Source organism: Burkholderia sp. RF7-non_BP4 (genome assembly GCF_001521935.1).
Taxonomy (GTDB): Bacteria; Pseudomonadota; Gammaproteobacteria; order Burkholderiales; family Burkholderiaceae; genus Burkholderia; species Burkholderia diffusa.
This window is the reverse complement of sequence record NZ_LOTA01000053.1, coordinates 340,695-398,365: the sequence shown is the minus strand read 5'-3', so window position 1 is coordinate 398,365 and position 57,671 is coordinate 340,695. Positions and strand designations below refer to the sequence as shown.

General features: G+C 64.2%; 48 protein-coding genes (2 of these 48 cut by a window edge). 31 read left to right on the top strand and 17 right to left on the bottom strand.

Annotation, left to right across the window (positions count from 1 at the left end):
• The 4 genes from WS49_RS20065 to WS49_RS20050 form a co-directional block, all read left to right on the top strand.
• Positions 1–728, top strand: partial view of an intradiol ring-cleavage dioxygenase gene (locus tag WS49_RS20065; protein WP_059532446.1) — the 3' portion only. Its footprint begins 148 nt before the window's first position; the window shows 728 of its 876 coding nt (coding positions 149–876); its start codon lies off the left edge, out of view; its stop codon occupies positions 726–728.
• A 5-nt stretch (positions 729–733) separates the two neighbouring features.
• Entirely contained in the window at positions 734–1,045 is a 312-nt protein-coding gene (locus WS49_RS20060) for a YciI family protein (protein WP_059532344.1), read from the top strand.
• Positions 1,046–1,048: 3 nt separating this feature from the next.
• Positions 1,049–1,384, top strand: a complete 336-nt coding sequence (locus tag WS49_RS20055; RefSeq protein ID WP_059532341.1) for a Rieske (2Fe-2S) protein — start codon at positions 1,049–1,051, stop codon at positions 1,382–1,384.
• 245 nt (positions 1,385–1,629) lie between these two features.
• A complete protein-coding gene (locus tag WS49_RS20050) occupies positions 1,630–2,718 on the top strand; it encodes a porin (protein ID WP_059532338.1) in 1,089 nt (362 codons plus the stop codon).
• A 46-nt stretch (positions 2,719–2,764) separates the two neighbouring features.
• Here WS49_RS20050 and WS49_RS20045 read toward each other — a convergent pair whose 3' ends face one another.
• On the bottom strand, positions 2,765–3,424 hold the full coding sequence (locus WS49_RS20045; protein ID WP_059532335.1) for a glutathione S-transferase family protein: 660 nt from the start codon (positions 3,422–3,424) through the stop codon (positions 2,765–2,767).
• Between the two features lie 120 nt (positions 3,425–3,544).
• Here WS49_RS20045 and WS49_RS20040 point away from each other — a divergent pair, with 120 nt between their 5' ends.
• A complete protein-coding gene (locus tag WS49_RS20040; RefSeq protein WP_059532331.1) occupies positions 3,545–4,360 on the top strand; it encodes a helix-turn-helix domain-containing protein in 816 nt (271 codons plus the stop codon).
• A gap of 121 nt (positions 4,361–4,481) precedes the next feature.
• Positions 4,482–5,294 carry a hypothetical protein gene (locus WS49_RS20035; protein ID WP_059532443.1) on the top strand — a complete coding sequence of 271 codons (813 nt, stop codon included), beginning with the start codon at positions 4,482–4,484 and terminating at the stop codon, positions 5,292–5,294.
• Between the two features lie 54 nt (positions 5,295–5,348).
• On the opposite strand, the gene glmS is transcribed toward WS49_RS20035, so the two are convergent.
• Positions 5,349–7,178: a glutamine--fructose-6-phosphate transaminase (isomerizing) gene (gene glmS, locus WS49_RS20030; RefSeq protein WP_059532328.1), complete on the bottom strand. Its 1,830-nt coding sequence runs from the start codon at positions 7,176–7,178 to the stop codon at positions 5,349–5,351.
• Positions 7,179–7,335: 157 nt separating this feature from the next.
• Here glmS and WS49_RS20025 point away from each other — a divergent pair, with 157 nt between their 5' ends.
• The gene (locus WS49_RS20025) at positions 7,336–7,833 is read left to right on the top strand and encodes an Lrp/AsnC family transcriptional regulator (RefSeq protein ID WP_059532325.1); all 498 of its coding nucleotides are present in this window, start codon (positions 7,336–7,338) and stop codon (positions 7,831–7,833) included.
• A 36-nt stretch (positions 7,834–7,869) separates the two neighbouring features.
• Here WS49_RS20025 and WS49_RS20020 read toward each other — a convergent pair whose 3' ends face one another.
• Positions 7,870–8,403, bottom strand: coding sequence for a methylated-DNA--[protein]-cysteine S-methyltransferase (locus WS49_RS20020; protein WP_059532322.1), 534 nt, complete (start codon positions 8,401–8,403; stop codon positions 7,870–7,872).
• Positions 8,400–9,893 carry a DNA-3-methyladenine glycosylase 2 family protein gene (locus WS49_RS20015; RefSeq protein ID WP_059532319.1) on the bottom strand — a complete coding sequence of 498 codons (1,494 nt, stop codon included), beginning with the start codon at positions 9,891–9,893 and terminating at the stop codon, positions 8,400–8,402. The genes WS49_RS20020 and WS49_RS20015 overlap by 4 nt, the downstream gene beginning before the upstream one ends.
• A 343-nt stretch (positions 9,894–10,236) precedes the next feature.
• Between WS49_RS20015 and WS49_RS20010 the strand changes: the two genes are divergently transcribed.
• Positions 10,237–11,529, top strand: coding sequence for an MFS transporter (locus tag WS49_RS20010; RefSeq protein ID WP_059532316.1), 1,293 nt, complete (start codon positions 10,237–10,239; stop codon positions 11,527–11,529).
• A 112-nt stretch (positions 11,530–11,641) separates the two neighbouring features.
• Here WS49_RS20010 and WS49_RS20005 read toward each other — a convergent pair whose 3' ends face one another.
• Positions 11,642–12,745, bottom strand: coding sequence for a LacI family DNA-binding transcriptional regulator (locus tag WS49_RS20005; protein ID WP_059532313.1), 1,104 nt, complete (start codon positions 12,743–12,745; stop codon positions 11,642–11,644).
• Between the two features lie 103 nt (positions 12,746–12,848).
• Between WS49_RS20005 and WS49_RS20000 the strand changes: the two genes are divergently transcribed.
• Positions 12,849–13,685, top strand: coding sequence for an NAD-dependent epimerase/dehydratase family protein (locus tag WS49_RS20000; RefSeq protein ID WP_059532310.1), 837 nt, complete (start codon positions 12,849–12,851; stop codon positions 13,683–13,685).
• Between the two features lie 28 nt (positions 13,686–13,713).
• Here the strand turns inward: WS49_RS20000 and WS49_RS19995 are convergent, their stop codons facing one another.
• Both WS49_RS19995 and WS49_RS19990 read right to left on the bottom strand, forming a co-directional pair.
• Positions 13,714–14,034, bottom strand: coding sequence for a DUF1330 domain-containing protein (locus WS49_RS19995; protein WP_059532307.1), 321 nt, complete (start codon positions 14,032–14,034; stop codon positions 13,714–13,716).
• A gap of 146 nt (positions 14,035–14,180) precedes the next feature.
• Positions 14,181–14,648, bottom strand: coding sequence for a MerR family transcriptional regulator (locus WS49_RS19990; RefSeq protein ID WP_059532304.1), 468 nt, complete (start codon positions 14,646–14,648; stop codon positions 14,181–14,183).
• A 79-nt stretch (positions 14,649–14,727) separates the two neighbouring features.
• Between WS49_RS19990 and WS49_RS19985 the strand changes: the two genes are divergently transcribed.
• A complete protein-coding gene (locus tag WS49_RS19985) occupies positions 14,728–15,963 on the top strand; it encodes an NADH:flavin oxidoreductase/NADH oxidase family protein (RefSeq protein ID WP_059532301.1) in 1,236 nt (411 codons plus the stop codon).
• Positions 15,964–15,999: 36 nt separating this feature from the next.
• Here the strand turns inward: WS49_RS19985 and WS49_RS19980 are convergent, their stop codons facing one another.
• Entirely contained in the window at positions 16,000–16,323 is a 324-nt protein-coding gene (locus WS49_RS19980) for a hypothetical protein (RefSeq protein WP_059466123.1), read from the bottom strand.
• 620 nt (positions 16,324–16,943) lie between these two features.
• On the opposite strand from WS49_RS19980, the gene WS49_RS19975 reads away from it, so the two are divergent.
• A complete protein-coding gene (locus tag WS49_RS19975) occupies positions 16,944–17,576 on the top strand; it encodes a LysE family translocator (RefSeq protein WP_059532440.1) in 633 nt (210 codons plus the stop codon).
• 91 nt (positions 17,577–17,667) lie between these two features.
• Here WS49_RS19975 and WS49_RS19970 read toward each other — a convergent pair whose 3' ends face one another.
• Positions 17,668–19,296, bottom strand: coding sequence for an NADP-dependent glyceraldehyde-3-phosphate dehydrogenase (locus tag WS49_RS19970; protein WP_059532298.1), 1,629 nt, complete (start codon positions 19,294–19,296; stop codon positions 17,668–17,670).
• 1,084 nt (positions 19,297–20,380) lie between these two features.
• On the opposite strand from WS49_RS19970, the gene WS49_RS19965 reads away from it, so the two are divergent.
• From WS49_RS19965 to WS49_RS19950, 4 genes are read left to right on the top strand one after another with little or no spacing between them, the layout of a single operon-like run.
• Positions 20,381–29,854, top strand: coding sequence for a hemagglutinin repeat-containing protein (locus WS49_RS19965; protein WP_059532295.1), 9,474 nt, complete (start codon positions 20,381–20,383; stop codon positions 29,852–29,854).
• Positions 29,851–30,201 carry an Imm8 family immunity protein gene (locus WS49_RS19960; protein ID WP_082725293.1) on the top strand — a complete coding sequence of 117 codons (351 nt, stop codon included), beginning with the start codon at positions 29,851–29,853 and terminating at the stop codon, positions 30,199–30,201. Before WS49_RS19965 ends, WS49_RS19960 begins: the two co-directional genes overlap by 4 nt.
• A 26-nt stretch (positions 30,202–30,227) precedes the next feature.
• Positions 30,228–31,988 (top strand): ShlB/FhaC/HecB family hemolysin secretion/activation protein, encoded by a 1,761-nt coding sequence (locus WS49_RS19955; protein ID WP_059532288.1) that lies wholly within the window; start codon positions 30,228–30,230, stop codon positions 31,986–31,988.
• Positions 31,989–32,011: 23 nt separating this feature from the next.
• Positions 32,012–32,563, top strand: a complete 552-nt coding sequence (locus WS49_RS19950) for a hypothetical protein (protein ID WP_059532285.1) — start codon at positions 32,012–32,014, stop codon at positions 32,561–32,563.
• Positions 32,564–32,790: 227 nt separating this feature from the next.
• Here the strand turns inward: WS49_RS19950 and WS49_RS19945 are convergent, their stop codons facing one another.
• A complete protein-coding gene (locus WS49_RS19945) occupies positions 32,791–33,741 on the bottom strand; it encodes a LysR family transcriptional regulator (protein WP_059532282.1) in 951 nt (316 codons plus the stop codon).
• Between the two features lie 228 nt (positions 33,742–33,969).
• On the opposite strand from WS49_RS19945, the gene WS49_RS19940 reads away from it, so the two are divergent.
• Positions 33,970–34,998 (top strand): DUF1338 domain-containing protein, encoded by a 1,029-nt coding sequence (locus WS49_RS19940; protein ID WP_059532279.1) that lies wholly within the window; start codon positions 33,970–33,972, stop codon positions 34,996–34,998.
• A 228-nt stretch (positions 34,999–35,226) separates the two neighbouring features.
• On the opposite strand, the gene WS49_RS19935 is transcribed toward WS49_RS19940, so the two are convergent.
• The 3 genes from WS49_RS19935 to WS49_RS35705 are packed head-to-tail and all read right to left on the bottom strand — an operon-like array spanning position 35,227 to position 36,047.
• Positions 35,227–35,424, bottom strand: coding sequence for a CsbD family protein (locus WS49_RS19935; RefSeq protein WP_059532275.1), 198 nt, complete (start codon positions 35,422–35,424; stop codon positions 35,227–35,229).
• Positions 35,425–35,477: 53 nt separating this feature from the next.
• Positions 35,478–35,825, bottom strand: a complete 348-nt coding sequence (locus WS49_RS19930) for a BON domain-containing protein (RefSeq protein WP_059532271.1) — start codon at positions 35,823–35,825, stop codon at positions 35,478–35,480.
• Between the two features lie 57 nt (positions 35,826–35,882).
• The gene (locus tag WS49_RS35705; RefSeq protein WP_167357956.1) at positions 35,883–36,047 is read right to left on the bottom strand and encodes a hypothetical protein; all 165 of its coding nucleotides are present in this window, start codon (positions 36,045–36,047) and stop codon (positions 35,883–35,885) included.
• Positions 36,048–36,428: 381 nt separating this feature from the next.
• On the opposite strand from WS49_RS35705, the gene WS49_RS19925 reads away from it, so the two are divergent.
• Positions 36,429–37,973, top strand: coding sequence for a helix-turn-helix transcriptional regulator (locus WS49_RS19925; RefSeq protein ID WP_059532437.1), 1,545 nt, complete (start codon positions 36,429–36,431; stop codon positions 37,971–37,973).
• Between the two features lie 155 nt (positions 37,974–38,128).
• On the top strand, positions 38,129–38,320 hold the full coding sequence (locus WS49_RS19920; RefSeq protein WP_059532268.1) for a CsbD family protein: 192 nt from the start codon (positions 38,129–38,131) through the stop codon (positions 38,318–38,320).
• Positions 38,321–38,400: 80 nt separating this feature from the next.
• On the opposite strand, the gene WS49_RS35155 is transcribed toward WS49_RS19920, so the two are convergent.
• Positions 38,401–38,748, bottom strand: a complete 348-nt coding sequence (locus WS49_RS35155) for a hypothetical protein (RefSeq protein WP_156437336.1) — start codon at positions 38,746–38,748, stop codon at positions 38,401–38,403.
• Between WS49_RS35155 and WS49_RS19915 the strand changes: the two genes are divergently transcribed.
• Both WS49_RS19915 and WS49_RS19910 read left to right on the top strand, forming a co-directional pair.
• Entirely contained in the window at positions 38,735–39,886 is a 1,152-nt protein-coding gene (locus WS49_RS19915) for a branched-chain amino acid ABC transporter substrate-binding protein (protein WP_059532266.1), read from the top strand. The two genes, WS49_RS35155 and WS49_RS19915, sit on opposite strands and share 14 nt — an antisense overlap.
• Before the next feature lie 194 nt (positions 39,887–40,080).
• Complete coding sequence (locus tag WS49_RS19910; RefSeq protein WP_059532264.1) at positions 40,081–41,253, top strand: NAD(P)/FAD-dependent oxidoreductase; 1,173 nt, start codon at positions 40,081–40,083, stop codon at positions 41,251–41,253.
• A gap of 124 nt (positions 41,254–41,377) precedes the next feature.
• Here the strand turns inward: WS49_RS19910 and WS49_RS19905 are convergent, their stop codons facing one another.
• From WS49_RS19905 to WS49_RS19895, 3 genes are all read right to left on the bottom strand, one after another.
• Positions 41,378–41,950 carry a PAS and helix-turn-helix domain-containing protein gene (locus WS49_RS19905; protein WP_059532262.1) on the bottom strand — a complete coding sequence of 191 codons (573 nt, stop codon included), beginning with the start codon at positions 41,948–41,950 and terminating at the stop codon, positions 41,378–41,380.
• Between the two features lie 105 nt (positions 41,951–42,055).
• A complete protein-coding gene (locus WS49_RS19900) occupies positions 42,056–43,402 on the bottom strand; it encodes an MFS transporter (RefSeq protein WP_059532261.1) in 1,347 nt (448 codons plus the stop codon).
• A 209-nt stretch (positions 43,403–43,611) separates the two neighbouring features.
• Complete coding sequence (locus WS49_RS19895) at positions 43,612–44,439, bottom strand: autoinducer binding domain-containing protein (protein ID WP_257127721.1); 828 nt, start codon at positions 44,437–44,439, stop codon at positions 43,612–43,614.
• 394 nt (positions 44,440–44,833) lie between these two features.
• Between WS49_RS19895 and WS49_RS19890 the strand changes: the two genes are divergently transcribed.
• The 11 genes from WS49_RS19890 to WS49_RS19840 all read left to right on the top strand — a co-directional run.
• Positions 44,834–45,217, top strand: coding sequence for a DUF4902 domain-containing protein (locus WS49_RS19890; protein ID WP_059532255.1), 384 nt, complete (start codon positions 44,834–44,836; stop codon positions 45,215–45,217).
• A gap of 428 nt (positions 45,218–45,645) precedes the next feature.
• On the top strand, positions 45,646–46,254 hold the full coding sequence (locus WS49_RS19885; RefSeq protein ID WP_257127722.1) for an acyl-homoserine-lactone synthase: 609 nt from the start codon (positions 45,646–45,648) through the stop codon (positions 46,252–46,254).
• 95 nt (positions 46,255–46,349) lie between these two features.
• Positions 46,350–47,642, top strand: coding sequence for a beta-ketoacyl-ACP synthase II (gene fabF, locus WS49_RS19880; RefSeq protein ID WP_082725546.1), 1,293 nt, complete (start codon positions 46,350–46,352; stop codon positions 47,640–47,642).
• 171 nt (positions 47,643–47,813) lie between these two features.
• Positions 47,814–49,199, top strand: coding sequence for an NAD(P)/FAD-dependent oxidoreductase (locus WS49_RS19875; RefSeq protein ID WP_059532249.1), 1,386 nt, complete (start codon positions 47,814–47,816; stop codon positions 49,197–49,199).
• 108 nt (positions 49,200–49,307) lie between these two features.
• Positions 49,308–50,390: a fatty acid desaturase family protein gene (locus WS49_RS19870; RefSeq protein ID WP_059532245.1), complete on the top strand. Its 1,083-nt coding sequence runs from the start codon at positions 49,308–49,310 to the stop codon at positions 50,388–50,390.
• Positions 50,391–50,468: 78 nt separating this feature from the next.
• Positions 50,469–51,473 carry an aromatic ring-hydroxylating dioxygenase subunit alpha gene (locus tag WS49_RS19865; protein ID WP_059532242.1) on the top strand — a complete coding sequence of 335 codons (1,005 nt, stop codon included), beginning with the start codon at positions 50,469–50,471 and terminating at the stop codon, positions 51,471–51,473.
• A 209-nt stretch (positions 51,474–51,682) separates the two neighbouring features.
• Complete coding sequence (locus WS49_RS19860) at positions 51,683–52,375, top strand: hypothetical protein (RefSeq protein WP_257127723.1); 693 nt, start codon at positions 51,683–51,685, stop codon at positions 52,373–52,375.
• Positions 52,376–52,379: 4 nt separating this feature from the next.
• The gene (locus WS49_RS19855) at positions 52,380–53,798 is read left to right on the top strand and encodes an MFS transporter (protein WP_059532238.1); all 1,419 of its coding nucleotides are present in this window, start codon (positions 52,380–52,382) and stop codon (positions 53,796–53,798) included.
• Positions 53,776–55,665 (top strand): fatty acyl-AMP ligase, encoded by a 1,890-nt coding sequence (locus tag WS49_RS19850; RefSeq protein ID WP_257127724.1) that lies wholly within the window; start codon positions 53,776–53,778, stop codon positions 55,663–55,665. The genes WS49_RS19855 and WS49_RS19850 overlap by 23 nt, the downstream gene beginning before the upstream one ends.
• Positions 55,666–55,714: 49 nt before the next feature.
• Positions 55,715–56,674 (top strand): acyl-CoA desaturase, encoded by a 960-nt coding sequence (locus tag WS49_RS19845; protein WP_059532235.1) that lies wholly within the window; start codon positions 55,715–55,717, stop codon positions 56,672–56,674.
• Between the two features lie 24 nt (positions 56,675–56,698).
• Positions 56,699–57,671, top strand: the 5' portion of a protein-coding gene (locus WS49_RS19840; protein ID WP_059532232.1) for an acyl-CoA desaturase. It continues 11 nt past the right edge of the window; the window shows 973 of its 984 coding nt (coding positions 1–973); the start codon lies at positions 56,699–56,701; its stop codon lies off the right edge, out of view.

The following is a 57,671-nucleotide window of genomic DNA, read 5'->3' as shown; positions in this document are numbered from 1 at the left end:
CCGAGGCCGAGTGGATGGCCGCGATTCGCTTCCTGACCGAAACCGGGCAGATGTGCGATGACGTCGTGCGCCAGGAATTCATCCTGCTGTCGGACACGCTGGGCGTGTCGATGCTGGTCGATGCGATCAACCATCGTTTCGCCACCGGCGCGACGGAAACGACCGTATTCGGCCCGTTCTACATCGAAGGCATGCCCGAGCGCGCGTATGGCGAGAACATGGCGTTCACGCCCGGCACGCCCGTCGTCGTGCACGGTCGCGTGCTCAGCACCGATGGCGCGCCGGTGCGCGACGCCGTGCTCGACGTGTGGCAGACCGCGGAAAACGGCATGTATTCCGGGCAGGACAAGGCGCAGCCGCACGGCAATCTGCGCGGCCGCTACCGGACCGACGCCGAAGGCCGTTATGCGATCACGACGATCCTGCCGGTCAGCTACCCGATTCCGACCGACGGCCCGGTCGGGAAGATGCTCGACGCCACCGGCCGTCATCCGTGGCGGCCCGCGCATCTGCATTTCATGATCGACGCGCCGGGTTATCGCAAGCTCGTCACGCATCTGTTCGACGAGGAGGATGCGTATCTGAAGTCGGATGCCGTCTTCGGCGTGAAGCCGTCGCTGATGGTTGCCTATCGTCCGCGTGCGGCGGGCGATGAACTCGCGCGCCGCGTCGGTTTGACGGGCGCATATCGCGAAGCGACGTACGACTTCGTGCTCGACCGGAGTTGACCGACATGGCGCGATTCTTTGCAGTGTTTGCGACGGACCAGCCCGGGATGCGCGACGTGCGCGACCGCGTACGGTCCACGCATCGGACCTACCTGCGCTCCGCCGCGCAGCACGGTGTGTATGTGCGGCTCGGCGGACCGACGCTCGATCCGCAGGGCGATGCGATGAACGGCACGCTGCTCGTCGTCGAGGCGGACGACATCGATGCGGTGATGCAGTTCGTCGGCAACGATCCGTACGTGAAGGAGGGGCTGTTCTCGCGGGTGGAGGTTCGACCGTGGGACTGGAGCCTCGGCAATCCCGAGCGGAGAGCGTGAGTCATGGGTGCCGCGCAACTCTGCCGCTTCTCCGATGTGCCGGACGGTGGGGCACGGGTCGTCGACGAAGCGCGCATCGGGCGTCCCGTCATCGTCGTGCGGCGTGGGGAGCAGGTGTGGGCGTATGTGAATCGTTGCCCGCATTTCTCGGTTCCGCTCGATTTCGTGCCGGGCAACGTTTCCTGCTACCGGTCCCAGGTGCTGATGTGTGCGCATCACAGCGCGCTGTTCAGGTTCGACGATGGCGTGTGCATCGACGGCCCGTGTTCGGGCGCCGGGCTGGAAGCCGTGGCTGTCGAGGTCGATTCGGCGGCCTGGGTGATTTGTCGCGGCGCTTGATTCGGAAGGTCGGATTGCCCAACGGCAGTCGGGACGCGCGGTAATCGCATTGCGCGGGATGAAATCGGGAATGAGCGGGATTTCATTCGTTCTGTTAAATCAGTAAAGCTAATCAAATACGATTTTTTCCGACCCGGATGAATGCGAAGCCGGGCCGGGGGAGTCGTTGTTTCACGAAGCATCGGGCGAGACCCGCGAGACAGCGGGCGACCGGTTCGCATTGACAGAAAAAAGACGGAGACACAATGAAACTGAGGTTTGGAGCAGTCGCGATGCTTGTCATCGCGCAGGGTGCGTACGCGCAGAGCAGCGTGACGCTGTTCGGTTTGATCGACAGCGGCATCTCGTACGTCAGCAACGAGGGCGGCGGGAAGAACGTCAAGTTCGACGACGGCATCTTCACGCCGAACCTGTTCGGCTTGCGCGGCACGGAGGATCTCGGCGGCGGATATCGCGCGACGTTCGCGCTCGTGAACCAGTTCTCGATGGCGAACGGCAGCATCGTCGGGACCGGAATCTTCGGGCGCAACGCATACGTGGGCATCGAGAGCGACCGGTTCGGCGGCATCAGGCTGGGAAATCAGTACGACTTCATGGTGGATTCCCTGTTTGCGAAGGGGAACGCGATCTCGATGGATCTCACGGGGCTGTACGGATTCAGGAATGGCCCGTTCCAGCGTCTCGCGCTGCCGGGCAATCCGACCGGCGCATTCGACTGGGACCGCACGGCAGGCAGCAAGCCGGTCGCGAATTCGGTCAAATACAGCACGCCGACGATTGCCGGGTTTTCCGGAGGCGTGATGTATGCGTTCGGCGGCGTGGCCGGTTCCGTCGGCGCGGACAATACCGTGAGCGCCGGGCTGAACTACGAAGTTGGGGCGTTCGGTATCGGTGCGGCCTATACGAACGAGAAGTATGGTCCGGCGCCGGGTACGCCGTCGACCAGTGTGCGCAACTGGGGCGTCGGGATGCACTACGACTTCGGCGCGGTCACCGCGAAGGCGCTGCTGACGACCGTACGCAATTCGTTCAACGACGCAGGCGTGTGGATGGCCGAAGCAGGCGGCGTGTGGCGCATCAGGCCGGACGTCTTTCTCGGCGCGAAGTACATGTACATGAAGGGCAACGAAGCCGTGAACGACAACCATGCGCATCAGGTCAGCGTCGCGTTTCAGTACCTGTTGTCGAAACGGACGATAGTTTACGTGTCCGCGGATTATCAACGCGCGAACAGCGGCGCGAACGCGCGGATCAACGGCGTGCTCGATCCGAACGGGGCGTCGAGCTCGGCGAGTCAGGCCGTCGCGCGCGTCGGGGTGCATACGATGTTTTGACGGGGCGCCGGGCGGAACTTGCGTCAAGGTCCGCCCCCGCACCGAACTACCTCGCGGCGGACGCTGCCTCCTTGGCCTTGTCCTGCTCCGCCGCGAGTGCCGCATCAGCCGCCTGCGCGCGCTGGATGGCCGGGCGCGCCAGCACGCGATCGATATAGGCGCGAATGCGCGGCGTCTCGGGCACGAGCTTGAACATCGTGGTCCAGTTCAGCGCGGAGCCCCACAGCACATCCGCGGCCGTGAAGCGCTCGCCCAGCAGCCAGGGCCCCTTTGCCAGTTGCGCATCGATCGCGTTGATGACGGCATCGAAGTCGCCGTACGGCGACGTCGAATAGGCCGCGGGCGGACGATTCATCGAGCGGTCGACGATGGCCGGCTCGAAGCATGAGCCATAGAACGTCATCCAGCGCAGGTACGGGCCGCGCAGTGAATCGCCGGGCGCCGGCGACAGGCCGGCTTCCGGATACAGTTCCGCCGCGTACATGTAGACGGCGGGCTGCTCGGTCACGATCACGTCGCCGTGACGCAGCGCGGGCACCTTGCCCATCGGGTTGAGGCGCAGATATTCGGCGTCGTGATGTTTGCCCGCGGAGAGGTCGAACGCGTGCAGTTCGTAATCGGCGCTCAGTTCCTCGAGCAGCATCCGCGCGCCGGCCGATCGGCTGCGCGGGGAGTGGTACAGGGTCAGGTGACGGTCTTGCGGCATCGCGGGCTCCGGTATGCGTTCGGGACAAATATGGAAATGTAGGACGGCCGCGCGGCTTCGTCTTGGAAAAATCCGCTGCGGCGGTGCATCATCATGCAGTCACCTCAACGGTTCGTCACCATGGCCGACTTGCGTAACGTGACCGAGACGCCCAAAGGCGTCGTCGGCCCGAAAGCCTTCAATCAGCGCTTCCGCCTGAATCGCTATTACCCGTGTGCCGAACTGGCCGGGGTGCTGGATCACCACTGGATCGTCGAATGGGATCTGCGCGACCAGCCGCCGTACGTGCAGCGCACGCTGCCGTATCCGTGCGTGAATCTGGTGTTCGACCGGCGGCGGACGGGGATCTTCGGTGTGGTGTCGGGGGCGTTCGAGACGACGCTGGCCGGCGCCGGCAGGGTGATCGGCTTGCGGTTTCGGCCGGGGGCGTTCCGGGCGTTCTTCGGCAAGCCGGTGCATTTGTCGACCGACAAGGTGCTGCCGGTGTCGACGCTGCTCGATTGCGGCGATGCGGAAGCCGAGGACGCCGTGCTCGGTGCCGAGGATGATGCCGGGATGGTGGCTGCCGCGGAGGCGTTGCTGTTGCGGGTGCTGCCGCCGACCGATCCGCAGGTCGAGCGCATTCATGGCATCTTGCAGATGCTGCAGCAGGACCTCGGGCTGACGCAGGTGCGCGATCTGGCCGAGCGCGCAGGGTTGAGCGAGCGCACGCTGCAGCAGCTCTTTTCCAACCATGTGGGCGTGACGCCGAAGTGGGTGATCTGCCGTTATCGCCTGCATGAGGCCGCGGACAAACTCGCCGGCGGCGAGCCGGTCGATCTGGCGGAACTGGCTCATTCGTTGGGGTATTTCGACCAGGCGCATTTCACGCGCGATTTTCGGAAGCTGGTGGGGAAGGCGCCGGCGGAATATCGGCGGGAGGATGGTCGGGGATGAGGGTGCCGGCTCACGATCGGCGACCGCACCATGGGTCATTTCACACCGTGGATGCGTTGCCGGTCATTCCGCCCTATAGTGCTCGTCGTTGACCGATCTGCCAGAAAATCAGGAGTTCGTCGTGCCGCACAGGAAATCCAAGTTAGGTCGCTCGAAATTCGCGTGGGCCGTCGCCTTGGCGGTGATGCTGGCGCCAGTGGCGGCGCATGCACAGGCGGCGTCCGTCGACGGCTCGACGCGCAACGCGCCCGCTGTCGGTCAAGACACGTCGCACGTACGGCCGATTGTCGGCGACGATCCGGTTGCCATCCGGGATGCGCTGAAGAAGCAGCATTTCAGCGCCGCCGCACCTTCCTTGACTGCACGGGTTCGCGGCCTCGTCTCCAACGCGACCGACCGGCACGGCCCGAATCCCGACCTGGCGCCCATCAATCTCGATCGTGACGTGACATTCGTGGTGCCGGTGCGGTATGGGCTGAGGTATCAGTCGCAGCGGCACCTGTTGACGCTGGACGTCGACCTGTTCGACGCGGAGCGCGACGACCGGACGCGTATCCTGCTCAGAAAGGTCACGACGGGGCCACGAGGGCGAGGGCTCGTGATCGCACCCGAAGCGAAGGCAAAAGGATATATCCAGCAGGTCGACATCATCGAGCTCGAGTCCGGGCAAGGGAAGAAGAGCACGGTTCGCAGCCGCATGCGAATTTCGCCTGCCGTGTACGCCCAGGCGCATGGCGACTTCGCGCTCGTTTTATCGGGGCGCCTGGTTCGGCCTTACCTGACCGAACAAACCGAGCATGCCGATCCGAGCATCGAGGAGCCGACGGACATTACGACCCGGATCTCCAGGTTGCACATGGATCTCCAATCCATCTCGCTGGTGAGCCCGTCGACCGGGGTCGTGCTGTCGAAGAAGCTGAGTTTGTCGAAGTAGCGATTTTCTTGGGCGGGGTGGTGATGCCGATCGGATGCGGGGGTGTCCGGACCCTCACTCCACCGTCACCGATTTCGCAAGATTCCTCGGCTTATCGATATCCGTTCCCCTTGCCAACGCCGCGTGATAAGCCAGCAACTGCATCGGCACCGTATGCAGAATCGGCGAAAGCGGCCCGTAGTACTCGTTGAGCCGAATCACCTCGATCCCTTCACTCGGCACCAACCCGCAATCGACATCCGCGAACACGAAAAGCCTGCCGTTCCGCGCGCTGACCTCGTGCATGTTCGACCTGAGCTTTTCGAGCAACACGTCATTCGGCGCCACCGCGATCACCGGCATTTCATTACTGACCAACGCCAGCGGCCCATGCTTCAACTCCCCGGCAGGATAAGCCTCCGCGTGGATATACGAGATCTCCTTCATCTTCAGCGCGCCTTCGAGCGCGATCGGATAATGCATCCCGCGTCCGAGAAACAGCATGTTGTCGCGTCGCGCGAGCAGCTCCGACCAGCCCATGATCTGCGGCTCCAGCGCGAGCACCTTCGACATCGCATCGGGCAGATGCCGCAGCGCACGCAGATGCGCCTTCTCGTCGTCATCGCTCAACCGCCCGCGCACCTGCGCCAGTGACAAAGTCAGCAAGAACAACGCCACGAGCTGCGTCGTGAAAGCCTTCGTCGAAGCCACGCCGATCTCGATTCCCGCACGCGTGACGAACTGCAGCGCGCATTCGCGCATCAGCGCGCTCGTCGCGACGTTGCAGATCGCGAGCGTATGCATCATCCCGCGCTGCTTCGCGACATGCACGGCGCCGAGCACGTCGGCCGTCTCGCCGCTCTGCGACACCGCCACGACCAGCGTGCGCGGATTCGGGACGCTGTCGCGATAGCGAAACTCGCTCGCGATCTCGACGCTCGCCGGCAGCTTCGCGATGCTCTCGAACCAGTATTTCGCGGTCAGCGCCGCGTGATAGCTGCCGCCGCACGCGAGCAGCAACACCGAATCGACATCGTTGAACACGCGCCACGCGCCGTCGCCGAACAGCTCGGGCATGATCGATCCGACATCGAGCAACGTATCGGCTACCGCCTGCGGCTGCTCGAAGATTTCCTTCTGCATGTAGTAGCGATACGCGCCGAGGTCCGCCGCGCCACTGTGCGCGGCCACGCGCTGCACCGCGCGCTCGACGCGCTGTCCGGCCGCGTCGACGATCCAGTAGCGATGCAGCTGAATATCGGCGACGTCACCATTCTCGAGGTAGGCGATGCGATCGGTGATGCCCGACAACGCGATCGCATCCGACGCCAGGAAATTCTCGCCATCGCCGACGCCGACGACGAGCGGCATCCCGTCGCGCGCGCCGACGATCCGGTGCGGTTCGTCGCGGCACATCACCGCGATCGCATAGCTGCCGCGCAGCCGCGCGACCGCGCGGCGCACCGCGTCGAACAGGTCGCCGTCATACAGGTGGTCGATCAGATGCGCGATCGCTTCGCTGTCGGTCTGGCTCGCGAACACGTAACCGTGCGCCTGCAATTGCGCGCGCAGTTGATCGCAGTTCTCGATGATCCCGTTGTGCGACAGCGCGATGCGCGCGTTGTCGTCGCTCGGCGAGAAGTGCGGGTGCGCGTTGAGCGTGACGGGCGCGCCATGCGTTGCCCAGCGCGTATGCGCGATGCCGGTGTAGCCGGACAGCGCTTGCGCGGCGATCTCGCGCTGCAGGTTGGCGACGCGGTCGACGCTGCGCGCCCGTGCCAGCGCGCGGTCGCGATAGACCACGACGCCGCACGAGTCGTAACCGCGGTATTCGAGCCGCTTCAGCCCGTCGACGAGGTTCGGCAGGATGTCCCGCTGGGCAACCGCCCCGACAATTCCACACATATCGCGCTCCGTAAATGTCCTGTCTGGACCCGTGACAGCGATGGTAGAAGCGGTTGAATGGAATTAAATTTCAAAATACGACAAAAATTGAAATGGGCAATGGATCTGATATCGTGTTGAAATTAAATTTCACTCACTTGACCGGAAGGAGCCGCCGATGGCCGGCATCACGCTCGACGATCTCGACCTGCGCATTCTCGCGATCCTGCAGGACGACGCATCGGTGTCGAACCTGCAACTCGCCGAGCGCGCGCTGTCGTCGCCGCCGACGTGCATGCGCCGCGTGCGGCGGCTGACGGAAGCGGGCGTGATTCGTCGCCAGGTCGCGGTGCTCGACCCGGTCGCGATCGGCACGGCCGTCACGGCCTTGATCGAGATCAGCCTCGACCGGCAGACGGCGGAAGACTACGACGCGTTCGAGGCTTACGTGTGCGCGGAGCCGGCGGTTACGCAGTGCTATCGCGTGTCGCCGGGGCCGGATTTCGTGGTGGTGGCCGATCTGGCCGACGTCGCCGAATACGACGCGTTCGCGCGGCGGCTGTTCACCGGCGCATCGAACGTCCGCAACGTGCGGACGTTCTTCTCGACGCATCGCGCGAAGTTCGAGGCGAACGCGCGGGTCACGCATGCGATGCGCAAGCGCGGCGACGACTAGACCGCACGACACGCGTCGAACGGTGTACGCGCGATGTCAGAACGCGAACGTCTGCTGCCTCGGATGGCGTTCGCCGCGCGCGAACCCGGCGCCTTCGAGCGACAGCAACGCGCGCTTCCGTTCGATGCCGCCTGCATACCCGGTCAGGCTGCCGGACGCGCCGATCACGCGATGGCACGGCACCATGATCGACACGGGATTGCGGCCGACCGCGCCGCCGACGGCGCGCGCGGCACGCATCGGCAGCCCGACGCGTTCGGTGATGTCGCCATACGACACGAGTTCGCCGAACGGAATCGCGAGCAATTCCTTCCACACGCTGCGCTGAAACGCGGTGCCGCGCAGATGAATCGGCACCGAGAAGGTTTCGCGCGTGCCGGTGAAATATTCCGCGACTTCCTCGGCAACCTTGCGCGCGAGCGGCGACGCGTTGCGTGCATCCGCATCCGGTGCGACCGCCAGCGACGGATAGTATTTCTGGCCGACGAAGAAGAGGCCCGTCAGGGCATCGTCCTCGATACGGATGGCGATGTCGCCCAGCGGGCTCGGAATCAGATGAGCGGGAGTCATCGCGAAGCGTCTCCATGAAGGCGCCACACATGCAGTGCGGCATATGCGCGCCACGGCGCCCAGCGCGACGCATGCGGCGCGGATGATGCGATGCTGCGCGGACGCTCGGCGGCGGCGGCGGCGGCGGCGGCGGCGCGCGGTGCAAGCCACGCATCGTCCGCGGGGAACGCGTTCGGCCACGCCATCGCACGCATCGCGACATACTGCACCGCGCGTTCGTCGAAGCCGGGCAGCGCGCGCAACGCATCGAGCGTCGCGTCGAGCGGCGCCATCGGTTCGAGCGCGAGCGTGCCGTCGGCGACTGCACGCGCCAGCGACACGATCGTCCGCGCCGCGTCACGTGTCACACCGATGGCTTCGAGCGCCGCCGGCGGCGCCGTCGCCAGCGTCGCGGCGGAAGGCAGCGCATGCGTGAGCCCCGGCGGCGCGTGGTCCACCGGCGTGCCGAAGCGCTCGGCCACGCGCGCCAGCACCGCGCCTGCCTGTGTCTGCGCCAATCGTTCGCCCGCGATCGCACGCATCGCGATTTCGAGCCCGTCGAACGCGCCGGGCACGCGCAGGCCGGGCGAGCCGTCCGCGAGTTCGCCCAGATGCGCGTCGATCACGTCCGGGCGGCTGTCGAGATCGAACAGCCGCCGCACGCGCGCGATCACGGCCGGGACGACGGGCGTCAGCGCGGGCGACACCGTCACCGCGAGCGCGAACCGCTGCGGCACGTGCGTGACGGACAGCCAGCCCGTCACCTGAGCGTTGCCGTGCCCGTTCGGCAGCGCGACGACGCGCGCATAGCCGTGCGCATCGATGCGCTCGACGCCGTCGATCTGCCGCTGCGCGAGAAAGCGCATCAACTCGGGCCATGCGAACGGCGGCCGGTACGGTAGCGGGAAGGTCATGTCGCCATTGGCGGATGCGCCGGCGCCCTTGCGCAGGCGCAGCGGATTGAGGCCGTAGCGCTGGCGGAACAAATCGTTGAAGCGTCGCACGCTGCCGAACCCGGCAGTCGACGCAACCACGGCCAACGGCAGCGCGGTATCGGTCAAGAGGCGCTTGGCCATCAGCAGACGGTGCGTCTGCGCGAATTCGACCGGCGATACGCCGAATTGCGCGGCGAAGATTCGGCGCAGATGGCGCTCGGTCACGCCGACTCGCCGCGCGAGCGCATCGACGGAGTGTTCGTTCAGGAAACCGTCCTCGATCAGCGACGCGCCCGCGTCGGCGAGATTGCCGGACAGGTCGAGCAGCCCGTGGCCCGGCGCGAGCTCGGGCCGGCACCGCATGCACGGCCGAAAGCCGGCTTTCTCCGCGGCGGCGGCGGTCGGGTAATAGCTGCAGTTCCGCGCCTTCGGCGGCTTCACCGGGCAAACGGGGCGGCAATACACGCCCGTCGTCGACACACCGACGAAGAACCAGCCGTCGAAGCGGCGGTTCCGCGAAAGCAGGGCGTCGTAGCAGGTGTCCGGATCGAGGTGCATGAGACGACTGTAAACCATCCGCTCCGCCGATTCTGGCTGGAATCGGACATGTGTCTCGACGCGCCGGCTCGCGTCATGCCCCCGTTTCGAACGCAGGAAAGTCCCGAAAAAACGGTTAATGCCACTCTGCGGAACAGTCATCTCTTTTTGCGCGGCCGGATTTGAGATGACTCATCGAAATCCCCGACTGACATGGCACCGGGCCAAGCCCTATGCTTTGAAAAACGTTTTCCAGAACTCGACGGACGAGCGGCCGGGCCACGCAAGGGGCATGGCCGCCGTCCGCCCCGGCGCCCGTCGCCGGTCACGGACAGACACCATCCAGCGGCGCGACGGGCGCGGCCGCGCATCGGAGACACTCATGCAATCTGCCGTCGTCGGCGCGGTGCGCGCGGCCGCCAGCCGCTACCGCTGGACCGTCTGTGCGCTGCTGTTCTTCGCGACCGTCATCAACTACATGGATCGACAGATCCTCGGCCTGCTCGCGCCGATGCTCCAGCACGACATCGGCTGGAGCCAGGTGCAGTACGGCCGCATCGTGATGGCGTTTTCCGCGTTCTACGCGATCGGCCTGCTCGGCTTCGGGCGCATCGTCGACTGGCTCGGCACGCGCATCTCGTATGCGGTCGCGATGCTGGTGTGGAGCATCGCGGCGATGCTGCACGCGGCGGTCGGCTCCGTGATGGGCTTCGCGGCCGTGCGCGCGCTGCTCGGGATCGGCGAGGGCGGCAACTTCCCGGCCGCGATCAAGACGACGGCCGAATGGTTTCCGCGTCGCGAGCGCGCGCTCGCCACCGGCATCTTCAACTCGGGCGCGAACATCGGCGCGGTGTTCGCGCCGGCGATCATCCCGGCGATCGCGGTGGCCTACGGATGGCGCGCGGCGTTCGTGATCGTCGGCGCGATCGGCATCGTGTGGCTCGCGGTCTGGCTGGTGATGTATCGCACGGCCGACACGCGCGCGCTCGCCGCCGAATACGACGAGCCGCGCGACGAAGCCGAAGCGCTCGACGCGGCGAACGCGGATGCTGGTGCGCCGCGCTGGGGCGAACTGATCCGCAAGCGCGAGACGTGGGCGTTCCTGATCGGCAAGTTCCTGACCGACCCGGTGTGGTGGTTCTACCTGTTCTGGCTGCCGAAGTGGCTCAACGAGTCGCGCGGGATGGACATGCAGCATATCGGCCTGCCGCTCGTGTGCATCTATGCGCTGACGACGGTCGGCAGCATCGGCGGCGGCTGGCTGTCGTCGATGCTGTTGCGCGCGGGCTGGAGCGTGAACGGCGCGCGCAAGACGGCGATGCTGATCTGCGCCTGCTGCGTGCTGCCGATCGCGTTCGTGTCCCAGGTGCAGAGCCTGTGGATCGCGGTGCTGATCGTCGGCCTCGCGGCGGCCGCGCACCAGGGCTGGTCGGCGAACCTGTTCACGACGGCGTCCGACCTGTTCCCGCGCCGCGCGGTCGCGTCGGTGGTCGGCATCGGCGGGATGGCCGGTTCGATCGGCGGCGTGCTGTTCTCGGAAGTGATCGGCCAGGTGCTGCAACGCACGGGCCACTACTGGGTACTGTTCGCGATCGGCGCGCTGGCCTATCTGCTCGCGCTGGCGGTCATGCACATGCTCACACCGAAGATGAAGCCCGCGAAGCTCGACGCTTGATCGCATGCCGGAAAACGAACGCGCCGCCCCGGAGGCGGCGCGTTTTCATTTGCGATGGACGGAGGCGACGTGACGACGAAGAGGCGGCAGGCGGCGGACGCGCCCGCGCGCGTCAACCGGCCGCGGCCGTCGACGCACGCATGATCAGCCGCGGCTCGAACGTCGAATAGCTCGCGTCGGTGCGCCCGGCGAGCGCGTCGATCAGCTTCTGCATCGCGAGTTCGCCCATGTTCTCGCTCTGGATGTCGATGGTGGTCAGCGCGGGCGCCGCGTATGCGCCGTACGGCACGTTGTCGACGCCGGCGACGGACACGTCCTGCGGCAGCCGGAACCCGAGCGACGCGGCTTCCTTCATGAAGCCGAGCGCGATCAGGTCGTTGTAGCAGATCACGGCCTGCGGGCGGTGCGGCCCGAGCATCACGCGCGAGCATGCGCGCTCGCCGGCCTCGGCGGTCGGCGCATGCGCGTCGTGCACGTCGAGCGTGAGCCCCGCTTCGGCGAGACAGTCGCGCGCGCCCTGGATCCGTTCGTCGTTCACGCGCGCGGTGCCGAAACCGAGGTACGCGATGCGCGTATGGCCGAGATTGAGCAGGTGACGCGCGAGCATGTAGGTGGCGAGCCGGTTGTCGATGCCGACGCTCGGAATCGGCAGGCCGGGGCTGCGACGCAGCAGCACGAGCGGCTTGTGCAGGTCGAGCATCCAGCCGGCCTGGTCGTCGGGCATCCGCGTGCTGACGATCAGCCCGTCGACGCGTTGCGCGAGCGCCTCGATCAGCGAGCGTTCGCGCGCCTGGTTCTCTTCGGTATCGACGAGCAGCAGCGTGTAGTCGTGCTGGAGCGCGACGCGGTTCGCGCCCTTGACGACGTTCGTGAAGTGCGGGTTGCTGATGTCGAGGATCACGAGGCCGATGGTGCGCGTGCGCCCGGTGATCATCGAGCGCGCGAGCGGGTTCGAACGGTAGCCGAGCCGCTCGATCGCTTCCTTGAGCCGCGCTTCGACGGTCGGCGAAAAGCGCTGCGTGCCGTTCACGTACTTGGATACCGTCGCGACCGACACACCGGCTTCCGCCGCCACGTCGCGGATCGTCGGGGAAACTTTTTTCATCGGAAGGGTAACGTTTTCGTTCGATTGCACCGGATTGTGGCAGAAAAAGCCGGCGTCCGGCCGCCGACCGGTATCGGGAAAGTGCGGATGGCTGCGAGCGGATTCGACCATTGACGGTCGGCTTTCGTCCCGCGTATAGTTGGAAAACGTTTTCCGGTTCAGCCCGGTTTCGGGCGACGTCCAGGACACTTCAGAACAGATTCAAGGAGATTCGATGAACGCCACATCCACCGGCGCACGCAAGCCGTTCGGGCGCCTGCTGCTGACCGGCGCGGCCGGCAACCTTGGCCGTCAGGTGCGCGGCGCGCTGGCGAACTGGGCCGACGTCGTGCGCGTGAGCGACATCGCCGCGCTCGACGACGCGGCCCCGCATGAAGAAATCCGGGTCGTCGATCTGGCGGACCGGCCGGCGGTGATGGCGCTCGTCGACGGCGTCGACGCGATCGTCCACCTCGGCGGCATTTCGGTCGACGCGCCGTTCGACGATCTCGTCGATGCGAACATCACCGGCACGTACAACCTGTACGAAGCCGCGCGCAAGCACGGCGTGAAGCGCGTCGTGTTCGCGAGCTCGAACCATGCGATCGGTTTTCATCCGGTCACGGAAGTGCTCGACGCCGATTCGCCGCAGCGCCCGGACAGCCTGTATGGCGTGACGAAGTGCTTCGGCGAGTCGCTGTCGCGCTACTACTTCGACCGCTTCGGGATCGAGACGGTGTGCCTGCGGATCGGCTCGTCGTTCGAGGCGCCGAAGAATCCGCGCATGCTGGTGACGTTCCTCAGCTATCGCGACCTCATCGAGCTCGTGCGCTGCTCGCTGCTGACGAACCGCGTCGGGCACGCGATCGTCTACGGCGTGTCGGACAACCCGGTGAAATGGTGGGACAACACGAAGGCCGGCTTCCTCGGCTATCGGCCGCAGGACAGCTCCGAGCAGTTCGCCGGGCTGTTCCCGGTGACGGCGCCGACCGCCGAGTACGACGATCCCGCGCAGCGCTACCAGGGCGGCGGTTTCGTCGTCGGCGAGCCGATGGAGCGCAACGCGAAGTAAGCATCGCGGGCGCCGCCGGCGTCGCCGGTCAGCGCAGGATGTCCGTCGCCTTGTGCCGTTCGTCCACGCCGTCGATCAGGATCAACGGGCCGCTCGCGTGCCGCGCGCGCAGCGGCTGGATCCGCCGGTACGCGTCCGATTCGTACCACGTGCGCGCCGTATCGAGATCGGGAAACGCAATCGCGATCAGGTCGCCGCGCCACACGCCTTCGCGCACGTCGGGCCGCGCGCCGTGAATCACGAAATGACCATCGAACGGCGCGAGCGTGCCGTCGATGCGTTCGAGGTATTCGACGATGTCGTCGCACATTTCAACGTCGTGCAGGTGGGCGATGGCGTAGGCGGTCATGGCAGGCTCCGTGGCGTCGATCGGTGAAGCCATGATCGGAGCGCGGGCGGCGCGCGTCGATTACCTGTGACGTAAGCATCTTCATGTTGCCGTGCCCGACTGCGTGCCGCGCGCCGCACGTCACGGACATCGCGCGCGCGACCGACTCACGCGCGCTTGCGGATCGGCCGCGGGCGCGGCACAGCGGCCGGCGCCGATTCCGACTCCGCCGCTTCCTTGCACAGCTTGTCGAGCATGCGTTGCGCGGCGCCCGCGCAATCCTCGCCGGCGGGCTTGTTCGCGATCTCGTCGATCAGCGCCTGCAGGTTGCGCCGGTTCTGCGCGAGCCGCTGTTCGAGCAGCGCGATTTCGTCGACCTTGTGCCGCAACGCCTGCAGCAGTTCGTCGCGCGGCCACGCGCCGAGATCGGGCGGCAGCACCGCGCGGATCTCGTCGAGCGCGAAGCCCGCGCGCTGCGCGCGGTCGATGATCGCGAGCCGCGTCAGCGCTTCCGGCCCGTATTCCCGATAACCGTTCGCCTGCCGGCGCGCCGGCTCGAGCAGGCCGCTCGCTTCGTAGAAGCGGATGCGCGACGCCGCGATGCCGCTGGTTCGCGCCAACTCGCCGATCTTCATCGTTGTGCTCCGGAGGGGGCTTGACCTTGAAGCTGACTTTAAAGTTATGGTTGGGCATCGTCAATCGAGGATGTCCACCATGAACCTGTTTGCGCCCCTCACGCTGCCCAATGGCGCGGTGATCCCGAACCGGCTCGCCAAGGCCGCGATGGAAGAGAACATGGCCGATGCGGACCACGCGCCGTCCGACGCGTTGCTGCGCCTGTACCAGGCGTGGGCGGACGGCCGGGCGGGCCTGATCCTGACCGGCAACGTGATGGTGGACGGCCGCGCGATGACGGGGCCGAACGGTGTCGTGCTCGACAGCGATGCGCATCTCGACCGCTTCCGGCGCTGGGCGCAGGTCGCGCGCTCCGGCGGCGCGCACGCGTGGATGCAGATCAACCACCCGGGGCGCCAGATGCAGGCGGCGCTCGGCCAGACGACGCTCGCGCCGTCGGCCGTGCCGCTCGCGCTCGGCGCGCTGTCGAAGCAGTTCCCGGTGCCGAAGGAGATGACGGAAGCCGACATCGTCGACGTGCGGCGGCGCTTCGTGCGCACCGCGCAGCTCGCCGAGCAGAGCGGCTTCACCGGCGTGCAGATCCACGCGGCGCACGGCTATCTGCTGAGCCAGTTCCTGTCGCCGCTGACGAACCGCCGGCAGGACGCGTGGGGCGGCAGCATCGAGCACCGCGCGCGGCTGCTGCTCGACATCGTGCGCGAGGTGCGTGCGACCGTGTCGCCGGCGTTCGTCGTGTCGGTCAAGCTGAATTCGGCCGACTTCCAGCGCGGCGGCTTCAGCGCGGACGATGCGAAGCGCGTCGTCGAACTGCTGAATCCGCTCGGCGTCGACCTCGTCGAATTGTCGGGCGGCAGCTACGAAGTGCCGGCGATGCAGGGCGAGGCGCGCGACGGGCGCACGCTGGCCCGTGAAGCGTACTTCCTCGAATTCGCGCGGGACATCGCGGCCGTCGCGGCCATGCCGCTGATGGTCACGGGCGGGATCCGGCGCCGCGCGGTGGCCGAGCAGGTGGTCGCCAGCGGCGTGGCGATGGTCGGCATCGCGACCGCGCTGTCGATCGAGCCGAACCTGCCGCGCGACTGGCAGGCCGGCAAGGACAGCGCGCCGGCGCTGCAGCCGATCCGCTGGAAGAACAAGGCGCTGGGTGCGCTGGCGAACATGGCCGTCGTGAAGTTCCAGCTCGCGCGGTTGAGTGTCGGGCGGCGCACGCACCCGGGCGTGTCGCCGCTGCGCGCGCTGGTGTCGCAGCAACTCGCCGCGCAGTGCCAGACGCGGCGATACCGCAAGTGGATGGCGGGGCGGGCGGCGCGCTAGCCGCGAAGGCGCGGCGTCGGGCTGCCCGACGCCCGCTCACACCGGATACGCATCGTCGACCTTCAGGTTCGCGAGCCGGAACAGCGTGCGCAGCGTCTGCGGATGAATGTCGCGGTGCGCGGCGAGCGACGTCAGCATGAAGTCGAGGACCTTCGCGTAGCGCAACAGCACGAGGCAGCGCGCGAGATCCGCGTTGCCGCCGCGCATGCCTTCCGCGTAGTTGACCATCTGGGTCGACAGCGTGCGTGCCATCTCGAGTTCCATCTGCTGTTTTTCCGTCCATTCGGGCTGCGGCTGTTCGAGCAGTTTCGCGAGAAAGATCTGGAACGACGTATCGGATGAGTTGGGCAGCGCATCCATGAAGAGCCTCATCACTTGCGTGGATCGTTCGGGCGTGTCCGATGGAGGCCCCGATCCGGGTTCATGTCCGCGCCGAGCGGCGGCGCGATTGTCATCCGATGGGAATGCAGGTTCCGTACCAGCCCCGCGATCGAAGTGTTGAGCAATGTTGACGCGGGGCGCGGCGGCGGTCATCGCGTCCCGCCGATACTGGCTTTCACGAAAAATCGAGAAGGGCGTCCATACGCCGTGCGCGATCGCGAGGGGCAGTGCGGCAGGGGCCGGACGAATGAAATGCTTCATCGATGTAACGTAACGCCGGGCTGAAACGGGCCGTGTGTTTCGTCGACGAATCGGGGGAATTTCGTGTCGCGCGTATGCCGGTGCCGCTCCGGGCGTCGGCCCGAGGTCGGGACGGTCTCGCGCGGCGAGCCTCGGCGTCACCTGCCTCACGACGAACGCTCGCGACGCATGCGCCGGATGTTTCATATCCGAGACGTCTCGTTCGCCGCATGCCGGATGCGTGCGCAACCTGTGTCACGCGCGCCGCCCAACTGGCCCAGCGAATAACCGGAGAACTGTCCATGGGCAGCCGCGCCGTGTTTGCGAACAATCACCGCATCATCTCCGCGAGGTTCGACATGAGCGTCCACGCCTTCTTCTCGGCCAATCTGCTGCTGGCCTACACAGCCTATTTCGTCGGTACGGCCAGCCCCGGCCCGAGCAATCTCGCGATCATGTCGGTCGCCGCGAACCACGGCCGCAAGGCGGCGCTCGCGTTCGCGCTCGGCGTCATCTCGGGCTCGATGTTCTGGGCGACGGTGGCCGCGCTGGGGGTGTCGGCCGCGCTGCTCGCATGGTCGCAGCTGCTGGTCGCGATCAAGCTGTTCGGCGGCGTGTACCTGCTGTGGCTCGCGTTCAAGTCGGGCCGCACCGCGTGGTCGGCCAAGGCGGCGGCCACGCCGAAGGCGACCGCAGACCGGAAGCTGTCGCGCTTCTACGTGCGCGGCGCGATGCTGCATCTGACGAATCCGAAAGCGATCCTGGTGTGGGTGTCGATCGTCGCGTTGTCGTCGAACGGCGCGGGCGCGTCGCACGGCGCGGTCGTGCCGGGCTGCATCGCGATCGGATGCCTGGTGTTCGGCGGCTATGCGCTGGTGTTCTCGACGGACGGCGCACGCCGGCTGTACGTGCGCGGCCGCCGCGCGATGGAAGCGTGTCTCGCCGTGGTGTTCGGCGTAGCGGGGATCCGGTTGCTGGCGTCGAACGTTTGAAACGTGTGAAACGTGTGAGCGGACAGCCCGCACGCGTGCAACCAGACGAGCGATCCGCCGCGCGAACACGCGGCGGATCGGCGTCGGCGCTTCAGAAAATGAAGCCGGTGTTGACGAACTTCGAGTAGTGATCCGACACGATCGAATCGAGCAGCTGCTTGCTGCCGTCGGTCTGCTTCGCCGCGACCATCGAGCGGATCGAGAACGCGCGCAGCGCGTCGGTCACCGACAGCGTGCCTTCCGCCGAATCCTTGCGCCCCGCGAACGGGAACACGTCCGGCCCGCGCTGGCATTGGCAGTTGATGTTCACGCGGCACACCTGGTTCACGAGCGGATCGACGAGCGCGCCGATCTGCGCCGGATCGGAACCGAAGATGCTGACCTGCTGGCCGTGCTCCGACGTCGTCACGTAGTCGAGCGCGGTTTCCACGTCGTCGAACGGCGCGACCGGAATGATCGGGCCGAACTGTTCCTCGCGATACAGCTTCATCCCTTCGGACACCGGATACACGACGGCCGGGTAGAACAGCGTCTTGCTGAATTCGCCGCCCGAATGGTTGACGACCTGCGCACCGCTGGCCTTCGCGTCGTCGATCGCGTCGGTCATGTACGCGGTGCGATGCATGCCCGGCAGCGGCGTGATGCTGACGCCTTTCTCCCACGGCATGCCGATCTTCAGCTGTTCGAGCGCGGCGGTGAAGCGCTTCAGGAATTCGTCGACGATCGAGCGATGCACGAGCAGCATCTTCAGCGCGGTACAGCGCTGGCCGTTGAACGACAGCGCGCCGAGCAGGCATTCCTTCACGGTGAGATCGAGATCGGCGTCGGGCAGCACGATCGCCGCGTTCTTCGCATCGAGGCCGAGGATCGCGCGCAGGCGGTGCGACTTCGGATGCTGCTTCTTCAGGTGATCGGCGACCTTGCTCGAGCCGATCAGAGCGAGCACGTTGATCTTGCCCGACGCGAGCATGTGCGGCACGACCACCGCGCCCGGCGCGTAGATCGTGTTGATCACGCCTTTCGGGAACGCGTCGCGGAACGCCTCGAGCAGCGGCTCGAACAGCAGCGTGCCGTACTGCGGCGGCTTGAACACCACGGTGTTGCCCATCAGCAGCGCGGGGATCAGCGTCGCGAAGGTCTCGTTCAGCGGATAGTTGTACGGCCCCATGCACAGCACGACGCCGAGCGGCGTGCGGCGGATCTGGCCGATCGTGCCTTCCGCGATCACGAAGCGCGAGTTCGCGTTGTCGAGCTCCTTCAGCGCGTCGATCGTCTGCGTCATGTACGTGACGGTGCGGTCGAACTCCTTCTGCGAATCGGCGAGGCTCTTGCCGATCTCCCACATGATCAGGTTCACGACCAGCTCGCGCTGCGCGACCATCCGCTTGATGAAGTCCTGCATGCACGCGATGCGCTGCTCGACCTTCATCGTCGGCCACTCGCCGCGGCCCGAGTCGTACGCGCGCACCGCGGCGTCGAGCGCCGCATCGCTTTCCGTCTCGCCCATCACCGGATAGCTGCCGATCTCCATCTGCGCGACGCTGCCGTCCGGCTGGCGCACGCACACGGGCGACAGCACGGTCTTGGTCGCGCCGTCCCACGGGCGCAACTCGCCGTCGACCAGCGACACGCGCTGGTGGATCGGCGCGGCGAGCCGGAACTCGGCGGGGATGTCTTGATAGGCGGGAAACAGCTGCTGCAGGGAGGCGGAATCGGGCATGACGGTCTCGTTTGACGGGGTGTCCGGGAAGGACGGGCGATGCGGAATCCTGAGCTGAACGATCCTCGATCCTGAATCGGCATCATGACGCGCGGACGAAGCGACGTCACGTGGCGTCACGCGACGGCGTGGCCGAAACGCGGAATGGAACCAGTTCCATTTAAAAGGAACGCCGAACCGATTGCAAGATTTGCCGAATGCGATCGCACGCTGCGTAAGCGATTTGAAGGAATGTGTCCGAATGGCGGGTATAAGCGGCGTAGAGCGTGCGCAAACGTTTCACTTCGGCTGGATTGGGCGGATAATGGCCCGACGCGGCGAAGAAAAAATTGCCCCGGAACCTGAGAGAAAACATACGCAGTGAAGAAAAGAGAGAAGGTCCGCCGCGCTGCCGAAGCGAGGTCGGCTGCCCGGAGCGCCGGGTCGGGGTTGCCCGGCTCGGCGCGCACCGGACGCATGGGGGCGTTCAGCCATTGGGCGGCTTCGTTGCCCCCTGTCTTTTCCTTGCATTCCCATTTTGCAAAAAAGCGCGCGAATCATTCGTGCCGCTCCCGTGCATTCGCCATCGTCGACATTCAGTCGATCCGAGGCAAAGGCTCGCGGCACAGTCGGCTTCTAATATGTTCCGCCTTAGCTGAGTGAGCCCCTCGGCCCCGAATTGCAGACTGCCCGGTCCGACGGACGCGGTGCGGACATCTCGGAGGTCGTCGGGTGGACTCGCTCGCCGCGCACCTCGCAAGCCTTGCAGCTTCATCAGTCGCCCGACCGTACAGCGCGCGATTCTCCGTGCGGTTCAAACAGAGTGATGCCAGTACCGACAAGATTGATACCTGGTCAGCGATTGTTGTGCGGATTTTCGCGTTTCGATCAGGGCAAGTGGGAATTGAGATGGTCTAGATATTTTCGAGATATTGCGATTTGGCCTGTTTAAATTGACAGGTCTGCTTAACAAACGTCTCGCTGCCACCACAATTTGACACTCTTTAACTCACATCGAGAAGGTGAGAGGCAACTTCCGCGAGACAATGTGATGGTCCGTTGATCCGTAGTGCGCCGTGGCGCGAGTTGCGAGTAGACCAGAACCATGAACAAAAATAACTACCGACTGGTATTCAGTCGCGTCCGGGGCATGCTGATTGCCGTTGCAGAAACCGCTAGCGCGTCCGGCAACGCCCGCCGAGGCGAGGTCGCGTCAGCAACTCGGATAGCGCATGTGTTTGCACGATTTGCGCTGCGTCAAGCCGCATTTGCGGTACTGGTCGCAGCCGGCGCGACGCCCATATGGGCGAATGCGCAGATTGTCGGCGGCGGTGCGCACGCACCGTCGGTGATCCAGACGCAAAACGGCTTACCGCAAGTCAACATTAATAAGCCCGGAAATGCTGGCGTATCGTTAAATACGTATAACCAGTTCGACGTTTCAAAATCCGGCGCGATATTGAATAATTCGCCCACTATTGTTAATACGCAGCAAGCGGGCATGATCAACGGAAACCCGAATTTCGGGCCGAACGACGCTGCGCGGATCATCGTTAATCAAGTCAACAGCAATAATCCAAGTTCGATTCGCGGTTTCGTTGAGATCGCAGGGCAAAAAGCCGAACTGATCATCAGCAACCCGGCTGGGTTGCAAATCGACGGTGGCGGCTTCATTAATACGTCGCGCGCTGTTCTGACAACTGGCGTGCCGTATTACGGCGCGGACGGCTCGGTGGCCGGGTTCAACGTCAATCGCGGGCTCGTCACGGTATCCGGGTCCGGCTTGAATGCTGCAAATATCGATCAGGTCGACATCATCGCGCGTGCGGTTCAGGCGAATGCGGCCATTTATGCCAAAAATCTGAACGTAATCGCCGGTTCGAATCAAGTTAATCACGACACGCTCGCGGCGACGGCGATTCAGGGCGACGGCGCTGCCCCGGCGGTTGCGATCGATGTGGGTCAGCTCGGCGGTATGTATGCCAATCGCATCTTTCTGGTGAGTTCGGGGAGCGCTGTCGGTGTCCAGAATGCGGGCACGCTTTCGGCGGACGCGGCCGGTATGACACTCACGACCGACGGACGCTTGGTGCAGTCCGGCAAGATCAGCGCGCTTGGCAACGTCGCGGTGACGGCCGACGGCGGCATCGACAATAACGGCACGACTTACAGCCAGCAATCCGTGTCGATGACTACCGGCGCGGACATGACGAATACCGGCACGCTCGCTGCCCAACACAACGTCGGCATCAATGCCGGCTCGCTGAATTCGACGGGCGCAATCGGCGCGGGTGTCGACAGCAACGGCGCGGTCACACAAGCCGGTGACCTGCAAGTGACGACGACGGGCCAATTGACCGCGACCGGCCAAAACATCGCGGGCGGAAACACGACTTTGCGCGGCTACGGCGTCAATATGGCCGGCAGCAAGACGGCGACGAACGGCACGCTGGATGTGAACGCGACGGCGGGCGATATCAATCTGTCGAATGCGACGACCAGCGCACAGGGCGCATTGAGCGCGACCGCAGCGGGCGCGATCGTCAACGACCACGGCAGCCTGTCGAGTCAAAGCGGTGCCACGCTGACGGCGGGCAGTATGTCGAACCAAGGCGGCACGGTGTCGGCGCAAGGGCCGCTGTCCGTTCATACGTCCGGCTCGATTTCGAATCGGGCCGGCACGCTGGTGTCGCAGAACACCGCCGACGTGGAAGGCGGCGCGATCGACAATCAGCAAGGGATCATCCAGAGCGCCGGCCAGATGAAGGTGGTCGGCGCTTCGCTTCAGAATTCCGCCGGACGCGTCACGTCCCTGAACAGCGATGGTCTGTCCATCACGACGAGCGGCCAACTGTCGAATGCAGCGGGCACGACCGCGAACGGCGCGCAAGGCGGCGTGATCGGTGGCGAGGGTGCCGTTACGGTTCAGGCCGGCAGCATCGCAAACCAAGGATCGATCAGCGCCGCGACCGATTTGACCGTCGGTGCGCAGTCCATCGACAACGGTAGCGGTTCGCTGACGGCCGGTCAGAATGCATCGATCGATGCCGGCGCGCACCTGGCTAACGCAGCCGGCAGCATTTCTGCTGGCGCGTTGGCAAACGTTCGCGCAACCAATCTGGACAACAGTTCGGGTTCGATTCAGGGCAGCCAGTTGTCGCTGTCGGCAGCCGACCTCGCGAACCGCTCCGGCGTGATCACGCAGACCGGCACGAACCCGATCAACATCGCCGTTTCTGGCACGCTCGACAATAATTCGGGCACCGTGCAGACCAACAGCGCCGATTTCAGCCTCACGCCCGCGACGCTGATTAACGACCACGGCAAAATCGCGCACGCCGGCAGCGGTACGTTGACCATCGGGACCGGCGCATTGTCGAATAACGGCGGATCGATCGCGACCAATGGCGCGCTCGCGCTGACCGCCGCCGCTGTCTCGAACCAAGCAGGTACGTTGTCAGCGCAGCGGCAGGCTACGCTCGGCGTTCAATCGCTCGACAACAGCGCGTCCGGTTACATCGGCGCCAATAGCGTCACGATCCAATCGCAAGGCGCGATCAACAACAAAACGGGTTCCATCGAGTCGAACCACGCGTTGACGGTCTCGGCCGACAGCTTGGCGAACGACGGTGGTGCCGTTAAAGCGCTCGGCACGGATGCGTTGTCCGTCACGACGACGAACGCACTGACGAACACTGCAGGCGGCACGATCGGCGGAAACGGTGACGTGTCGGTTTCGGGCGGCACGGTCGACAATTCGAACGGTTCGTTGCTGGCGGCACAGTCGCTGTCCGTGCAATCGAACGGCCAGCTCGCCAATTCGGCCGGCCTGATTCAAGCGAACGGCAACCTCAAGGTTGCGGCGCAAGGTGCGGTGCGCAATAACGGCGGCCAAATCGAGGCGAACGGCGCAACCGCGACGCTCCAACTGTCCGGATCGAGCATCGACAATAGTGACGGGCGAATTGCAAATATCGGCACGGGCGCGACGACGATCGACGGCGGTACGTCGATCACGAACACCGACGCGTCCGGTAAAGCCGGTGCCGGCACGATCGGCGGCAACGGCGATGTGACGCTGACCGCGCAAACGCTCACCAACGCGCAAGGTGGTCAGACGCTGGCCGGCCACGACCTGACGTTGAACGTTGGCACCAACGCAAACAATTCCGGCGGCGTGCTGTCGGCCGCGAACAACTTGACGTTCAATGGTGCAAACGCGGCGCTCTCAAACCAAAACGGATCAGTGCGGGCAAACGGCGCGCTGTCATTGACTGCTGCATCGATTGACGACACGTCCGGCAAGATCGGCAATGACGCCGGCAGTGGCGGCAGCGTATCGATTCAGACCGGTGCGCTGTCGAATCAGGGCGGCGCGATCGGTAGCGATCAAGACCTGACGCTGAACACCGGCACGCTGTCGGGTGACGGTTCCATCGTCGCGGGTCGTAACGGCTCGATCACGCTCGGGAGCGACTACACGCAGACGGCTGCGAACAGGCTGCACGCGAACGGCAACCTGAATTTGACCACGTCAGGCAAGCTGACGAACCAGGGCGTGCTCGATGCCAACGGCGCGCTTACGGTGAGCGCGGCGAACGTCGACAATCAGAGCGGCGCGGATTTGAATTCCGCGAACACGACGGTCAACGCGAATGGCGGCACGATCGACAACGCGGGCCGGATTGAAGGCGATACGGTTACGACCAATAGCGCGACGTTGAACAACACGGGGACCGTGATCGGTGCCAACGTCACGGCGAACGCCAACACGATCACCAACACCGGGGCCGCCGCTGTCTTTGCCGCTGCCAATCAATTGAACCTGTACGCGACGAATCAATTGTCGAATACGGGCGGCGCGAACCTGTTCAGCGTCGGCGATATCAATATCGCGGCGAACGGTCAGCGCGATGCGAATGGCTTGCTCGCGAACCGTACGCAGAACGTGCTGAACGATCAGTCCACGATCGAAGCGCAGGGTAACGTTGAACTCGCGGCCGGTACGTTCACCAACACACGCCCCGCGCCCATCGTCACGACTGTAACGACCGGGACGACCACCTCGCACCAAACCAAGCGCCAGAAATACATCGTGTGCGCGACGATGAATGCGGACCCGAACGGCGGCTGCTCGCAGGCAATGTGGGTGAACGGCTATAAGACGGCGCTCACTTCGAGCTATAGCCCTTCGCAAGTTGTATCGGAATCGTCCGGACCGAACGCGACCGACAAGGTGCTGGTCGTGAACGTGAACGGCAAGCAGCAGACGATTTACTACAACACGCTGACGACCAACGCAGACGGGTCGGTGACGGTCAACTATTGGGACGCCTACGACCCGCACATCAACTACGTCCCGGATACGGAATACACGACGCGTAGCGACGGCCACAACGGCTATCAGCGTGTCGAAATCTGGCGTGATACCACGTCCACGACCCAGCAAGACATGGTAACGAGCCAGGCGCAGCAGGCGCAGCTCGTCGCGGGCGGCAGTATCACGATGGCGAACGTCGGCACGATCAATAACGACTACAGCGCCATCACGGCCGGCAAGTCGATTCAAATCGGCAGCACGCAGCAGAACGGTTCTGTCGGTAGCGGCAGTTATGGCGGCACGGTCGTGAACAACGTCGGTCGGACGCTGTATCAGTACCAGACCGACAACATCGTATCGATGTATGCGTGGAACGAGGACACGACACAGGATCGCGGCACGATCGTTGAGCCGACCGTTGTCCATACACCGGTTGCAATCGGCGGCACGGGTGGCACGATCATCGCGAATCAGTCGGTGTCGATCACCGGCCAGAGCGTCAATAACCAGAACGTCGCCGCGCAGAATTCGGCAACCGGTGCGACGGGTGGCACGCTCGGCAACAATTCGGCCAATCAGGGCGTGTCCGGTAGCACGTTGAACAAGGTCGGTGCGGCCAGCGGATCGACGACCGTTCCCGCACTGCAATCGGTCGCGGGCGCAACCGGTGCACTGTCGATCACGTTGCCGACCAGCGGCATGTACTCGATTCATCCCGCACCGGGACAACCCTATTTGATCGTCACCGATCCGCGGTTGACCAGCTACACGAATTTCATTTCGAGCGACTACATGCTCGGCCAGTTGAACCTGAACCCCGCGAGCATCGAGAAGCGTTTGGGCGACGGCATGTATGAACAACAGATGGTGCGCAACCAGATCACGCAGTTGACGGGCCGCACTTTCCTTCCGGGCTACGCGAACGCCGAAGACGAGTATCGCGCGTTGATGACGAACGGGGTGAACTACGCGAAGGACTTCGGCTTGGTGCCGGGTATGGCGCTGAGTGCCGCGCAAATGGATGCGCTGACGAGCGATATCGTGTGGCTCGTTGACCAGACCGTAACCCTGCCCGATGGCAGCACGACGCACGTGTTGGCCCCAGCTGTCTACATGGCACAAACGCATGCGAACGACCTGCAACCGACCGGTGCCTTGATCGCGGCCGATGACGTTGAAATTCATACGACGGGCACCACCACGAATACGGGTGTCATCAAGGGCGGTACGAAGACGGTCCTCACGGCGACCGATATCCTGAATCGCGGCGGCACGATTTCGAGCAGCGCTACGAACGGCACGACGGTCGTATCGGCGACTAATGACGTAGTGAACGCATCGGGGATGATCACCGGCAATCGCGTCGCCGTCAGCGCCGGCCGGGATATCGTCAACACGACGCTGGTAGACGCTACTGGCGTGAACGCTACATCCGGCGTTGGCAAGGTTAGTCAGACCCTTCTCGGTCAACAAGGCACTATCGCATCGACCGGCGCACTCACCTTGGATGCCGGCCGCGATTTGACGATTCACGGTGCGAATGTGTCGGCCGGCACGGATGCATTCGTAACGGCGGGGCGTGATATCAATGTCGATACAGTTCAGTCGACCACGAACCAATCGATGCACCTGAATGATCAGCGACATTGGGAAGAAGCCACGACGACGAACGTAGTTAGTGGCGTCAATGCAGGTAACAACCTGACAATGATCAGCGCGAACGACGCAACGTTCAAGGGCGCAACCGTATCGGCTGGCAACGATTTGCAGGTATCGGCCGGCGGGAACCTGACGGCGACGACGGTCACCGACCAACACCAGTTGAACAACGTTGCTGTCGATGGCCGTGCACGTAAGGAGGTCGACCACACCTACGACCAGACTGCGGTGGGCACAACCTTCTCGGCCGGGCACGATGCCGGGCTTGCGGCGATCAATATCAACGATGCAACCAAGGGCAACGTCGCGCTGACCGGTTCGACAGTCACGTCTGGAACAAATGAACTCACACCCGGCGGCGTGACGGTCAACGCAACCGGCAATGTCTCGATGAACGAAGGTCGCGAGGAGCACGACAGTTTCCGCGACGTGCAGACGAAGCGCGGCAGTTTCATCAGCGGTTCGACAACCGATGGAATGCAAAACACGCAAACCAATATCGGTGTCGGTAGTACCCTGTCCGGGGATACGGTCCAGGTGCACGCCGGTAAGGACTTGACCATTCAAGGCAGTAACGTTGTCGGCACGAATGATGTGAAGCTCGACGCGACGGGCAACGTGATCATCAAGACTTCGCAGGACACGCAGAACGCACAGAGCTACTACGAGAAACGCGACTACGGTTTCCTCTCGGGCCTGAATCCGTTGAACCAGCTCGACGGTGGTTTGCAGGGTTATTCGATCGGTGTGCGCAAGACCACAGATGCGCAGCAGGCAACGAGCGTGACGAACGTCGGAAGTATGGTTGGCTCGTTGAACGGCAATCTTTCGATTTCGTCCGGCAACGATTTGCACGTGACCGGTAGCACGTTGCACGCCGGAAACGATCTGAAGCTTGACGGCAAGACCGTGAAAATCGACGCGGCGCAGGACACTGGAACACAAAACGAACAGCAGTCGTTTAGCCAAACGGGCATTACCGCCGGTCTGAGTGGCACGATTGTTACGGCTGTCCAAACGGGCATCCAGATGTCGAAGGACGTTCAGCGCACGAAGGGCGACGCGCGTCTCGATGCGCTGGCGGCGGCGACGACTGGATTGGCAGCAAAGAATGCGTTCGATCAGACCGGGGGCGGTTCGGGTGTCGGCAATCTCGGCGTCAGCGTGTCGCTTGGTACAAGCCATAGCAACAGCAGTTCATCCGCGTCACACAGTACCGCTGTCGGCAGCACCGTTGCAGCCGGTCATAACGTGTCAATCACGGCGACAGGCGCAGGTGCAAATAGCAATATCGACGTGATCGGTAGCACGATCAGCGCCGGCAACGATGCAACGCTGAAGGCGGACGGCAAGATTAACCTTGAGGCCGCCCAGAACACGGACAGTCAGAGCAGTAAAAACAGCGGATCGAGTGCGGGTATCGGCGTGACCCTCGGCGTCGGCCAGCAAACCGGTTTGTCTTTCCAACTCGGCGTATCGGGTAATAGAGGAAATGGCAACGGCAGCGATACGACGTACACGAATACGCACGTCACGGCGGGTAACTCGCTGACGGTGGAATCCGGCGGTGATACGAACCTTATTGGCGCTGTCGCGTCCGGCAAGCAAGTCGTGGCCGATGTGGGCGGAAACCTGAATGTCCAGAGCCTGCAAGACCTGAGTAAATACGATTCGAAGCAACAGAGCGCGGGCGTGTCGATCAGCGTGTGTGTCCCGCCGATCTGCTACGGCACATCAAGTGCGTCGGCGAATTTCAGCCAAGACAAGATGCACAGCGACTACGCCGCTGTGGCGGAGCAATCGGGTATCAAGGCGGGTGACGGTGGATTCCAGGTCAACGTCAAGGGCAATACCGACCTCAAGGGCGGCGTGATCGCGAGTAGCGACAAGGCCGTACAAAATGGCGTGAACAGCCTGACGACGGCGACGCTGACGACGAGCGATATCGAGAATCATGCATCTTACGACGCGTCGCAGGTTGGGCTTTCCGCCGGCTATGGCACCGGGGGTTTGAGCGTCCAGCCCCCTGTCGCCCTCGGCGCTTCCGGCGACGCAAGTGCCACTACGCGTAGCGGCATTAGCGGCGGATCGCTCACGGTTACCGATAGCGCCAAGCAACAGGAATTGACCGGCAAGACGGCCGATGAAACGGTCGCAAGCGTCAATCGCGATACGTCGAACACGGGTGGCGCGCTGGCACCGATTTTCGATAAGGACAAGATTGAAGCCGGATTCGATATTACGAGCCACTTCATCAACGAAGCCGGAACGTTTATCCAGAACCGCGCGGCCGAAGCGGACGCCGCGCAAAAGGCATTGGATGCAGAAAAGGCTAAACCAGCAGACCAGCAAGACGCGGCAAAGATTGCGCAGTTGACGCAGACACTCCAGGATGATTCAACGTGGCTGGAGGGCGGGACCGGACGCAGAGTATTGACGGCTATCACGATGGCAGCTGGTGGCAGCGTTACGGGTTCGGCTGGTGCTATGGTGCAGAGCGCAGCTGCGTACTATTTCCAGAGCCTTGCGACCGAACAAGTAAAAAGTATTGCTGACGCACTTGATAGTGAAACGGCCCGCGCGGCGTTGCAAGGTCTTGTCGGATGTGCCGGGGCAGCCGCAGGGGGTAGAAGCTGTGGCGCGGGTGCGGCTGGCGCGGCTGCGAGTGTGGTCCTGAACAACCTGCTGAATAGTCTGAACGGTACGCAGTCGTCGACGCTTACCGACAACGAAAAGCTTCAGCGCGAGCGGCTCGTTGAGTCGATCGTGGCCGGCGCGACCGCTGCTTTGGGCGGCGACGCCGCAGCGACTTCGGCCGCTGCTTTGATCGAGACCGAGAACAACGCGACGAACTTCGTGAAAGGCACGACGCCGCGCATGCAGAAAGTCGCGACAAGCGTCGCGGACGCTTTGAGAAAGCCGCGTGGAGCGCTCACGCGAGCGGACGTCGACGCACAGATTGCTGCACTGAATGCACTGGAGGCACAAGGGAATCTGTCGAATCAGGAGGCGTTGAATCTTAGCGCTCTCTGGATGGAGGTTATTCAACGTGCATCAGTTGAAAATCTGATGACACCTCAAGAGGTCATCGGTAGTAAGCAAGCAATGCAAGCGGCGCTCGCATCAATGATGTTCAGTGGCGGGGGGGATTCGCCAATTAGGGGAGGGAGGACGTCGGGGCCGCAATTGCCGAGCACCAGCGGCAGCCGTACTGGCTATCGTACTTCTGGCGATCAGGCAGATGCAACCACGGTACAAGGTCTTCGCGATCAGCTAACCCAAGATAATCTGAATGCCATCTCTGCCCAAGATGCGCGATTGGCCAAGGCAATAAATGGGGATGGCACTGGTAATCGGAATTTCTCGATTGGTACGGGAACCGCCGCTGATGCGGACAGACTCGGTAAAATTTGGGTTGGTGATGGGGCTCGCCCTATGACAGATGTTCCCGGCGGCTTAGTCAGTGCAGACGGGACCCGCACCTACAGGCCTCCACAAGCAAAGGATAGTTCCTTCGCGGTTACAGGCACACAGGCGAACTTTCAGCAATTCCAGAATGGACGGATGATCAGCAATGGTCATTTGAATATACATCAATGAAAGCGGAAATTAAATCGGTAGACCTGGGATCGGAAATTGGTGTATTTGAATATACTCCAGAATATCCCAATTCATTTTGCCTATGGATGACCTTCACTATCGGGCGAATTGGTGGCGTGGGCGGTGATTTATTTAGAATTAAAGTGTGCACGCCAGATTGGTTGAAGTTGAATGTCGGTAATATGTCGTGGGGGCGGCATATTCTGGTGGTGAATAATGGTTACAGGCCGCAGGAAATTATTGACTATGTTGGGGAATTTGTTTCGTCGATTGATGAAAAAGATTGGCCTGGATTGGCTGAAAAGATTTCCCGCGTAATGGAGTGGGAGTTTGAGGACTACGTTTAAGTTGCGTTGGTTTATGGTTTTGAAAAATGAAAAACTTTAGACGGCTGGCGGCTGTGCCATTCATTGCCTCCGTGTCGCTCGGGGTACACGCACAGCAGGCCCCCACGCCTGAAGATCGGGCTGCCGCCGCACGTGCGAACGCGGAGCAGGACCGGCAGGCACAGCAACAACGCGACGCGCAGCAACGTGACGCGACCGTGCGCGCCCCTTCCGTCCGATCGGACGTGCCGCACGCCGAAACCTATGCGCCGCTGCCGAACGAACAGCCGTGTTTCCGTATCGACCGCTTTGCGCTTGACGTACCGGATTCGCTGCCCGATGCCGCGAAGTCGGCCGGCGCTTCCGCACTGCCGATGGATCGCTTCGCCTTCGCGCGCGAATGGCTCGGCCACTACGCCGGCCAGTGTGTCGGCAAGCAAGGCGTCGATATGATCGTCAAGGCGTTGTCTCGGGAAATCTTGGCGCGCGGCTACATCACAACGCGCGTGTTGCTGCCGGAACAGGATTTGGCAACCGGCACGCTGAAGCTCGCACTGATTCCGGGCGTGATTCGACACGTCCGTTTCGCTGACGAGAAACTGCGCGGCACCTGGAAGACCGCATTCCCGACCGGCGACGGCGAAGTGCTGAACTTGCGCGACCTTGAGCAAGGTCTGGAGCAAATGAAGCGCGTCACCAGTCAGGACGTGTCGATGCAAATCGTTCCCGCTGACAAGCCGGGAGAAAGCGACGTTGTGCTGGACGTGAAGCGCGGTAAGCCGTGGACCGTCGTCGCATCGATCGACAATTCAGGCACACGCGCAACGGGCAAACTGCAGGGTAATCTGTCAGTCGGTATCGATAACCCGCTTGGCTTGAACGACATTCTCAATGTCGGCGTGAGTCAAGACCTCGAATTCGGCGACAAGCGCCTTGGGTCGCATGGTTGGAACGGTTTCTATTCGATTCCGTGGGGCTACTGGACCGCCACGATTGCGGCGTACACGAACACCTACTATCAACAGATTGCCGGCGTGAACCAGACGTTCGTTGCGAGCGGCAATTCGAAGACGCTGGATTTCAAACTGGCCCGCGTGCTGGCGCGCAGCCAGAACGACGTGCTCGGTGGGTACGTCCGACTGTCGCGCCGTTTCGGGGAAAGCTTCATTGAAGACACTGAAATCACGCAGCAGCGTCGCAACAACACGGTTATCGAACTTGGCCTGACCGATCGCCACTACTTCGACGGCGCGCAGTTCGACGGCACGCTCGCGTATCGTCAGGGCGTCGGCGGTCTCGGCGCACGGGACGACATACTCGCGGCCGGCGGCGGCCCAACCTACCGCTACAGAATGGCGGTGCTGGATGCGAACCTGTCGGTGCCGTTCGCGATCGCCAAGCAGCCATTCCGCTACGTGACGAGTGTTCACGGTCAGTACACGGGGAACACGCTGTACTACATCGATGACTTGACCATCGGCAGCCGATACACCGTGCGCGGCTTCGACGGCGAAACGATGTTGGCGGCAGCGCGTGGCCTGTACTGGCGTAACGAGCTGCAAATGCCGATCGGCCAGACGGGGCAGGCCGTGTATGTGGGGATGGACTATGGCCGCGTGTGGGGACCACAGCCGGTCGAGCTCGTCGGAACGCAGTTGGCAGGTGCAGTGATCGGCGTCAAGGGGAGTATCGGCACGCGCTTCGGCGCATACGGGTACGACCTGTTCGCCGGCACACCGGTCTACAAGCCGTCCGGCTTCCCAACCGCGCGCGTCACGGTGGGATTTCAACTCACGTCGCAATTCTAAGATCGCCGTATAGGGAATCCGTCATGCTTCGAAACGCACTATCGGTACTTGGCCTTTGCGTTTTATTCGCAGGCTGCGCATCGCACAGCGCGCAGAGCGTTGCCTACGATCCCGCCAACGATGCACGCATTCGTGTCTACTTTGGCACCGATACCCATTTTTACTTCAACACATCGTGCGAACCGAAGAAACACGCTTTTGATTTCGCGAGTCGCGGCACGGCTGTTGCCAAACCGCGCCTGCTTAATCTCGCCAACACGACAATCGGCATGCCGGTCCCGGAAGATGCTTACCGCTACTACGACGAATACGTGGTTAAGGCCAACGAGCCGTTGACGATCACGCTTGATACCGGAGGAACGTCGCAGACCGGAGGCGTGGTGTTTTCGACGCCACGAGAACACGCCGCCGGCACGTTCGTGCCGAAGGCAGGCAAAGACTACGAAGCTTTTGCTATTCATCCGTCCGGTTACCTTCGACTCGAGATTCGCAGGCTGATTGTCGAAGACGATCGCGTTCGGACAGAATCGATCGGCGTGAAGCATGCGCCACTCTGTGAAGACGCAGCGCCGTAAAATTGAATCCCTGCAATTGATGGAGATGGTTCTGGCGTAGGGTTTGCAGAAGACAGTGCATCGGCAAACCGGCTACCGGACCACGCGTAGCGTGCTGGACCGATCGTTTTTTCCAATCAGGGCAGGCGGCGCAATGAGCGCCGCCGGCGCGTTGCCCGATCGCGATGCGTGGGCTGCGCTCGTGCCACCGATAGGATCGGGAGCGGCGCTACACCGTCCCTGTTTCGCTACTCGACGTCCTCGTCATCCTCCGCGTCGCCGTCCTCCTCCCCCTCCCGCCCCGGCGCCGCATACGCGCTCGCCTGCTCCAGCAACCACGCACGGAACGATTCCAGCGGCTTGCTGTGACTGAACTCCGTCGGATACACGAGGTAGTACGCCGAATCGCCGACCGTCGCCGCGTCGCACGGCACGACGAGGCCGAGCTGCTGCAACTGTTCCTCGACGAAGAACTTCGGCACCAGCGCGATCCCGAGGCCGGCCGCGGCCGCGCTGATCAGCATCGTGTGCAGCTCGTAGCGCACACCCTGCATCGTGCGGATGTCCTCGACGCCATGCGTCTCGAACCACTGCGCCCAAGCGCCGGGACGCGTGGTCGAGTGCAGCAGCGGATACGCGAGCAGATCCTCCACGCGTTCGACCGGCCCGTCGAGCAGCGCGGGCGAGCAGATCGGCACGACTTCCTCGCCGAACAGGTAGTCGGACGACGTGCCCGGCCAGGTCGGCTTGCCGTAGTGGATCGCGGCCTCGAAGTGCGTGTCCTCGAACGAGAACAGGTCGGTGCGGCTGCCCATGTTCACGCGCACGTCCGGCGTGCGGTCGTAGAAACTCTTGATGCGCGGGATCAGCCAGTGCGACGCGAAGGTCGGCAGCACCGCGAGCTCCAGGTAGCCGCCGCCGCTGCCGTGCGCGATGATCGACAGCGTGTCGCGATCGAGCGCCTCCAGCGCGCGCCGCACCTGCGTGCCGTACAGCTTGCCGGCGCGCGTCAGCACGACGCGCTGCTTCACGCGCGCGAACAGCCGCACGCCGAGGCTTGCCTCGAGTGTCGCGATCTGCCGCGATACCGCGCTTTCGGTCAGGAACAGCTCCTTGGCCGCGTGCGTGAAGCTCTCGTGGCGCGCCGCGGCTTCGAAAGCCACGAGCGCACCCATGTTGGGGATCTTGAATTTGCGCATGATGCTCGTTTTGTCTGACGAACGGACCCGCCCGCGGCGGGCCGGAGGACGAATGCGGAGACGGCCGATAATTCCAAAAACTCATCACGTGTCAATTTAATCTCGCTTTACGCCCCGCTGCAACCCTTTGAATAATGCATCCCACGCAAGGCCAGGCGCCCGCTGGGCGGCCGGCCATTCGAGTTGCCGGCACGCTTTGCCGGCGGTCCCCCGAACACGAGAATCCTGATGCGCAATCCGAATATCGAGAGCCTGCTGACGAAGCTGCTGGGACAGGCGAAGACCGACGCCCTGTTCGCGACCCTGAACATGCCGGCCATCCTCGACGAATGGGAAACCGACGTCGTCACGCGCGCGGAAATCGCGCAGGCGATGAACATGGCGCTGTTCGAAGGGCTGCTCGAACGTTCGGCGAACGGCCGCGCATACACGGCCGACGCGATCGAAAACGGCGGCTCGGTCTACTTCGACCACGGCGCGCTGCGCACGGTGCGCTGGCCGCACACGGGCGCGCTGCCGCCGGGCGAAGCCGCGTTCACGCGCATCCTGCGTCCGCTCGGCTTCCGCCTGAACGGCCGTTATCCGCTCGACAAGCTCGGCATGACCGGCCGCGCATATGCGCATGAGGACGCGCCGGACGAGATCGCGCAGTTCTTCGTCAGCGAACTGCATCCGGAGCGCTTCTCCCGGGAATTCCAGCAGGCCGTGACGAACGTCGTGAGCTCGTCGCGCGATCCGCTGTCGCCGGCGGCCGTCGCGTTGCTGTGGGAGATCGAGCGCGAAGGCTGGCTGCCGCTCGACGCCGCGCATGCGCTGCTGCCGGAGATCGTCGGCGCGTTCGCGCGCCAGCACGACCTGCCGAGCGAACTCGATTACGAGACGCTGCTGCTCGAATCGGCCGAAATGGCGTGGATCGCGACCGAAGGCAACGCGTTCAACCACGCGACCGATCGCGTGACCGACGTGTTCAAGCTGTCCGACGACGAGAAGGCGAAGGGCCGGCCGATGAAGCCGGAAGTCGAGCGCTCGCGTTCGGGACGCGTGTTCCAGACCGCGTATCGCGCGGATATCGTCGAGCGCGAATTCCGCACGCGCGACGGCGGGACCGTGAAGCGCAACGTGCCCGGCTCGTTCTACGAATTCATCACGCGCCGCCGCACGTTCGACCAGGCGACGCGCCGCTGGGTGACGGACCTGCGTTTCGACGCGGGCAACGCGCAAGGCATCTTCAAGATGACGGCGAACGCGGCGAAGTAAGCGCGACGACGCATGCAGACGAACGGGCCGGCGGCTGATGACAGCCGCCGGCCCGTTTGCATTGGATGGGCGCCGCGATCGTCAGAACAGGTGCGTGACCAGATAGAACAGCACCAGCACGCCGAGCGGTACGCCGAGCAGCCATGCGATCAGATATTTGCCCATGTCGTGGTCCTCCGCGTGGCCGCGACGCAGGACGCATCGCGGCGGGGTGAGACGACCGGCGCGTCAAAGCTCGCGATCGAATTCCTTCAACTGCTTCTCGGCTTCGTCGCGCGCGATCCCGTAACGTTCCTGGATCCGGCCGGTCAGATACTCGCGGTTGCCTTCGGCGACCGCGAGATCGTCGTCGGTCAGCTTGCCCCACTTGGCCTTCAGCTTGCCGGTCAGCTGCTTCCATTGACCCTTGATCTTGTCTTCGTTCATGGTGTGCTCCTGGAGTAAGGGGAGAAAAGCGCGACGCTCGGCCGCGCGACAGCTCAGGCCTTCGCCTTCAGGCCGGATGCGTCGACGTGCTTCACGCCCTTGATCGAGCGCGTCACGGCGACGGCCTTCTTCACCGCAGCCTTCGACGGCAGCACGCCCGTCAGCGTGACGACGCCGTCGACCGTCTTCACGCCGACGTGGACGCTTTTCACGCCATCCGTGGTCGCGAGTTCGCTCTTCACCTTGGTCGTGATCCATGTATCGGTGACGGGCTGGTTCGATTCGGTCTTCATGCCGTCGTCGGTCGACGATGCCGCCTGTGCGTTCGTGAGCGGAGCGGCGCAAAGCAGGAACGCCGCGCTGACGGCGAGCAGCGCCGACAGGTTCGAGGTCTTGTTCATGGATGTGCTCCTTCGATTGGCGTGGTGGATGGGGAATCTGCGCAGGCGCGCCGCGCGTTACCGCGCGATCGGCGTGTCGTAGCCGGGCTCGCGCGGCGGCATGTCGGGGCGCGGCACGTCGGGCGGCAGCGGCACCGGCGGATCGGTGCCGGGCGACGGTTCGGGCGGATTGTCCGGGGCCGGCTCGGGGCGCGTCGGATCGGGTGTCTGATGGAGCTTCATCAGGTGATCCTCCTCTGCGGTATGAAAGGGCGGCGCGTGGGCGCCGATGCAGTACCAGCGTACCGGCGCGAATGCACGCGGACATCGCGCAAATTCACCGGATCGGCTAGTGCGTTTGCACGGGGACGGAACGAAGGAGCGGGAACGGGAAGTGCGTCGTGTGCGCCGTGATGCGCGCGAGGCGGGATGCCGGCGCGCCACCCGCGCCGCGCGCGGCTCGGCGGGATGGCGCACGCAGGCGGCGCGGCATGCGAATGTACTATTGCGCAGGGTGCATCCGCGCCTGTCGCCGGCATCGGCGCGCACGCGATCATCGCGTGCACGCGCCGGCGCGGACGCGACCGACCCGGCAACCCTGTCGACCACGTGGACCACCGACCCATGGACGAACGAGTCAACGAACAGGTGCTCAAGTCGCATACCGACCGGCGCCAGCTGCACCAGATCATCGCGGGGCTCACCGAGGGCGTGATCCTCATCGAACCCGACCAGCGCATCGTGTGGGCGAACGAGGCCGCGCTCGCGATGCACGGCGTCACCGAGCTCGACGCGCTCGGCGCGGACGTCACCGAGTATCGCGAGCGCTTCCGCCTGCGCTACCGGAACAACCATCCGGTGCGCGACGGCCACTATCCGATGGATCGCGTGATCGCGGGCGAGGAATTCAGCGACGTGACCGTCGAAGTCGAATCGGCCGCCGACGAGAACGTGAGCTGGGTTCACCGCATCCGCAGCCTCGTGCTGACGAACGCGGCCGGCGAGCCCGACTGCCTCGCGCTCGTGCTGCACGATGCGACCGAATGGGCGAGCGCCGAGGACCGCTTCGAGCGCACGTTCAACGCGAATCCGGCGCCGGCCGTGATCTGCCGGCTCGACGACCTGCGCTACGTGAAGGTCAATCAAGGCTTCCTCGAGATGACGGGGCATGCGCGCGACGACGTGCTCGGCCGCTCCGTCTACGAACTCGACGTGCTCGAACACGCCGAGCGGCGCGAACTCGCGATCGAGCGGCTGGGCGAGGGCGCGACGATCCCGCAGATGGAAGCCGTGCTCAAGCGTGCGGACGGCGGCACGAAAGCGGTGGTGGTTGCCGGGCAGCCGATCGACATGAACGGCGAGGCGTGCATGCTGTTCACGTTCATGGATCTCGAGCCGCGCAAGCAGGCCGAGCTCGCGCTGCGGCAGAGCGAAGAGCGTTTCGCGAAGGCGTTCCGGATGGCGCCGGTCGCGACCGCGATCGTCACGGCAGACCGCTTCGAGCTGCTCGACGTGAACGATGCCTTCGTCGCGATGGCCGGCCATGCGCGCGACGATCTGCTCGGCAAGTCCGCGGACGAGATCGGGCTGTGGGCCGAACGCGGCGCCCGGCAGTGCATCGACGGCCAGCTCGCGCGCGACGGCAACGTGCGCAACGCGGACGTGCAGATCCGCACGCGCGACGGCGACGTGCGCGATTGCGTCGTGTCGGCCGAACCGGTCGCGATTCACGGGCAGGATTGCCTGCTGATCGCGCTGCTCGACATCAGCGATCGCAAGCGCACCGAGATGGAACTCGTCTATGCGATCGAGACCGCAATGCAGGACGCGTCGTGGTTCAGCCGCACGTTGATCGAAAAACTGGCGAACGTGCGCCGCGCGAATGCGCCGGACGCGGGCGCGCAGCTGTCGGACCTCACCGCGCGCGAGCGCGACGTGTTCGACCTGCTGTGTCACGGCCTCGCCGACAAGGAGATCGCCGCCCGCCTCGGGCTCGCGCCGAACACGGTCCGCAATCACGTCGCGACGATCTACGCGAAGCTCGACGTGCATAGCCGCGGCGAGGCGATCGTATGGGCGCGCGAGCGCGGGATCGTCGGCGCATCCGACGCGAACGGCGCGCGAGGCGAGAAGGGCGCCGACAAGGGCGGCGCGAACGGCAAGGACTGACGCCGGGCGTCGGGCCATCGGTGCGAATGCACCATGCAGGCTGGTGCATCCGCATCTGCCGCGCACGGCGCGCGGCTGCGATCCTGTCCACTCGGCGGTGCGGCGCAGGCTGCCGTGCCGTCGGCTCTCTCCCCAACTCATCGCAGGAGACGACCATGGACAGGAATCGCATCGAAGGCAAACTCAAACAGGTGAAGGGTTCGGTCAAGGAAGCGCTCGGCAAGGTGACGGGCGACCGCGAGACGGAAGCGGAAGGCGTGGCGGAACAGCAGGCCGGCAAGATTCAGGAGAAGGCCGGCGAGGCGGCCGATGCGGTGCGCAAGCAGACGGGCACCGACAGGCATTGACCGGCCCGGCGCCGTCGACCGAATCGCGCAATGTGCGGTGCGTTGCCGCTGCCCGATACGGCGGTGATGCTCCATCGGCATTACCCGGCGCAGGCCCGCTGCAACGCGGCATGCGCGCATCCCGCTGACATTTCCTCTTCCCGGCCCGCCGTCGCGCGGGCCGCGTCGTCACTTGATGACAATTCCTCACAACATAGTTCCGATATTTCGTTTGCTGCACGCGTATTGGCTACCCACAATCGGTTCACCTCTTGCGCGCCGACAGGTTTCCCGGAGACGGAACCGCGGTGATCGACCGGCACGTGACGCGCCATCGGCGGCACGCCGGCGACGGAAAAATCACCGGCACGCGGGAGGTCGCCGGCGCGCGACGATCGCGCGTCGCATCCCGACCCACAGAAGAAGGATTGGCCGATGACGTTCCGCATTCGTTCGCTTTCCGGCGTTGCACTGACCGCCGCGATCCTCGCGTTCCAGACCGGCGCGGCCCACGCGCAGGAGACGGTCGTCAAGGTCGGCGTGGCCGTGCCGCTGACCGGCGGCGGCGCCGCATACGGCAAGGACATCGAGAACGGCGTGCGCATGGCCGTCGACGAGGCGAACGCCGCGCACACGACGATCGGCGGCAAGCCGGTGAAGTTCGTCGTCGCGTCGCAGGACGACCAGAGCGATCCGCGCATCGGCGTGCAGGCCGCGCAGCAGTTGACCGACGCGCAGGTGGCCGTCGTGATCGGCCACTTCAATTCCGGCACGACGCTACCCGCGTCGAAGCTCTACGCGAAGGCCGGCATTCCGATGATCACGCCGTCGGCGACCAATCCCGACATCACGCGCGCCGGCCTCGGCACCGTGTATCGCGTGATCGCGACCGACGCGCAGAACGCCGGCAACGCCGGTGCGTATGCGGCGAGCGTGACCAAGGCGAAGCGCATCGCGATCATCGACGACCGCACAGCGTTCGGCCAGGGCGAAGCCGACGAATTCGAAAAGGCCGCGAAGGCGAACGGCGGCACGATCGTCGCGCGCGAATTCACGAACGACAAGGCCGTCGACTTCAGCGCGCAGCTCACCAAGATCAAGAGCACGAATGCCGACCTGGTGTTCTTCGGCGGCCTCGACGCGCAGTCCGCGATGCTGGTCAAGCGCATGCGTCAGCTCGGCATCCGCGCGCAGTTCCTGGCCGGCGGCGGCGTGATGAACGCGAACTTCATCAAGCTCGCCGGCAACGCGGCCGAAGGCGCGGCCGTGTGGGAATACGGGCAGCCGCTCGCGCGTCTCGCGAAAGGCAAGCAGTTCGAAACGAAATTCAAGCAGAAGTACGGCGTCGACATGCTCGCATATGCGCCGTTCGCGTACGACGCGACGTGGATCGCGATCAACGCGATGCAGAAGGCGAACTCGACGAAGCCGGCCGATTTCAACGGCGCGCTGAAGGGCACGCGCTACGACGGCATCACCGGCACGATCGCGTTCACGAGCACGGGCGATCTGAAGAACCCGAGCTCGACGCTGTATGAAGTGAAGAATGCCGCGTGGCAGCCCGTCACCACGCAAACGGCGGACTGAATACCCGAACGCGCGCGGGCTTTCGCGGCGATGCAGGACGTGCTGAAATAGCCGAAGCGATCGGATGCGGTCGCGGCGCACGCCGGGGCGATTCGCCGGGTGGCCTGCTCGCACGACGCCGCGCGCGACGCGGCACGAACAACCTTCGGGCGCGGCCGGCCGGCGGCGCCTCATACGTGTAACTGGAGTCAGTCGTGAGTTCTCAAGTCGTCATCGTCGGCGGTGGTGTGATCGGCAGCTCGATCGCCTATTTCCTGCGCGCTACCGATCCGACGGTGTCCGTGACCGTCATCGAACGCGATCCCACCTATGCGAAGTCGTCGTCGGCGCTGTCGGCCGCGTCGATTCGCCAGCAGTTCTCGACGCCGCTGTCGATCGAGATGTCGCTGTTCGGGATCGACTTCCTGCGCACGATCGGCGAACGGCTCGAGGTCGACGGCACGCGGCCGTCGATCGATCTGCACGAAGGCGGTTACCTGTTTCTCGCGACGCCGGCGGGCGATGCGACGCTGCGCGAGAACCACGCGCTGCAGACCAAGCTCGGCGCCGATATCCGGTTGATGGATCGCGATGCGCTGCGCGCGAAGTTTCCGTGGCTGAACGTCGACGATCTCGTGTCGGGCGCGTATGGCGTGAGCGGCGAAGGGTGGTTCGACGGTTACGGGCTCGTGCAGGCGCTGCGCAAGAAGGCGCAGGCACTGGGCGCGCGGTATGTGCCGGCCGATGTGACCGGCGTCGTTCGCGACGGTCGCAAGGTCACGCACGTGGTGACGAACGGCGGCGAGCGCTACGCATGCGACACGCTCGTCAATGCGGCCGGCGCATGGACGCGCACGCTGTCGTCGATGATGGGCATCGACATTCCCGTGTATGCGCGGCGTCGCAGCATCTTCAACGTGTCGTCGCCGGCGAAGCTGACCGATTGCCCGCTGCTGATCGATCCGACGGGCGTGTATTTCCGGCCGGAGGGGCGCACGTACATCTGCGGGACGTCGCCGAGCCCGGATCGCGATCCCGACGACCTGCCGCTCGACGAGGTCGATCACGACCTGTTCGACGAGGTGATCTGGCCGACGCTCGCGAATCGTGTGCCGGAGTTCGAAGCGCTGCGCGTGGAGAACTGCTGGTCCGGGTACTACGAGTACAACGTGTTCGATCACAACGCGATCATCGGATATCACCCCGAACTCGACAACGTCGTGTTCGCGAACGGGTATAGCGGACACGGGCTGCAGCAAGGGCCCGCGACGGGGCGTGGCGTGAGCGAACTGATCCTGGGCGGGCGGTATGAATCGCTCGACCTGTCGTCGCTCGGCTGGGAGCGTGTGCTCGAAAACCGGCCGATCGTCGAAAAGAACGTCGTGTAGCGCGGCGTGACCGCCCGGTGTGGGGTGGGCGGGATTCTCCTTGTGTCTCGATCTGATTGGCCCGGCTTTGCCGGGCTTTTTTTCGGAGCGGGGATGCCGGATGCGCCGTTCCTGCGCGCGCAACTCACGCCAGCAGGCACGTGATCAGTTCGTGGGTCGTGCGTACCTCGTACTTCCTCAACAAGCTCGCACGATGAATATCGACCGTGCGCGGGCTGATGCTCAGTTCCTTGCCGATTTCCTTGCTGGTCAGGCCGTGAACCAGGAATGCCGCGACGTCGCGCTCGCGATCGGTCAACGTGCCGGCGACGTCGGGATGCTTCGCGTTCTCCGACAGGTCGGTGAAGGTCCAGATGGCCAGCTCGAAGGGCCGCTTCGAGTTGTAGCCGAAGCCGCATACGGTGACCCAGAAATGACTGCCGTCGACGCGACGCATGATGCGGTCGTCGCTGAACCCCGCATGTTTCGCGAGCAGCGGCGCGAGGCGGCGGCCCGTCGTCGCGAAGTCCTTCCGCTGCGGATACAGCTTCGCGAACGACTGGTCGACGATGTCGTCGCGGGTGGCCCGGAACAGTTGCAGCGCCTTCTCGTTGCAGTCGACCATGATGCGTTCTCTGGCGACGATGGCCGCGACGGGCAGATGCCTGAAGAGATCTTCGTAGTCGAGGCTTGGCATCGTGTCGGTCATGGTCGGCATCGTGTCGACGGGTCCGAACCGTATTCGGACCAAGGCTATCGGGCGGGTTTGCTCCTGCCGGATTGTAGCGGTAGCGCCTGCGGGCAACTCATCCGTGGCCCGTGCTCAAACGGCGCCTTCGACGCCGCGCTTCGCGGCCCGCGCGGCGCTCGCGGTCGCCGGACCGGCTTCCTCGAGTGCCGTCTTCGACGTTTCGGGCAGCGCCAGGCCGCCGATCATCGCGAAGATCGACACGGCGATCAGGTAGTACGCGGGCGACAGGTTGGTCCCCGTCGCGGCGATCAGCCACGTGGCGACGAGCGGCGCGGTACCGCCGAAGATCGTGTAGGCGAGGTTGTACGTGATCGCCGATGCCGTGTAGCGCGTTTTCGTCGCGAACACTTCCGACATCAGCGGCGCCGTCACCACGCCCGAGAACACCGCGCCGATCGCAAGCAGCGCGACGCCGAGCAACGATTGCGACAGCACGCCCGAGCCGCCCAGCGAGAACGCCGGATAAACCGACACGATGATGAAGATGCCGGTCGTGGCGATCGTCGCGCGGCGGCCGACGAGGTCGGAGAAGAAGCCGGCGACCGGGCACAGGGCCGCGGCGAAGAAGAGCGCGAGCACCGTCACGAGAAGCGACGTGCCGCGAGACAGGTGCCCGGCCACTTGAAGGTATGTCGCGAAATACGTCGTGAACGTGTAGAACGACAGCGCCGTCACGGACACGAACGCGCCGAGCTTCAGGATATTCCTCGACTGCGAATGCAGCGTTTCCATCAGCGGCGCATGCGCGATGTCGTGCTTGCCTTCGAGCGCCTGGAATGCGGGCGTTTCATTCAGGCTGACACGCAGGTAGACGCCGATTAGGCCGACCGGCGCCGCGATCAGGAACGGCACGCGCCAGCCCCATTCGACCATTGCCTGCGACGACAGCGACGATTCGAGCAGATAGGCCACCACTGCCGCGCAAGCGAACGACGAGAAGGTCGATACCGGCACGAAGCTGCCGAAGAAGGCGCGACGGCGGCGCGGTGCGTGTTCCATCACGTACGCGCATGCGCCGGCATATTCGCCGCCGGCCGAGAACCCCTGGACGCAGCGAATGATCGTGAGCAGCAACGGCGCCCAGTAGCCGATGCTCGCGTAGGTCGGCAGCAGGCCGATCAACGTCGTCGAGCCGGCCATCATCAGGATCGTCAGGGCAAGGGTGCGCTTGCGTCCGATCCGGTCGCCGATCACGCCGAAGACGAGGCCGCCCAGCGGGCGGAACGCGAAGGCCACCGCGAACACCGCGAACGTCTTCAGGAGCCCGATCGTGGGGTCTCCGCTGGGGAAGAATTCGCGCGTCAGGATGGTGGCGAGAAAGCCGTATGCGGCGAAATCGAACCATTCGACGAAATTGCCGATCGACGCTGCGGCGATCACGCGTCGTAGCGTGCGGGTATCGACGTCCTGGGTGGTCATGGTCGTGTCCTCTTCATGTGGGCGCTTGGATTCGCGCCGAAAACCATGGTAGGGACGCCAATTACCTAGGTCCATACGTGTCAATTACCTAGGTAATCGGGGGCGGGGGGCGGGGCCGCCGGCCATTGGAACGGGCAACCGGCGTGGCCGTTTTGACGGTGTTTCCGCCCCGCGAGCATGGCGCCGCGCGGCCGGTGAAGAGAATGGCGTCAGAACAGGAGTCCCAGAATCGTCGCCTTGACCGCGGCCTCGGTCTTGTTGGTCGCATTCAGCTTGCGCATTGCATTGACGAGGTGAAACTTCACGGTGCGCTCGTCGACATGCATGATCTTGCCGATCTCGACGTAGGTTTTCCCGGCGGCAGACCATTGCAGCGACTCCCGCTCGCGAGCGGTCAACTCGACGGCGTATTCGGGCGCGCGCTGCGCGAGCAGATGCATGCTCATCGCACAGTTGGCCGTGTTCGCGAGCCATGACATCTGGTATCCCTTTTGCTCGAGCTCACACTCGTCGATCGGCTCGCTCGACCGCACCATGGTCACGAGTCCAATCGCGCCGGTTCGGCTGACGGACGGCATGCACCAGCCGTGGCGCAAGCCGAAATGATCCGCCTCCTTCCAGAATTCGATGCTTTGAGTCTGGGTGTCGGCACGCCAGATCAATGGCATCAACTGGCTGAGCCCGTGTCGGACGGTCGGGTCGACGGCAAAGTAGTTTTGACTCACATAGCGCGTGACCCACGTCTCCGGATAATTGGACTGCAGCATGAACTGCGGATTGGTCACCGGGAACGGAATGCGCAGACCGAACGAACAGTACTCGAATCCAAGGGCGCGCACGTCCGCCGAAAACTCCAAAAACACGTCGGCCTCGGATTTTGCCGCGGCGTATCCATTCAGATACTTTTCTTTCCATGCATGCATATCGTTACCTTTGCGGTCAATCGTGCCCCAAGGAATCGTGTTGCCGGGGGCGTTGGCCGGTCCTTCAAAAGTCGTTCGGGGGTTGGTCTCACGCTTCGACGTATCGAGCGGCAAACATGACGTCGAATGCAAATTCTTATCGAATCGACTTCGAGATGGCGTAGGGACTTTCCGTTGATCGAATTTCGGGATCTTGCATGTGGGTAGGTATATATCTGGATCGTACAGAGCGTTTCAATTTCGGGAGTCGCAAATTCGAAAATCCTGGAATTGCTTCATGATCGATGCGTCATCGGGCAATTTCCGCTCGCAGTGACCGTGCGTGATGCAATGGCATTCCCCGGATGGTCTGTAATAATTGTAAATAACCTGTACGTGATCGCAGCGGATATTCAAGTCGTAACAGGAGCGCTACGAGCGTTGAAAGACCTTGTGGCCGGCTTCCGCTGCTAATCTTGTCAGACTATGCCGTGCGAATTTTAACAGGTGCCACGTTGTGAGAACGAACATGCCAAAAAAGCTGAATGACGGATATGTGCGATTGACCCTGCCCGCGTTCTACGCGCTGCGTTTCCGCCAACATATGTGTCAGCAAGCCCCGGATTTGCTACATGACTTATGGGGTGAGGGGATCAGCGCCGTCAATGCCGGCTACTACGAGCTGGTCTGCACCGAGACGCAACCCGCCGCGAGCGTCGGCTGCGTATGGTACGTGGCAGCGGGGCGGTCCGAAGTGAAGGTCGGGACGGACGACGTCAGCAGCAACGTCATGCTCCTCGACACGGACGGCGGCGATTATGGCGCGCGATACAGCCGGGCGTTGATCCAGAACTGGCTGTGCTCGGGAATGCGTCAACGCGAACTTGAATCGGCCATTGTTGCCGATCACTGATTTCGTGTTCAAGGTGCCTCGTTATTTCTCGGCGAGTAAATAATGATTCGCCGTTAATGTCTCGTGCCGCGCAACCGCCAGTTTCCGCCGATCGTCCTCATCGGCCTCGGCGAAGTTTCGATGGCGGCACGATTATCCATGCCGTGACACGGCACCACGCGAGCCGTTCATGACAGGCGTGCTCGCGATGTTCGTTCGCAAGCGCCCCGCTTCCCCTCGCCAGTTAAATCCGGAATCCGTTTTCCCGCCGGCGTGCTTCAGCCCACTCGGCGCGATGAGTCTCGTCCAAAGTGCGTGACCTGCCCATTCGGGCAGCTATGTTGTCACGGCAATTTCGGGTTCAATCGCGCTAACAATTCTGAGATGAGAGAGAGGGCTTTCAGATGTTGACTTTATTGTCGGGGCGAAGCGCTGATTTGAGTCGCGAGATGATGTATCGACTCGCGAAGTTTCGGCATAAGGTCTTCATACAGGAACTCGGATGGTCATTGCCGACTGACAATGGCATCGAATTTGACGATTTCGATCGCGCGGACACGCTTTACGTTGTCGCTTGCGATCGCAATAGTGAAATTGTCGGTTGCGGTCGATTGCTGCCGACCGACGAGCCCTATCTTCTCGGTAATGTTTTTTCGGATTTGATGGGCGACGCTTCTCTCCCACGAGCGCGCGATGTTTGGGAGTTGTCCCGCTTCGCGATGAGTATGCCGCGCGGCGAGTCGTTGACTGCCGAAGCATCGTGGCAAAACACGCGCGCGCTCATGTCCGAAATCGTCCGCGTCGCGCACGCACATGGCGCGAACCGTCTCATTGCATTTTCCGTGATCGGTAACGAACGGCTGCTGAAGCGCATGGGTGTCAATGTGCATCGCGCCGCGCCGCCCCAAATGATCGAAGGCAAGCCGACCCTGCCGTTCTGGATCGAGATCGATGAACAGACGCGTTCCGCGCTGGACCTCGACGGATCGGAGTACGGCCTGCCGCTCGACATGCCGCGCGGTCTGCGTGCGTCGCATGCGTTCGAGCAAGCCGTGTGATTGGGCGTGCATGCAGTGTTTCAAAAGGTGCGCATGAAGATGAACAGCTTTAACGATGTGGCTCGGCAAGTCCCGGTCCGCGAGAGGAATGTGAAATGACGCTTCGAGTGGTGGTAACCGGTATCGGCATTGTGTCTCCGCTGGGTTGCGGCAAGGAACTGGTGTGGCAGCGCCTGATCGGCGGGTCGTCGGGGCTTCGCCGGCTCGGTGACGAGATCGTCGGCGATCTGCCCGCCAAGGTCGGCGGGACCGTACCGTCGAAGGCCGACGATCCCGACGGCGGTTTCGATCCGGAGAGCTCGGTGCCGAACAAGGAGCTGAGGAAGATGGACCGCTTCATCCAGATGGCGATGGTTGCCGCGGACGAGGCGCTCGCGGAAGCGGGATGGGCGCCGCAGGCGGAAAGTCAGCGCGAGCGGACGGCCACCGTCGTCGCGTCGGGCATCGGCGGATTTCCGGGCCTGGCCGAGGCGGTGAGAATCGGCGAGACGCGCGGCGTGCGCCGGCTGTCGCCGTTCACCATTCCGTTCTTTCTGTCGAATCTGGCAGCCGGCCAGATTTCGATCAAGCATCAGTTTCGCGGGCCGATTGGCTGTCCCGTGACTGCCTGCGCGGCGAGCGTGCAGGCAATCGGCGATGCACTGCGCCTGATCCGGAACGGCGAGGCCGATGTCGTGCTGGCCGGCGGCGCGGAAGCGGCATTCGACAAGGTGAGCCTGGGCGGATTCGCTGCGGCGCGAGCGCTGTCGACCGGCTTCGGCGATCAGCCGATTCGCGCGTCGCGGCCGTTCGACCGCGAGCGGGACGGATTCGTCATGGGCGAGGGGGCCGCCATGCTGGTGGTCGAGTCTCTCGACCACGCCATCGCGCGTGGCGCCCGCCCGATCGCGGAGATCATCGGGTACGGAACCACGGCGGACGCCTACCACATGACCGCCGGGCCCGACGACGGATCCGGCGCCATGCGCGCGATGAAACTGGCCCTCGCGATGGGCGACATCGCCCCGGAGCAGGTCGACTACGTCAACGCGCATGCGACATCGACGCCGGTCGGCGACTCCGGAGAAATCGAGGCGCTGAAGACGGTCTTCGGCGTGGGCGCCGGCCCGGCGATTTCATCGACCAAGTCGGCGACCGGGCATTTGCTCGGGGCGGCCGGCGCGATCGAGGCGGCGTTCTCCATTCTCGCGCTGCGGGATGGCGTGCTGCCCGGAACGCTGAATCTCGAGCACCCCGACGAGGCTGCCGCCGGACTCGATCTGATCGGCCCCTCGGCCCGGCACGTTCCCGTCGAAATCGCGCTGTCCAACGGTTTCGGGTTCGGTGGCGTGAACGCGTCGGTGCTGTTCAAGCGATATCCGTCGGATCGCGCCGCAGGCGCGCATTGAGCAACGCGCACCGGCTTCGCGTGCGCGTCCGATTTCGCAAATACGTCGTGTCGTCCGTGTCCGGCGCTGTGCCATGGTTCGCCGCTTCTTCATCGACTCGATGATGACGGCGACGGCGAAGTCGCGTCACGTGCCATTCCGGTTCTGATCGTTATCCGAAGGACATTCTCCGTGTTAGACACCCTCATCGTTGGCGCTCGCTGCGCGGGCGCCACGCTCGCGATTCATCTGGCGCGCGCCGGCAAGCGCGTTCTGGCAATCGATGCGAGCAATCTCCCGAGCGACCAGCCATTGTCCACGCACTGGATTTCGCCTTACGGCATGGCGCTCCTCGACGAACTGGCGCTTGGCGACAAGGTTCGCCGTTTCGCGCCGCCGGTGCCCAGCATGATGTATGGGGGCGACGACGTGCTCGGCTGCATCGAGTATCCCGTCGGCGGAGGCTGCTCCTGTCCGCGTCGGATGGATCTCGATGCGCTGTTGCTGGAGGAGGCGCGGGCGGCGGGGGCTCAGGTCCGCACGCGGACCCGGCTGGTCGGTCTGTTGCGCGACGGCGAACGGGTGACGGGCGCCGTGGTGGAACATGACGGCGTGCGTGAAGAGATCCGGGCGCGGGTCGTGGTGGGCGCGGATGGCCAACACTCGACGATGGCGGACCTCGTCGGTGCCGAGGAGTACCACGGCTACGACGGCCCGCGTGCAATGTATTGGGCGTACTGGCCGCGGCCGGACTGGTTCGATACCGATCCGCGCTATCGCGGCGGAGCGATGAACTGCACCTTCGGCGACGACATCGTCTTCGTTTTTCCGACCAACCGAGACCTGCTGCTGATCGGGGTGGCGTTCCCGAAAATGGAGTTGCCGGAATGGAAGGGCCGTGTGCTCGAGAAGCTCACGGAGACACTGAAGGGCAACTGTCACACGGCGCCGCTGGTTGCCGACGCGCCCGCCAGCAAGGTGCTCGGCGCATTGAAGCTGCGCTTTTTCTTCCGTCAGGCCGCAGGGCCCGGCTGGGCCCTCGTGGGCGATGCGGGCCTCTTCATGGACCCGTCGCCGGGATTCGGCATTACCGACGCACTGCGCGATGCGCGCTCGCTCGCCCAGGCCATCGTCGAGGGCGACGAGCATGCGCTGGAGTGCTACTGGCGCCAGCGCGACGCGACCTCGATCGACCTGTTCGAATATTCGCGCGGCCGCGGCGCACTCGGCCACAACAATCCGCTCAGCCGGATCCTTTACCGCAAGCTTGCGAACGATCCGGAACTGCAGGCGCGTTTGCTCGCTTCGCAGAATCGCCAGTGCTCGCCGTTTGCCGTATTCGATCCGAGCGATATCAAGAAGTGGGCGGACGAGGCAATGGCCGGCGGCGAAACGGGCGTGATCCAGCCGTTGATCGACATGTCCCGGCGAGGCGAGGCGATTCGCGCCGAGATGGCGCGGCGCGTGCAGCTCGCGGAGGAGGCGCGCGCCCGGCGCTCCCGCGTGCGCGAGTCGGACGAGCTGGAATCGTTTGCCGCCGGCGTCGAGCGCGACGTATCAGTCGGGGAATCCATTTGAACGCGCGCAACAGCGGTGCGTGGTCGTTGCGGCCACGCGATTTCAAGCCACGGCGCGGCACGTTCGCCAATCGCCGGCCCTGCATCGCATCAATCGAGGAGAGAGGCCATGACCATCGCAGCCACGTTGGACAGTGACGTCGCATTGTCGCGGCTCAAGCTGCCACGGCACTTCCACCGGATCAGCGCCGTTGCCACGATCCTCTATCTGGCGCACGCGCTCGCGTTCTTCCTGATTCCGGCCGCAGTGGCGTTCGCCGTCGTCGATATCCCGATGTCGACGCCGGTCCGAATTGCGCTGGCCATCGTCCTGGGTGTGATCGGCGGACATGGCATGCATTTGCTGACTTTCGTCGGACACGAGGGGATGCACACGAACCTGCATCGCAACAAGTACGTGAGCGCCGCGCTGGCGCTCATCTGCTCGTCGCTGGTGCCGGGTTTCCTGATCGTGGGCTTCAGCATGACGCACTGGAAGCACCATCGCTTCACCGGTCAGGACATCGATCCGGATGTCCAGATCTATTCGCAGTACAGAACCTTCTGGTCTCGCTTCTTTCTCGCGCGTTCCAAGGGCGTGCGGATCTACACGCGGAACGCCGCGCGCATGGCGGCAGGTTTGCCGTGGCCGGAGAACACGCGGTTGCCGTTCAGCCAGCGCGAAATGCGCTGGATCTCGCGGATCAACATCGCGCTGAGCCTGTGCGCGATAACGGCCTACGGATTCATCTGGCATCGCTCGCTGTGGCTCGGTTTCACGGTCATGCTGATTCCGTATATCGGGGTGTACGTATTCAGCACCATCCGCGCATACATCGAACACACGGATACCGTGCCGGGGCGATATCGCGACAGTCGCAGCTACACGTCGCCGATCTATACGGCGCTGTTCTTCGGCAGCAACTTCCACCTTGAACACCACCAGTATCCGGCCGTCCCGTGCTACCGGTTGCCCGCGCTTCACACGTACCTGGCGTCGCACGGGCTGTTCGAGGCGGAAGGCGCGCCGGTCGAGCCGTCCTTCCTGGGCGCGCTTCGTTATACGACCGGCCGCTTTCAGTATCCCTGCGTGAATTTGCAGTCCGCGTCGGACGAATTTCTCGAGCAGATGGCGGACGGCCGTCTCGATCGCGAAGCGGCCGGAGCCGACGCCCGGGACGACGACCGGATGGTCGCCGTCGCGCGCAGATAGAACCGATCACGAACGCACACGGCGACTCGAGCTCGCGTCGGTGTGCCACCGCCGCCCATGTAGCAAAGTGAGGAATCAATGTTTATCCAGAATGCGTGGTACGCAGCAGCACTTTCAGCGGAAGTCCAGAGGGAGCCCTTTGCCCGGACGATTCTGAACCAGAAGATCGTCATGTACCGTACGCAGGCGAATCAGATCGTCGCGCTCGAGGATCGGTGCCCGCACCGGCAGGTTCCGCTATCGCGGGGGCGCGTGGTCGGCGACGAACTCCAGTGCTGGTATCACGGGCTCCGGTACGACTGCTCCGGCGCGTGCGTCAGCATTCCGAGCCAGACCGTGATCCCGAAGGGCGCACGCGTGCGGTCGTTTCCCGCCGTCGAGAAATACGGCTTCATCTGGCTGTGGACCGGCGAGCCCGACAAGGCCGACGAGGCGGCGATCCCCAACCATTGGGTCTGTTCGGCGCCCGAGCTTGCCGGGAAGATGAGCTATTGCACGATCGCGTGCAGCTACCTGTTCGGCATCGACAACATCCTCGACATCTCGCACGCCGCCTTCGTGCATGCGAAGACGCTCGGCTCGCTCGACATCGTCGAGACGCCGCCCGAAATCGTGATCAACGACGATGAAGTCCGCGTGCGGCGCTACCTGCGCCGCGAGAAGACGCCGCCGCTCTACACCCATATCCTGAAGCTCGACTACATCGACCGCTTCCAGGAGGTGCTCTACTGGCCCATCGGCAACACGCGGGTCGAAACGAGGGCTCACGCCTGCGACGATTCGAGCGGCCAGGTCTTCCACGTCTATACGACGACGATCTTCACGCCCGCCACGGATACCACGACGCATGTGTTCGTGGGCATGCATCGCGATTTCGACGTCGACAACGAGCGGTTCACCGAGTTCACCGCGAAGGAAGTGTTCGCCACCGTGATGGAGGACAAGGATGTCGCGGAGAGCTTGCAGGCGAACTGGAGCCCCACGGCGCCGATGATCGACATCCAGCTCGATCGCCCGGCGTTCGCCGCGCGGCGGATATTGGAGCGAATGGGTGCGAACGCATCCATTCGAGCGGCCGTATGACGCCCGTCGGGACGGAGCGCGTGCCGCACGCGGAAGAGGAAACGACGATGATCGAGAAGGAAGCGACGATGCGTCACCAAGGACAGTCCAGCCTTTATGTCGGCGAGTTGCTCGGCGAACTCGGAATGTCGGCGCAGGACGAAGTCGGCTTGCTGCATCCCATGACGTTCGGAGAGATCGTCGGTCGCGACCGCGTCGAGCGTCTTGCGATGGCCGCCGCCGGCATCTTTTCCGAAGTCGAGTCGAAAAACGCCTGGAGCGGTGCGGACATCGGCGGGCGCGAATGGCTCGGCCTCTTCCAGGGCCGCCGGATTCGCGGCGTGACAGTGGCGCGCCGGTCGGGTACACGCATCCAGGTCGACATCTTCCTCGGCTCGTTTCCCGCACCGGTGCGCCGGGCGCTGTATGACGCGAGCCGGGATCTCGTCGACGCAGACGCGTGGGTGCTGCCCCCGGGAATCGAAACCGCGTTGCCGCCGATACCTGCCGACGAAGTGCTGGACGCCAAGTTGCCGTTCCCCATCGTCGACGAGATGTTTCTGACGAGCCCGGTGGCCTGCAAACCGATTCGCGGCCGTGACGACGTCGAGCGCGTGTGCGGCCATTCGATGGCGGTCTACGGCGGACGTGCGAGCGGGCCGCGTCTGTCGGCAAACGCCACGACGCTGAGCCTCTGGACGGGCGAGGTCGGCGGGCTGCCGCTGGAAGTGGCGAACGTCATCTACTGGGAAGACGAGCGCACGGTCAAGGGCATGGCAATGGCGATGCGCCCGTGGCCGGTCGTCGCGCTGTTTCAGGCGCGGATGCAGGCGCGAACGCTCCCGTTTCTCGATCGGTCGTATTTCGAATCGGAATCCGAATCGAATGACGACGTGATGCACGTTCAGCTTCGCGAGGGTTAAGTCCATGAACGGACCCAGCGTGTCCGCCGCGCAGGCGCAGCCGAGCTCGATTTCGCCGTGGCCGGTGTTCTGGATCGCCAGTGTTGCGGTGTTTCTCGTCTCGATCGACGTGACCGTGCTGTATGCGGCATTTCCCGCTTTGCGACGGGCGTTTCCCGATACCGACTCTGCCGGCCTGTCGTGGGTTCTGAACGCGTACACGCTCGTCTTCGCCGCGTTGCTCGTGCCCGCGGGCCGCCTCGCCGACCTGCGCGGACGCAAGCGCACGTTCCTGCTTGGACTCGCCATGTTCCTGGGAGGATCTTTCGGCTGCGGGATCGCCACGCAGGTCGAGATGCTCTGGGCAATGCGTGCGGTGCAAGGCGCGGGGGCGGCGCTGTTGTTGCCTGCATCGCTGTCGATCCTGCTCGCGGCGTTTCCGGTCGGCAAGCGGTCCGTGGCCGTGAGCTTGTGGGGCGCGGTCAGCGGGGTGGCCGGGGCATTGGGCCCAAGCGTCGGCTCGTTCATGGTGGATCGCTTCGGCTGGCCCTGGGCGTTCTTTCTCAACCTGCCGTTTGGCGCAATCGCGCTATGGCAGGGATGGCGCATGCTCGACGAGTCGCGTGATCCCGAGCGCGGTGCACCGCTCGATCTGGTTGGCGTCGTCCTGCTGATCCTCGGCGTCGGTTCCATCGCGGTCGGTCTGGTGCGATCCGAGGCGGTCGGCTGGACTTCGCCGGAAGTCGCATTCGCGATCGCAGGCGGGATGGGCATGCTGGCGGCATTCGTTGCATGGGCTCGCACGGTACGGTCGCCGGCAATCGATCTTTCGCTGTTTCGGGATCGGACTTACTGCTACATCAATCTGGCTTCGCTGTGCTTCGCGATCGGCTTTGCGATGATGTTCTTTCAGACGTTCCTGTTCACCACGGGAGTCTGGTCGTATTCGCTGACGCGTGCGGGACTGGCCGGCAGCCCCGGGCCGCTGCTGGTCGTTCCGACGGCGATCGTGTGCGGACGGTTCGCGGCGCGCGCGGGGCACCGGGTTCTGCTGGTGACGGGCAGCCTGATCTCGACGGCAGCGAGCATATGGTTCGCGCTGGTGCCTGGGGTCAATCCGGATTATGTGCATGCGTGGCTGCCGGGCGCGCTCCTCACGGGGCTGGGGGTCGGCATGGTCATGCCTTCGCTGTCTGCGGCGGCCGTCGCGCATCTGCCGCCGGCGCGATTCGGTGTCGGCTCGGCCGTCAACCAGGCGATACGCCAGGTGGGATCCGTGTTCGGCGTGGCGCTGACGGTCGCCATCACCGGTAACGCGATAACGCGCCTCGCCGAATTCCACACGCTCTGTTATCTGCAGATCGCGCTCGGCCTGGCTACCGCGATCCTGTGCGCGCCGGTGGATACGCGACCTCGAGCGCTTGCATCCGCGGTGGCACGCTGAGGGGCGCGGATCGGCCGGCAACGGTTCGCGTACAAAGCTTTCACAAAAACAACATCGATTATCCGAGGGCCTCATGATGACCGGTAGTATTTTCCCCTCCGCTGCGACAGCGGAGCGCTCGTCCCTGCTCGACATTCTTCGAGAGCGTGCCGAGCAAACGCCGGAGCGGATCGCATTTCATTTTCTTCGCGACGGCGAGGACGATGTCGTGAGCTGGTCGTACGGGCAGTTCGCTGCCGCTGCCGTCCATGTGCGGGACATGGTTCTGCAGCACCCGCTGCACGACCGGCGCGTATTGCTTCTGCTCGAACCCGGTCTGGGTTACGTCGCGGCGCTGTTCGGGATTCTGCTGGCGGGTGCCACCGCGGTACCCTCGTTTCCACCGGCCGGCGCGCGCGCGGTGGCCCGCTTCGCATCGATCTGTCGCGACGCTCACCCGGACGTGGTCATCGCCGGCAAGCTTCATCGCTCACTGCAGCCACAGCTCGACGAGCTCTACGGCGGTCAGCGTGCCGCGCCGGCGTTGCTGACGCTCGACGAAAGCGCGTTCCACGAAATCGAAGCATCGGCATATGGCGTCGGGGGCTCGCTGGAGTGGCGTGTCGACCTGGACCGGCCGGCGCTGCTTCAGTACACGTCCGGATCGACGGGCGAGCCCAAGGGCGTAGTCGTCACGCACGAGAATCTCGTCAGCAATTGCGCGGTGATCGCCGAACGGATCGGGCCCGATCGCGACCGTGTCGGATGCACGTGGCTGCCGCCGTATCACGACATGGGACTGATGGGCGCGCTGCTGCTCGCGGTGTTCAGCGGTTTTCCGCTCGTGATCCTGTCGCCGCAGCATTTCGTCCAGCGGCCGTATCGCTGGCTCAAGGCGATCAGCGACTATCGCGTGACCACCAGCGTCGCGCCGAATTTCGCGTTCGACCTGTGCGTCGACAACATCAGCGAGGAAGAGGCGGACACGCTCGATCTCGGCTCGCTGCAACACGTATTTTGCGGCGCGGAGCCGGTGAGCCACGCGACGCTCGAACGTTTTTTCACGCGCTTCGGCCGGTATGGCTTCGAGCGCCGCGCCGTGGTGCCCTGCTATGGCATGGCCGAGGCGACGCTCTATGTATCCGGCAAGGTGGGGCGTTCGCCGATCACCCTGATCGACGTCGACAAGGAGGCACTTGCTCACGGCAGGTGCGAGCTGCACGCGACGGAATCCGATGTGCGCGGGCGTACCACGCTGGTCGGGTGCGGACCGGTGGCAGTCGGGCATCGGCTGCTGATCGTCGATCCTGAGACGAAGCGCGTACAGCCGGACCGGACCATCGGTGAAATCTGGTTCAGTGGCCCGAACGTCGCCGCGGGCTATCTGAACCGCGGCGACAGCGCCGACGTTTTCGCGGCCACGCCCGCTGACGGAGATGGCGAGGGCGGATCCGTGCGCTACCTCCGCACGGGCGATCTCGGCTTTCTGAACGACGGCGAGCTGTTCGTGACCGGGCGGATCAAGGACATCGTGATTGTCGCCGGGCGCAATCTCTATCCGAACGACATCGAGGGATCGGTGCAATCGGCGCACGACGCGATTCGCACGAACGGCGTGGTGGCGTTCTCGATCGACGGCGGTCCTTCGGAGTCGCTCGTCATCGTTGCGGAACTCAAGCGCTCGCGCCGGCTGAATACCGAGCAAATGCGCGAGGTGCGCGCGGCGATCACGTTGGCGGTCACGCGAGACCACGGGGTGTCGCCGGCGGTGGTGCACCTGGGACCGACCGGCTCGATTCCGCTCACGACCAGCGGCAAGGTGCGTCGGCAAGCGTGCAAGCAGGCGTTTCAGCAAGGTCGCTTGAGCGTGCTCGAGGCACGCACGTAAGGCGTCCGCCAACACTTCATTTTCACATTCCATTTCTTCGGAGCCAGTCATGGCTGAAGCGGATTCCCTGGCTTCGCGAACACCGGCAACCGCCGTTGTCGCGGAAGCCGACACCGACGTGCGCGCACGCCGGCTTGCTTATCTGACCGTGGGCATTCCCGCGCTCGGTTTCGCGCTGGCGATCGCCTACACGTGGATATGCGGCATGCGCGCAACAGACTTCGTGCTGCTGGCGGTGATGTATTTCTCGACCGCGATCGGCGTCGAAACCGGCATGCATCGATATTTTTCGCACCGCTCGTTCAAGGGGCGACCGATCGTCACCGTGATGCTCGGCGTACTCGGCAGCATGGCCGCCCAGGGGCCGATCCTGTTCTGGGCCGCCACGCACCGGATGCATCACGCCTTCACCGATCAGGACGGCGATCCGCATTCACCGCGCCCGCGCGCGAACCGGCACGGCAAACCGAGCCGGCTCGCGGGCCTTTGGCACGGTCACGTGGGCTGGCTGTTCACCGTGCGACGCGAGAACTGGAGTGCGTATGCCGCGGACCTGCTGCGCGACCGCCTGATCGTCAATCTCAATCTTCGATACGCGTGGTGGGTGATGCTCGGCCTCGCCATCCCCGCGCTCGCGGGTGCGCTGCTCGCGCCGGCCGGGCAGGCCTTGTCCGGGGCCGTCGGCGGCTTCCTGTGGGGCGGGCTCGCGCGGATCTTCCTGCTCGATCAGTCGACGTGGGCGGTCAATTCCCTGTGCCACACCATCGGCACTCGTCCGCACGCGACGCGCGACCACAGTCGCAATCTGGGCCTGCTCGCCATCGTTTCGGTGGGCGGCGCGTGGCACAACAACCATCACGCGCAGCCGGCCTTCGCCAACAACGATCACGCGTTCTGGCAACTCGATCCCTCCGCCTGGATCATCCGCCTGCTCGACGCGCTGGGGCTCGTCACGGAGGTGCGCTACGCCCCGAAGCGCCGCGCGGCGGCTCACTCAACTTCGCCGTAATCCTGTTAGCGTTTGGAGAATCCTATGAATTCGTCGATTCAGGTTGCACCCGGCGTGACTGCCGCCGGCGGGCTCTCGGCCGCCGACGGTCAGATCCCCGGTGTTTCGCCGCTAAAGGGCAGTGGGGCGCGCATCAAGCGCTATACCGCCCTGGCCGTGATGCTGGTGCCGCTCGCCGGCTTTGCGCTGGCGGCACGCCAACTCGTGCTGGGGGACTTCACCGTCACCGATCTGGTGCTGTTCGGGGTGTTCTATTTTCTGCACATGGGCGGGATCACGATGGGCTTCCATCGGTACCTCGCTCACAAGACGTTCCGGACTTCGAAGTGGTTCGAGGGACTGCTGCTGATCTGCGGGTCGATGGCGGCCCAAGGCCCGATCATGTTCTGGGTGACGACGCATCGTCGTCATCATCTGTACAGCGACCAGCAAGGCGATCCGCATTCGCCGAACCTGGTCGGACAGGGGCTGTTCGCCAAGCTGCGCGGCCTCTGGTATGCGCACATGCCGTGGATGCTGGCCGCGGACGTATCGGGCTGGACGTTCTTCGCCCCCGATGTGTTGCGTGATCGCCGTCTGTTTTTCTATCACCGTACCTACGTCTGGTGGATCGTGCTCGGTCTCGTGCTGCCGGCCGGGATCGGCGGCGCCATTGCCGGCTCCTGGCACGGCGCGTGGAACGGCCTGCTGTTCGGCGGGTTCGCGCGGATTTTCCTGGCCAACCAGGCTGCCTGGTGCGTGGGTTCGGTGTGCCACATGTTCGGTGGACGGCCGTTCAAGACAGACGACAACAGCGCGAACAACTGGACGGTCGCCGTGTTCACGTTCGGCGAAGGCCTGCAGAACAACCACCACGCGTTCCCGGCGTCGTATCGCCACTCGGTGAAGTGGTACGAGCCGGATCTCAGCGCGTGGGTGTTGTGGACGCTCGGCAAGCTGGGCGTCGTGTGGGACCTGCGCCAACCCGGGCCTGCCGCAATCCGCAAGCTCGCCAAGC

Bases quoted from the DNA above. Each gene is read 5' to 3' on its own strand.
- WS49_RS20060 (WP_059532344.1), top strand. From the start codon at position 734: ATGGCGCGATTCTTTGCAGTGTTTGCGACGGACCAGCCCGGGATGCGC.
- WS49_RS20055 (WP_059532341.1), top strand. From the start codon at position 1,049: ATGGGTGCCGCGCAACTCTGCCGCTTCTCCGATGTGCCGGACGGTGGG.
- WS49_RS20050 (WP_059532338.1), top strand. From the start codon at position 1,630: ATGAAACTGAGGTTTGGAGCAGTCGCGATGCTTGTCATCGCGCAGGGT.
- WS49_RS20045 (WP_059532335.1), bottom strand. From the start codon at position 3,424: ATGCCGCAAGACCGTCACCTGACCCTGTACCACTCCCCGCGCAGCCGA.
- WS49_RS20040 (WP_059532331.1), top strand. From the start codon at position 3,545: ATGGCCGACTTGCGTAACGTGACCGAGACGCCCAAAGGCGTCGTCGGC.
- glmS (WP_059532328.1), bottom strand. From the start codon at position 7,178: ATGTGTGGAATTGTCGGGGCGGTTGCCCAGCGGGACATCCTGCCGAAC.
- WS49_RS20025 (WP_059532325.1), top strand. From the start codon at position 7,336: ATGGCCGGCATCACGCTCGACGATCTCGACCTGCGCATTCTCGCGATC.
- WS49_RS20020 (WP_059532322.1), bottom strand. From the start codon at position 8,403: ATGACTCCCGCTCATCTGATTCCGAGCCCGCTGGGCGACATCGCCATC.
- WS49_RS20015 (WP_059532319.1), bottom strand. From the start codon at position 9,893: ATGGTTTACAGTCGTCTCATGCACCTCGATCCGGACACCTGCTACGAC.
- WS49_RS20010 (WP_059532316.1), top strand. From the start codon at position 10,237: ATGCAATCTGCCGTCGTCGGCGCGGTGCGCGCGGCCGCCAGCCGCTAC.
- WS49_RS20005 (WP_059532313.1), bottom strand. From the start codon at position 12,745: ATGGTCGAATCCGCTCGCAGCCATCCGCACTTTCCCGATACCGGTCGG.
- WS49_RS20000 (WP_059532310.1), top strand. From the start codon at position 12,849: ATGAACGCCACATCCACCGGCGCACGCAAGCCGTTCGGGCGCCTGCTG.
- WS49_RS19995 (WP_059532307.1), bottom strand. From the start codon at position 14,034: ATGACCGCCTACGCCATCGCCCACCTGCACGACGTTGAAATGTGCGAC.
- WS49_RS19990 (WP_059532304.1), bottom strand. From the start codon at position 14,648: ATGAAGATCGGCGAGTTGGCGCGAACCAGCGGCATCGCGGCGTCGCGC.
- WS49_RS19985 (WP_059532301.1), top strand. From the start codon at position 14,728: ATGAACCTGTTTGCGCCCCTCACGCTGCCCAATGGCGCGGTGATCCCG.
- WS49_RS19980 (WP_059466123.1), bottom strand. From the start codon at position 16,323: ATGGATGCGCTGCCCAACTCATCCGATACGTCGTTCCAGATCTTTCTC.
- WS49_RS19975 (WP_059532440.1), top strand. From the start codon at position 16,944: ATGAGCGTCCACGCCTTCTTCTCGGCCAATCTGCTGCTGGCCTACACA.
- WS49_RS19970 (WP_059532298.1), bottom strand. From the start codon at position 19,296: ATGCCCGATTCCGCCTCCCTGCAGCAGCTGTTTCCCGCCTATCAAGAC.
- WS49_RS19965 (WP_059532295.1), top strand. From the start codon at position 20,381: ATGAACAAAAATAACTACCGACTGGTATTCAGTCGCGTCCGGGGCATG.
- WS49_RS19960 (WP_082725293.1), top strand. From the start codon at position 29,851: ATGAAAGCGGAAATTAAATCGGTAGACCTGGGATCGGAAATTGGTGTA.
- WS49_RS19955 (WP_059532288.1), top strand. From the start codon at position 30,228: ATGAAAAACTTTAGACGGCTGGCGGCTGTGCCATTCATTGCCTCCGTG.
- WS49_RS19950 (WP_059532285.1), top strand. From the start codon at position 32,012: ATGCTTCGAAACGCACTATCGGTACTTGGCCTTTGCGTTTTATTCGCA.
- WS49_RS19945 (WP_059532282.1), bottom strand. From the start codon at position 33,741: ATGCGCAAATTCAAGATCCCCAACATGGGTGCGCTCGTGGCTTTCGAA.
- WS49_RS19940 (WP_059532279.1), top strand. From the start codon at position 33,970: ATGCGCAATCCGAATATCGAGAGCCTGCTGACGAAGCTGCTGGGACAG.
- WS49_RS19935 (WP_059532275.1), bottom strand. From the start codon at position 35,424: ATGAACGAAGACAAGATCAAGGGTCAATGGAAGCAGCTGACCGGCAAG.
- WS49_RS19930 (WP_059532271.1), bottom strand. From the start codon at position 35,825: ATGAACAAGACCTCGAACCTGTCGGCGCTGCTCGCCGTCAGCGCGGCG.
- WS49_RS35705 (WP_167357956.1), bottom strand. From the start codon at position 36,047: ATGAAGCTCCATCAGACACCCGATCCGACGCGCCCCGAGCCGGCCCCG.
- WS49_RS19925 (WP_059532437.1), top strand. From the start codon at position 36,429: ATGGACGAACGAGTCAACGAACAGGTGCTCAAGTCGCATACCGACCGG.
- WS49_RS19920 (WP_059532268.1), top strand. From the start codon at position 38,129: ATGGACAGGAATCGCATCGAAGGCAAACTCAAACAGGTGAAGGGTTCG.
- WS49_RS19915 (WP_059532266.1), top strand. From the start codon at position 38,735: ATGACGTTCCGCATTCGTTCGCTTTCCGGCGTTGCACTGACCGCCGCG.
- WS49_RS35155 (WP_156437336.1), bottom strand. From the start codon at position 38,748: ATGCGGAACGTCATCGGCCAATCCTTCTTCTGTGGGTCGGGATGCGAC.
- WS49_RS19905 (WP_059532262.1), bottom strand. From the start codon at position 41,950: ATGCCGACCATGACCGACACGATGCCAAGCCTCGACTACGAAGATCTC.
- WS49_RS19900 (WP_059532261.1), bottom strand. From the start codon at position 43,402: ATGACCACCCAGGACGTCGATACCCGCACGCTACGACGCGTGATCGCC.
- WS49_RS19890 (WP_059532255.1), top strand. From the start codon at position 44,834: ATGCCAAAAAAGCTGAATGACGGATATGTGCGATTGACCCTGCCCGCG.
- WS49_RS19885 (WP_257127722.1), top strand. From the start codon at position 45,646: ATGATGTATCGACTCGCGAAGTTTCGGCATAAGGTCTTCATACAGGAA.
- fabF (WP_082725546.1), top strand. From the start codon at position 46,350: ATGACGCTTCGAGTGGTGGTAACCGGTATCGGCATTGTGTCTCCGCTG.
- WS49_RS19870 (WP_059532245.1), top strand. From the start codon at position 49,308: ATGACCATCGCAGCCACGTTGGACAGTGACGTCGCATTGTCGCGGCTC.
- WS49_RS19865 (WP_059532242.1), top strand. From the start codon at position 50,469: ATGTTTATCCAGAATGCGTGGTACGCAGCAGCACTTTCAGCGGAAGTC.
- WS49_RS19860 (WP_257127723.1), top strand. From the start codon at position 51,683: ATGGCCGCCGCCGGCATCTTTTCCGAAGTCGAGTCGAAAAACGCCTGG.
- WS49_RS19855 (WP_059532238.1), top strand. From the start codon at position 52,380: ATGAACGGACCCAGCGTGTCCGCCGCGCAGGCGCAGCCGAGCTCGATT.
- WS49_RS19845 (WP_059532235.1), top strand. From the start codon at position 55,715: ATGGCTGAAGCGGATTCCCTGGCTTCGCGAACACCGGCAACCGCCGTT.